This window comes from uncultured Azonexus sp. (assembly GCF_937982035.1).
In the GTDB taxonomy this organism is placed as follows: Bacteria; Pseudomonadota; Gammaproteobacteria; order Burkholderiales; family Rhodocyclaceae; genus Azonexus.
The window spans coordinates 55,142-112,812 of sequence record NZ_CALJNI010000006.1 but is presented as its reverse complement, the minus strand read 5'-3'; the positions used below and the strand labels follow the sequence as shown (position 1 = coordinate 112,812).

The following is a 57,671-nucleotide window of genomic DNA, read 5'->3' as shown; positions in this document are numbered from 1 at the left end:
AGGCTCAGCGGCGCATCGTCGATCAGCGAGGCCGGGGTGAGCAGGCGCCGTTCGAAAGCCTGGGCGTAGAGAAAAGGCTTCAGCGTCGATCCGGCCTGGCGCAGCGCCGTCGCGCCATCGACTTCGGCGGCGCCGGACAGGTCGCCGCTGGAGCCGACCCAGGCCAGGATCTCGCCGCTGGCGTTGTCGATGACGATGACCGCACCGTCCTCGGCGTTCTGCCGGCTCAATGCAGACAGGTGGCGGCGCAGGCTGTCGACGGCAAAGGCCTGGAGGTCGGCGTCGAGGCTGCTGCGCCGGTCGCGGCCGGGTTCGGCGAGCAGCTTGCGGGCGAGATGGGGCGCCAGTTGCGGCGCTTCCGGGCGTAAATCGCGCAGGTTGTTATTGAGCGCCTGGAAGGCGAAGGCCTCCAGGCCGCGGCATTCGTCGGCCCGCTGCAATTCGGTGAGCAGCGCGCAGGCGCGACGGGCGACGGCTTCCGGCGTGGCGTTGGGGGCGCGCAGCAGGACGGCGGCGATTGCCGATTCGCGGTCGTCGAGGCCGTGCGGCCATTTGCCGAACAAGGCCCGGCTCATCGCCGCGACGCCCTGCAGTTCTCCGCGAAAACTGACGAGGTTGAGGTAGGCCTCGACGATGCGGCCTTTACTCCAGCTCCGCTCCAGACGCAGGGCGGCGGCCGACTGGCCGATCTTGGCGAGAAAGCTGCGTTGACCGCGTCTTTGCCCGTCCTCCTCGATCAGCCCGGCCAGCTGCATGGTCAGCGTGCTGGCGCCACGCGTGCGACTGCCGCGCAGGTTGCTCCAGGCGGCGCTGCCGGCGGCCAGCCAGTCGACGCCGCCGTGTTCCATGAAACGCTTGTCCTCGGCGGCGATCACCGCTCGCAGCAGGGCCGGCGAGATGTCGGCGAGCGGCGTCCACGCCAGTCGGCGCACCTGCATGTCGACGCGCAGGCTGTGCAGCGGCCGGCCGTCGCGGGCGAGCAGCGTCGCTTCCGACGGCCGGTAGGCGGCGCGCACCTCGTCGAAGCCGGGCAGGGCAAGTGCCGGGAACGGGAGCAGCAGTGCCGCGATCAGGGTGAAAAGAAGGCGGTTCAGCGTGGTTTCCTGAGGGGTTCTGCGAGCTTGCGCCGGACCGTTGCCCGGGCAATGGAGAAGGCCTATTTTAGCCGTGGGCATGGTGCGGGCCGAGACTATCGGCTAAATTTCCGGCCGTTCCCGTTCAGGAAGACCATCGATGATCGTCGCCGAAAGCAGCAAGTCCTTCCAGGAAGTCGTTTTCGAACTCGAACCCGCGCTCCAGCGCCTGGGCTTGAGCGTGCTCGCCCGCCACGATCTCGGCGAGGCGCTGGCGCGCCGGGCGCGCGGCGAGGCGCGGAGCTTCGATGAGGATTACCTGCTGCTCGACATCGTCGGCTGGCGCGCCGTCGAGGAGCTGCTTGCCGCCGACCTGCGCGTCGGGCTGGCCTTGCCGTGGCGTTTTGCCGTGTATACCGAGAACGGGGCGACCCGGATCGGCTTCCAGCCGCTGTCGCCGCCGAGCGGCGACGCCCGGCTGGCGCGCTGGGTGGCCGAGGTCGAGGACAAGCTGACGCAGCTCATCGACGAGATGCGCTGATTACTCGCCGACCTGCAGGCGGGCGTTCGGCAGTTCGCCGAAGACGTCCGGTGCGTACATCGCCTCGACCCGCGTCGGCGGCAGCGCGAAGTCGCCGGCATTGTTCAGGCGAACGGTGTAGGCGATCTGCGTGCGGCCGCGCGGCAGCATTTCGTAATAGGCCCGCCAGGCGCCGAAGCTGCGCTCGATGAAGCTCGGCCAGCGGCCTTCGCGGGCCTCGCCTTCGCCGCGCGTGGCGATCGCCGAGTCGCGGCCGTCGCCGTCGCCGAGGATGCGCGCGCCGGCCGGCACCGGGTCGCTGATCGCCACCCAGCTCATGTCGTGCTCGGCGTCGATGCTCAGCGTCACCCGCCACAGGTCGCCGCGGCTGAACTTGCCCGGCGTCTTCTGCTGCAGCGGCGTCAGTTGCCGCTGGATGCGGTAGCCGGCGTAACGCGGTGGGCCGTCGGGGATCGCCGCCAACACCTGGACGTTGGCCCAGGGCTTGCCGCTGCCGGCGTGGCCGAGCGCCAGCACGTCGTCCTTGTCGGGTTTGGCCGGCCAGGGCAGGGCGAGCGGCTTGCTGTCGGCACGCTTCCAGTCGAATTCGGCGCTGGCCGGGGCCAGCGTCGCCCGGGTCACGCCGGTCACCGCCTCGCGCTCGAACTTCTGCGCGAAGCGGTCGAGCGTCACCCGCGCCCAGGCGTTGGCCGTGGTCGTCAGCCAGCGGCCGCGCTGCTGGCGTTCGAGCGCGCCCTGCAGCAGGCGCGGCAGGTCGGTCTGCCACTCGGCGTCGTCGAGCATCGCCTCGATCAGGCGGAAGGCGTTGGCGTCGGCGCTGGCCATCATCCACCAGCCGTAATCGGCACGTTCGTTGGCGAAGATCAGCCGGCTGCCGGCGTAGCCGAGGCGGTTGCGCAGTTCCTGGCGGGCGGCGGCGTACTTCGCTTCGCGTTGCGGCAGGTCGGGTAGCGCCTTGAGCACCAGCGTCCAGTCGATCAGCGCCGCGGTCGGCAGCAGCAGCGGGTCGATGTCGAGGGCCGCTGCGGCGCGCTGCGGCTTATCGCCCTGGCGGACCAGTGCCTGCATGGCGTTGAGGCGGCGGTGCAGGCGCACGTCGCCGGCAAAGCCGGGCGCCCATTCGTCGCGCTTCAGGCGGCCGTCGACGAAGGCATTCAGGCCCTGCAGCATGCGCCGGCGGCTGTCTTCCGGCAGCGGGAAGCCGGCCAGCGTGACCACGTCGAGCAGGTAGGCGGTCAGCGTCGGACTGCCGGCCAGGCCGGGGAAGTAGGCGGCCAGGCCGTTGTCGTCGAGGTAGCCGGGCAGGGTGTCGGCGATCTGCTGCCAGCGCGCCGGATCGTGCAGGCCGACGGCGACCGAGGTCTTCTGTTCCAGGCAGGCGTAGGGGTAATCGGCGAAGAAACGCAGCAGGCCGGGCGGCGGCGTCGCCAGCTTGGGCGACAGCGCGACCTCGACGCCGCCCTTGCCAGGCAGCGCGCCGGTCGGTGGCGTCACCGGCAGGCGGATGTCGCCGTCGATACGCTGGAAGCTGGCGTGCTGGACGGTGACCGGCACGGCAGGCGCCACCTGCTGGGTGATGCGCAGCGTGTCGGCGGCCTTGCCGCCGTCTTCGCGCGCGCTGAATTCCCAGGTTTCCGCCGCGATGCCTGCGCCGGCCTGCATCGGCCAGCGTAGTTCGCCGGCGCTTTCCGGTGCCAGCGAGAGCTTTTGCGCGGCCAGGGTTTTGCCCCCGTTCTTGCCGTCGACCGTGAGATTCATTGCCCGGGCGGTGCCGTTGCGCAGCGTCAGCGTCGCCGTGTAGCGGTCGCCCTCGCGAACCAATGGCGGCAGGCCGGAAATGATCTGCAGGTCCTGCTTGCTGCGGATGCTGGTGCTGCCGGTGCCGAACAGCGCACTGCCGGCGCTGGCCACGGCGACCAGCTTGAACTCGCTGAGGGAATCGTTGAGCGGCACGCGCAGCGTCGCCCGGCCGTTGGCGTCGAGCGCCACTTTCGGCTGCCACAGCAGCAGCGTGTCGAACAGCTCGCGGGCCGGCGCCCTGCCACCGCCACCCCCCGGCGGTAGCGCCTTCTTGCCGAAGTGCCGCTTGCCGATGACCATGCCTTGCGCGGTTGCCGTTTCGACCGCGTAGCCGCGCGTCGGCAGCATCGCTTCGAGCAGCTGCCAGCTGTCGTTCGGGCGCAGTTCGAGCAGCGCCTGGTCGACGGCGGCGAAAGCGACCTCGCTGCCGGCCGGCAGCGGCTTGCCGTCGGGCGTGCTGACGCGGATGTTCACGGTCGCGTGTTCGCGCGGCTGATAGTCAGCCTTGTCGCTGCTGACCTCGACCTTGAGCCGGAAGGCTTCGGTACCGACGGCGATCTCGGCGAGGCCGATGCGGTACGAAGGCTTGGCCAGATCGACCATGGCCGTCGGCTGGTCCGGGTTCCACCAGGCGCGGAACCAGGCCAGCGGCTCGCGCCAGCCCCACTGGAACAGGCTGTACCACTTCAGCGGCTCGACCCGGCCACGGACGACCAGCACCGAGACGAAGGCGTTCGGCCCCCATTCGCCGCGTACCGGCAGTTCCACTGTCGGCTTGAAGCGCGACAGCGGCTGGACAAAAGTTTCGAGGATGCCGCCGGCTTCGACCGAGATCAGCGCGGTGGCCTCGCGGAAGGGCGTGCGCACCTGGAAGCGGGCGGTTTCGCCGGCGGCCCAGGCCTTTTTCTCGGGAATCACGTCGATGCGGTCCTGGTTGCCGGCGGCAAACCACAGGTCGCCGCCGCCGGAAACCCAGTAGCTGGTGCCGGCGCGGGCGACATTGCCCTTGACGTCGCGGGTCTCGGCGAGCAGGTAGATGGCGCCGGGGTCGGCAATCGACAGCTCGCACAGCAGCAGGCCGCGGCTGTCGGTTTTGCCGGCGCAAACCTCGCCGAGGTCGCGGTAGTCCTCGGTGTTCTCGTAGGCGTAGAAGCCGCCGACGATGCGTCGGCGGTGACTGCTGTCGATACGGCGCTTGGCGGTGACCTTGACCGCCTGGCCGGCGACCGGCTTGCCGGCGGTGTCGAGGACCACCGCCTGGAGCCGGTTGCCGCTGCTGCTGCCGGCCCAGTCGGCGATCTTGACGCCGATCTCGAAGGCCGCCGGGCGCAGGTCGACGATGCCGCGGATGGTCTGAATCTCGCCGTTCGGATCGGCAAAACTCATCTCGGCGTAGAGTTCGGCCGGGCCACCGGGCTTGGCCGGCAAGGGTACTTCCAGGCGACCGGCGCCGGCGGCGTCGAGCTTGAGCTGCTGTTTGTCGAGGACCAGGCGTTCCTCATCGATGCCGGCATCGAGGGCAAACGCGGCCAGCGCCTTTTCCTCGAAACCGACGTTGAAGCGGTAGTCGGCGTAACGCGCGTGGTGCACCCAGCGCGGGCGCAGTGTCGCCGAAACTTCGACTTCGGCGTTCTTCGCCGCGCCGCCGTTGAGGAAGGACAGGCCGAGCGCCAGCGGCACCTTGTCGACCGCGATCTGGCGCGCCGGCACGCCCTGGACGCTGCCGGTGAACACCGGCAGGCGGAAGTCGGCGACGCGGAACTCACTGCTGTAGATCTCGCCGTCGGCGCCGCCCTGGAGGACGATCTGCCAGGTGCCGAGCTTGGCCGATTCCGGGACTTTCCAGGCGTTGACCGCGCTCGCCTGGGCATCCCAGCTCAGCGGCTGGGTGAATTCGGTGCCGCTCTCGCTATGGCGCAGGACCAGTTTGTTCGGCAGCTTGTCCGCGGCCGGCAGCGAGAAACCGCGGCTGTCGCGGCTGCGCGCCAGGTGCTTGACCGACAGCGTCTCGCCGGGGCGGAACAGGCTGCGGTCGAGGATGCCGTGGATACGCAACGGGCTGTTGTCGCCCCAGCTATAGACGCCGAAGCGCCACGGCTCGATGCCTTCGTTCCAGTCCGAGCGCACGAAGCTGAAATCGCCGCCGCTGCGGGCGCTGGCGAACAGGAAACGGTCGCCGTCGCAGTACGGATTGTCGAGCGCCTGGTCGATCTTCGCCCGGCCGAGCGCGTCGGTCTTGCCCTGCCACAATTGCTTGCCGGCGCAGGTCGACACGCGGACCTCGGCGTCGACCACCGGCTTGCCGGTATCGAGCGCGGTGACCCAGACCAGCGCGTTGTCCTGGCCGACCTTGAGATGCACGGCGAGGTTGGTGACCAGCACCGCGCTGCGCACGTACATCGGCTTGGGTGTCGCCAGCAGCGCGTTGCCGAGCAGCCGGCTCTCGATCTCGACGATGTGGTAGCCGGGCTTGGTCAGCGGGATGCCGATCACCTCGAACTCCGCGCTGCCGCCGGGTTTCGGCAGTTCCTGCCGGGTAACGCCGGGGCGCTGAGCGAGGAAAGAGAGTTCGCGGGCGTAGTAGGGGTCGTAGCGCTCCTCGGGTTTGCCGTCGACCACCACCTTGTACTTGTTGCTCTGCTGTTCGAACTTGGCCAGTGCGCGCATGGCGGCGATCACGTCGGCGTCCTCGGTGAGCCGCTGCTCGCTGAAGCGGTGGCTGCCGGGCAGCGCCAGGCCGGCGGTCCTGAGGCTGGCTTCGACGTTGCGCAGCGTCACCGGCAACAGCCCGCCCTGCTTCAGTTCGACGATGCCGAAATCGCCGGGAAACTTGGCCAGCGGCGGTAGCGCGCCGGTGCGTACGGTCAGCGGGAACTTGTCGGTGTTGGCGAGCGGTCGGCCGGCCTCGTCCTTCACGCCGGCCGGCAGTTCGAGCTTGAGTTCCGTGTTTTGCGGCAAGGGGCCGGGGAAGGCGATGCTGTCGAACACCGCTTGCGGATTCTCGCGGTCCAGCGGCTGTGGCCGGCGCGGGCCGTCGGCGGAGCTCAGGCGGATCTTGTCGAAAAACTTCACGTCGACCGGCGCGCTGAAGTTGAGCCGGATCGCCGACAGCGGGGAACACGGTGCGCCGGCCTTTTCGCGTTCGCACGACAGGCTGGCGGTGAATGGCTCGCGCACCGGGTAGACGAAGCTTTGTTCCTTGTCGGCCGGGGTGCCGTTGGCCGCCTTGATGCCTTTGCCCCAGACCAGTTTCATCTTGCGCCCGGCGGGCAGGTTTTCGCTGCAGGCGACGACGATGGCGTGGTCCGGCATGTTGGCCTGCCTGAGTACCTCCTGGCGAATGGTGGCGGCCACCGGCCGGGCCGGGATGCGCTGGCCGACGCCGTCGGCTTCGCACCACAGTCGGTCGTTGAGCGAGGCCGGATCGAGCGGGCCGCCGCCGTCGATGACGAAGGCCTGGTCTTCCTCGATCAGCGCGCCGGCACTCGGCCGGATGCGCCAGGGGCGCGGTGCGGCGCCGGTGAATTCGAAGCGGCGTTTGCCGCTCAGGGTTTCGCCCTGCAGGGTGCTCAAGCCGTCGCGCAGCGTGAACACACAGCGCTCGCCGGCTTGCAGCGGGCGTTGCGGGCGCCAGGTCCAGGTCCGCTCGCCGCTCCAGCGTCCATCCCCGGTAATGCCGGCGCAATCGATGGCGAACGGCGCGGCGGCGGTGTCGTCGCCCAGTTTGACCATGGGCTGGCTGAATTGCGCCGAGACCTGGGCGACATGGCCGACCTGGCCCTGCGGCTGGAATTGGCGAACATCGGCAGCGTGGCCGGCCGATGCGAGCAGGAGCAGGGCAAGTAGCGAAAGTGGGCGGCGCATGTCAGGAGAATTGTGCGGGAATGCTCAGGGTGAATCGACTGCCCTGGCCGGGGGTGCTATCGACCGTCAGGCTGCCGCCCATGGCTTCGGCCAGGCGGCGGCTGATGCTCAGGCCGAGGCCGGTGCCGCCGAACTCGCGGGTGTGCGAGCCGTCGGCCTGGGTGAAGGCTTCGAAAATCTGTTGCTGCTTGTCGGCGGCGATGCCGATGCCGGTATCGCTGACCACGATGCGCAGGCAGCCGTCGCTGACGTCGGCATCGACGGTGATTTCTCCGGCGCGGGTGAATTTGACGGCGTTGCTGAGCAGGTTGGTCAGGATCTGGCGCAGGCGTAGCGGGTCGCCAAACAATCCTTCGGGCAGCGGAGCATGCGGCAATTCGTGCAGGCGCACGCCCTTGGCTACGGCAGCGGGGGCGAACAGCGCGCTCAGGTCGTGGATCAGGCTGTTGACGTCAAGCGGCAGGTGTTCGAGTTGCAGGTTATGCGATTCGATTTTCGAGTAGTCGAGAATCTGGTTGAGGATGTCCAGCAGCGAAACTGCCGAATCCCGCACGATGCCGAGCTGGCGGCGTTGCCGCTCATCGAGCGGGGAGCGCAGCAGGACTTCGGTCATGCCGAGTACGCCGTTCATCGGGGTGCGCAGTTCGTGACTGACCGTGGCCAGGAAGGTGGTCTTCGCCAGCGAGGCGGCCTCCGCGCGTTCCTTGGCGAGCAGCAGCTGACTTTCGTATTCCTTGCGCTCTGTGATGTCGACGGTGACGCCGACGTAGTGCTTGAGCCGGCCGTGGTCGTCGAGCACGGCGTTGATATTGACGATGCCGTGAAAGAGTGTGCCGTCCTTGCGCCGGTTGATGATTTCGCCATCCCAGTGGCCGACGGTCTGGATGCTATCCCACATGTGCCGGTAAAACGACTCGTCGTGGCGGCCGGAAGCGAGCAGGCGCGGGTTGCGGCCCAGCACCTCGCTGGCGGTATAGCCGGTGATGCGCTCGAAAGCCGGGTTGACGGCGATGATGTCGCCCTGGGGGGTGGTCAGGAAAACGCCATTGTTGGTCGCGGCAAAGACGCTTTCCGCCAGCTTGCGTTGGTTGGACAGTTCGTCTTCACGTTCTTCCAGCCGGCGCTGGCGCAGCCAGACCAGGAAGGCTGCGGCGCTCAGCGCGAACAGGATCGGCAGCACCACCAGCGAGATGCGCCGGGCCTCGTCGCGCCAGCGTTCGAGGATGGTGTTCTGCGACAGATGCACGGCGACCAGCGCCGGGAAACGGCTCGATACCCGGTAGGCGCTGAGTACCGGATTGCCGCCGGGCAGGATTTGCCGGAGCGCCCCGCTTTCCTGGCGGGCCAGCCATTCCGTCACCTGGCCGGCGGCGCCGGCGTGGCCGGGCAGGTCCAGCGGATTTGACGAAAGCAGCAGCAGGCCGTCGTGACGCAGTATCTGGACATGACCCTCTTCACCGGGCAGCAGCTGGCTGAAATGCAGGGTGAAATATTCAGGATTCAGCGCAGCGACGATCCAGTGGCGGTGCTCGCCGTTGTCGATCCGGCGCAGCACCGGGACGAAGGCCGGGCCATTGTTGCGGGTGTCGTCGGCCAGCGCCGTTTCCGCAATGCCATCGGCGAGGTCGCGCCCGAGCCACAGGCTGCCGATATGCATCGTTGGCGAGTCGTCGCCGATGATCGGAAAGAAACCGCGCAGTGCGACCTTGCCGCCGACATTGCCGGGGCTGGTGCTGGCCAGTACCAGCCCCTCTTCGTCGATCAGCGACAAGGAGCGCAGATAGGGGGTCTTGCGCAGCGCATCGTTCATCTGCTCGCTGAAGCGCGTGCCGACGCTGTCCGTACTCTGACCGGGCGCCAGACCGACTGCAGCCAATTCGATCATTTCGAAGGTCTGGGTAAGGTGCTTCTCGAAACTGCGGGCGTGGGTGACGGCGGCTTCGATGCCGTTGTCGAGTGCCGCCGTGCGCAGCCGCCATAGGGTGAAGGCGTAGGCGCCCAGCCAGCCGACGATGAGCAGGCTGAGAACGACGAACAGTGCGCTGCGGCGATGAATCGACATGCTTGCGCTCCGGCGGGTCAGCGAAAGACGATGGGCTCCAGTCGGTGGCGAACTGCGTTGGTCATCAGCCGGCCATCCATTTTCATGGCTTGCAGTTCGCGTTCGACATAGCTGTGGAAGGCATCGTCTCCGGGGGCCATGGCCCAGGCATACGGGGTGGTGTGGAACTTGCCCGGCGGAGCGACCAGCCTGGCCCAGTCGCTGTTGTCGAGCATCCGCCGGCTGTAGGGGTAGTCGGTCATGAAGACGTCGGCGCGGCCGCTCTGGACTTCGTATTCCCGGGCATGCGGGGTCTCGAGGACACGCAGTTCGGCATGGCGCAGTTTTTCCTTCATCACCCCCTCGTGCAGCGTGCCCCGGGCCACGGCAACGACGATGCCGGGACGGTCGATGTCTTCCCAGGCGTTGATGCGCGGATTGCTCCGCGTGGTGATCGCGTAAATGTCGCTGAGCAGGTAGGGCTGGGTGAAGCGCAGGCGCTCCTGGCGGGCCGGCGTGATGCCGATGGCGAACATGGCGATGTCGCAGCGGTCGCTTTCGAGATCGTCGATCAGCGTGGCGAAGGAACTGTTGACGAACTGCGTGCGCACGCCAAGCCGGCGCGCCAGGTCGTTGGCGTTGTCGATGTCGATGCCGCTCGGGCGACCGGTTTTGGGGTTGCGGAAGGAAATGCCGTAGTAATCCGGCCAGATGCAGACCCGCAGGGTGCCGCGCTCGACGATGCGTTCCAGCCGTCCCTGCGCCATGGCCTGGAGCGGCAGCAGCAGACTGATGAGCAACAGGGCGGAAAAACAACTTCTGCGGTGCATGTGGCGAATCCGGAAAATTATGCGGATCAGTTTAACCGCATATCGCCCTGTCGTCATGCTCCTGGCAACAAGGTCTAGCCGGTTTCGGCCAGGCGCGCGGCCTGGATCATCTCGTCAGGCGCGCCGATCCGCTCGAGCAGGTGGCTGTGGCCGATGTGCAGCAGTTCCTCGACGGCCCGGAAATCGTCGGGCAGGGCGGCGTCATTCCAGCCGTTGGCGGTGTGGCGCGCCAGGTCGACAGCGAGATTGACGTTGCGCACGTTGAGGGTTTCGGCATCGGCGGGATCGAGCAGCGAAAGCAGGAGTTCCGGCAGCCCCCAGAGTTCGACCAGCTCGCGCATGATGTCGGCCAGCGGCGCGCCGAAAACCTCTTCCTGGACGGTGCGGGTGCGCAAGCCAGGATTGGCGGTGAGGCGCTCGCGGGCGCGGATGGCCAGTGCCGGGGCAAAGCAGTGCATCAGGATTTCGACAAAATCGTGCAGCAACGCGGCCAGGGCGATTTCCTCGAAACGGGTGTTCTGCCGCAGCAGCGCCCAGTCGCGGGCCCACAGCGAGGCCTGGCGGGAGCGGGCGATGACCTTGAGCAGGCCGAGCATGGCCTTGGGGTGCCCCTTGAGCTGATGCTCGATGATCGGCAGTTCCTGGCAGCTGTCGAAGAATTTCATCGTACCGATCATCACCAGCGAGCGCTCGATGGTGGTGATTTCGGCGTTCTGGCTCTTCGGCCGGTGTTCCTTCATGTAGCGGAACACGCGCAGCGTCATCAGCGGGTCGTGCATGACGATGTTGGCCAGCGTGCGCGTGTTGATGGTTTCAGCCGCATCGCGCAGCTCCGCCAGGCGGTTGGCCGTCAGCCGCAGGATCGGCAATTCAACTTCCTTGAAATGTTCGACCCAGGCGTTGGTGCCGGGGAAGGGGAAGTCGATCATCAGGGTCATGCTGGCGCTCCTTCGCGGTCCGGATCAGCGGTTGAGCAGTTTTTTCAGGAAATTCTCGACATAAGCCGGCCGCACGGGCTTGACGATGTAGCCGCGGGCGCCGAGCCCGGCTGCCTGCTGGACCAGTTCGCGCGAAGTGTCGCCGGTGACCATGACGACGGCGGTTGCCGGGCTGACTTCGCGGATTTTCGGCAGCGCATCCAGTCCGGACATCAGCGGCATGTTGACGTCGAGGAACAGGACCTGCGGTTGATGTACCTGGGCGGCACGAACGGCTTCCTCGCCGTTGCCGGCCTGGGCGACGATGTTCATGCCGAGTTCGGTGAGGACGCCCTTGAGCAGCAGGCGGATCGAGCTGTTGTCATCGACGATGACCGCCGTCGGCCGCCCGCCCGTCCGGCGGGCACCGGGCGATGTCGGCCCGGCGTTCGCCGGCGGCGGCACATCGGCCCGTTCGGCCTGCTGGCGCACTTCGCATACCTGGCGCAGTTCGTCGAGAATCTGTTTCTGGCCGAAGGGCTTGCGCAGAAAACCTGAGGCGCCGTTGTCCGCCGCCCGTTTATCGATGTCGGCGTCTTCCGACCCGGTCATGAAAACGACGTCGATCTCGGGGAAAGTGCTGTTGACGTCCTTGAGCAGTTCCAGCCCGTCGCGCCCGGGCAACTGGTAATCCAGGCAGACGATGGTCGGTTTCAGGCGGCGGATCTCATCCAGCAGCGTATTGCCGTTTTCCAGTTGTCCGGCGATGGTGTAGCCCTGGCTGCCGAGCAGGGTGGCGAGCAGGGTACGCATCGAGGCATTGTCTTCGACGATCAGGACTCTCATTTTTTCCGGTGCTGTTTTCGGTTGTCACAATGTCGCGGAAAGGCCGCGCCTACCTATGTTAACCGCGAAATCGACGGAATGGGCGGGCAGAATGCACAATGCCCCGGTGACGGGGCATTGTGCATGGGGTGGGGAGCGGATCGGTCAGAGGATCATGCCGGCGCCGACCGTGTTGTTGTTGCTCTCATCGATGACGATGAACGCCCCGGTGCCGCGATTTTCCGCGTACGGATCGACGAACAGCGGTTGCGCCAGCTTGAAGGTGACTTCGGCGATGTCGTTCATCGCCAGCTTGTCGGCCGCGACCTTGTCCAGCGTGTTGACGTCGAGGCGGTGGTCGATGGCGGTCAGCTTGGCCTTGGAATCGCGCGTCGTGTGGCGGATCAGGTAGGTGCGGGCGCGGTCGAGCGGGGCTTCGGCCAGCCAGCAGACGGTGGCGCGGATTTCCTTGACGGCGGCCGGGGCTTCGGCGGACTTGACGATCATGTCGCCGCGCGAGCAGTCGATTTCGTCGGCGAGCAGGATCGTCACCGATTGCTCGGTGAAGGCTTCGCCGATGTCGACGCCGCCGATCTGTACCGCCTTGACCGTCGATTCGAGGCCGTTGGGCAGCACTGTGACCTGGTCGCCGACCTTGATCGAGCCGGATTCGACGCGGCCCATGAAACCGCGGTAGTCGTGCAGTTCGGGGTTGGCCGAATCCTGCGGGCGGCAGACGTACTGGACCGGGAAACGGAAGGGTTCGGCGTGCTCGGTATGCGCGGCCGGCGCGGCTTCGAGGATTTCCATCAGGGTCGGACCGTCGTACCAGTCGAGGTTGTCGCCGCGGTCGACGATCATGTCGCCGTTGAGCGCCGACAACGGGATGAAGCGGATGTCTTCGATGCCGACCTTGGCGGCGAATTCCAGATAATCGGCCTTGATCTTCTCGTAGGTTTCCTGCGAATAGTCGACCAGGTCCATCTTGTTGATGGCGACGACCAGGTGCGGGATGCCGACCAGCGCAGCCAGCTTGGAATGGCGGCGGGTCTGGGTCAGCACGCCCTTGCGCGCGTCGATCAGGATGATGGCCAGGTTGGCGGTGGACGCGGCGGTGACCATGTTGCGGGTGTACTGCTCGTGGCCCGGCGCGTCGGCGATGATGTACTTGCGCGTGCCGGTGCTGAAATAGCGGTAGGCGACGTCGATGGTGATGCCTTGTTCGCGCTCGGCCTGCAGGCCGTCGGTGAGCAGCGACAGGTCGACCGCGCCGAGGCCGCGCTTCTGCGAGGTCTTCTCGATGGCGTTCAGGGTATCGGCGAGGATGGTCTTGGTGTCGAACAGCAGGCGCCCGATCAGGGTGCTCTTGCCGTCGTCGACGCTGCCGCAGGTGAGGAAGCGGAGGAGGCCGTGGTCTTCGATGGTGTGGATTGTCATGGATGGTGTTCCTAAAGCGGTTGCAGACCGGGCGAAATGTTTACGTAGCAGGCGAGGACTGTCTGAGTGAGCGTAGCGAGCGAGTTCCGCAGCCAGCGGAGGAAATATTTCGCCCGGTCTCCGGGGGCATCAGAAGTAGCCTTCCTTCTTGCGTTGTTCCATGGAGGCTTCGCTGGTCTGGTCGTCCAGACGCGTGGCGCCGCGCTCGGTGATGGTGGTGGTGGCGGTTTCGACGACGATCTTTTCAACCGTGTCGGCATCCGATTCGACCGGTGCCGTGCAGGAAATGTCACCGACAGTGCGGAAACGCACCAGCTTCTCAACGATTTCCTCACCGGCCTTCGGCAGGTTGGTCAGCTCGCCGGAAACCAGCGGCACATTGACCGGCACGATGGCGCCCTGGCGGATGACCACCGGGCGGGTGTGGGCGAAGTAGATCGACGGCAGTTCGAGCTTTTCGCGCTCGATGTATTGCCAGACATCCATTTCCGTCCAGTTCGAGATCGGGAAGGCGCGGATGTTCTCGCCCTTGTGGCTGCGGGCGTTGTAGAGGTTCCACAGTTCCGGGCGCTGGTTCTTCGGGTCCCATTGGCCGAACTCGTCGCGGAAGCTCATGATGCGTTCCTTGGCGCGGGCCTTTTCCTCGTCGCGGCGGGCGCCGCCGATGCAGGCGTCGAAGCCGAATTCCTCGATGGCTTCGAGCAGCGTCACCGACTGGTGCTTGTTGCGCGATTCGCCTTCGTGCTTGAGGACGACCGTGCCGCGCTTCATCGAATCCTCGACGGAACGGACGATAAGCCGCTCGCCCAGTTCGGCGGCGCGCTTGTCGCGGAACTCGACCACTTCCTTGTAGTTGTGGCCGGTATCGATGTGCATCAGCGGGAAGGGGAACTTGCCCGGGCGGAAGGCTTTCTCAGCGATGCGCAGCATGCAGATCGAGTCCTTGCCGCCGGAGAAGAGCAGCACCGGGTTGGCGCACTGGCCGGCCACTTCGCGCATGATGTGGATGGCTTCGGCTTCGAGCCAGTCGAGGTGGGAGAGTGTCTTGCGTTGGGTCATTGCTGGGTAATCCGCAGGGATTGTTGAATGGAGCGGATTGTAGCAAGGGCTTAATATTCAATTAAGAACATGAGTGCATCTTGTTATTCGTTTTTTGAATAAATATCCGGTAAAGAAATTGCGACAAAATCGCTCATCCCGTTGTGATAGATTCGGGCTATGACAACGATCAGCACACTGTTCCTGCTGGCCGGCCTGTTGCTGTTCATCAGCGTGCTGGCCAGCACCATTTCCGCGCGTCTCGGCCTGCCGCTGCTGCTGCTTTTTCTCGGTGTCGGCATGTTGGCCGGGGAGGATGGCATTGGCGGCATCGTCTTTGACGATTTCAAGACCGCCAACCTGATTGCCCAGCTGGCGCTGGCGGTGATCCTGCTCGACGGTGGCCTGCGCACCGATTCCGGCAGTTTCCGCGTCGCCCTGAAGCCGGCGGCGGTGCTGGCCACCTGGGGGGTGGTCGGGACAGTCGGGCTGCTCGGCCTTTTTGCCACCTGGCTGCTCGATGTCGATTGGCGGCTGGGTCTGCTGCTCGCGGCCATCGTCGGCTCGACCGACGCGGCGGCGGTGTTCGCGCTGTTGCGCAACAGCGGTGTGCGGCTCAACGAGCGGGTCAAGAGCACGCTGGAAATCGAATCGGGTTCGAACGACCCGATGGCCATCCTGCTGGTCGTGGTGATGATCGAGGTGCTGTTGCACCCGGAGCGTTCCGGGGTGTCCAGTTTTGCCTGGATGCTGCTCAAGCAGGCCGGGATCGGCTTGTTGTTCGGTGTCGTCGGCGGCAAGGTGATGGCCTTGCTGCTGCGCCGCCTGAACCTAGCCGAAGGCCTTTATGCGCTACTCATCCTGTCCGGCGGTCTGCTGATCGTCGGCGCCGCCAATCTGCTTGACGGCAGCGGCCTGCTGGCGGTGTATGTGGCCGGGGTCATCGTTGGCAACCGGAAAAGCCATGCCACGGAGCATGTGCTGCGGGTCATGGACGGCCTCGCCTGGCTGGCCCAGGCCGGCATGTTCGTGGTCCTGGGGCTGCTGGTGACGCCAACCCATCTGGCTGAATATACCTGGCATGCGCTGTTGCTGGCGCTGTTCCTGATGTTCGTCGCCCGTCCGCTGGCAGTGGCCATCGGGCTCTATCCTTTCCGTTACACGCGCAACGAAATCGCCTTTGTCAGCTGGGTCGGCCTGCGCGGGGCGGTGCCGGTCGTGCTGGCGATCATGCCGGTAGTGATGGGCGTGCCGGATTCGCAGTTGCTGTTCGACGTGGCTTTCTCGGTTGTCCTGTTGTCCCTGCTGGTCCAGGGAGCGACCATTCCGGCAGCGGCGCGGCTGCTCAAGGTCGAACTGCCGCCGGCCGACGAGCCGCGCGACCGGGTCGAGGTCTGGCTGGGCGAGGAGGCGGCCCTGCCGATGTTCGAATTCCGCGCCAGCCTCGGTTCGGCCGCCGAGGGGCGGCACCCGGATGAACTGGCGGCTGAATTCATCCACGACGAGGTGCGCTGCATCGCGGTCGTGCGCAAGGGACGGTTGCTCGACATCAAGGGCGATTTCCGCCTGCGGCCTGGCGATTCGGCCTGGTTCATCGCGCCGGAAGCGCTGGCCGAGCGGCTGGCGCGCATCTTCGGCGTGGCGATGCAGGACATCGGGCGCAATACGCGTTACTTCGGCGAGTTTGCCGTGGCGCCGGATTGCACGGCCGGCGACCTGGCGCTGGCCTACGGTTTCGCTTTTGACGAAGAAGAAAACCCGCGTCGCCTCGACGATGTGTTCATTGCACGCCTCGGCCACCCGGCGGTCGTCGGCGATCGCGTCCAAGTCGGCAATTTCGTCCTCATCGTCCGCGAGATGGGGCCGGCCGGCAAGATCGCCAGCATCGGCCTGAAGTGTCCGCTGCTATCCGGGGATGCCGCCTGAGTCAGGACTGGGGCGGTTCGTTCCTGGCCATCCAGGCGAACAGCGACGAGCGCATCACTTCCTCGACGCTCATGTTGATGGGGGTGACCCAGGCGCGCGGTACGAATACCGTATAGCCGCCGATCATGTAACCCATCGGCAGATAGACGGCGACGCGGTCTCCCGGCATGAATCCGTGCGGCAGGGTCGACAGGTTCTGGCGCGTGACCAGGCCGACGATTTCCAGTTCCTGTCCGGGCATGCGCAGGATGACGACCTGTTGCGCGACCTGGGCGCTGTTGGGCGTGAAGTAGTCGGCAAAATTCTTCAGCGATGAGTAGATGCTCTTGACCACCGGCAGGTTGGTGAAGGGCAGTTCGACGAAGGACAGCAGACGGCGCACCCGCGGCTGCGAAATCAGGAAGCCGAGCAGGACGATGATGCCGATACCGATCACCAGGCCCAGGCCGGGCAGGTAGAAATCGCCGAGCAGGGGGCGCAGCCACCACATGGCGAACTCTTCAGTGCCGGTCAGGAACAGGTAGAGCAGGTAGATGGTGACGCCCAGCGGCAGGGCTGCGAGCAGGCCGCGGATGAAATACTGGGAGAGTAGCTTCATTGTGGTGGCTTAGAGGCTGACCAGCACGTCGCGGTTCGACTCGCGCAGTACATTGAGGGTGGTGCTGCCGAGCAGGAAATCCTCGATCGGGCCGAGGCCGTGCTTGCCGACGACGATCAGGTCGCAGTCCTGGGCTTCGGCTTCATCGATGATCAGGCGGGCGATATCGCCGTGCCGTGTCAGTTGCACGGTGTCGGCGGGCAGGCTTTCGCGGGCGACCAGTTCGTGAAGTTTGGTCAAGCCTTCGCGTTCTGCATCCTTGCGGTAGCGATCGATCAATTCGCTGGCAATGCTGGCGTGTTCCATTTTGCCCTCGAACGGCGTTTCAACCGCGTGCAGCAGCACGATTCCGGCGTCCGGCAACAATTCGCGGGTCAGGCGCAGCGCCGCCAGAGCGGGCGGGAAGAAATCGGTGGCGACCAGGACGCGGCGGTAATTGCCGGATACTGCCTGCTTGACGACCAATACCGGGCAGGGGCTGCGGCGGATCAGACGGGCGGCGGTGCTGCCCAGGCGCAGCGCATTGAAGAAACCCTGGCCATGGGCGCCGACGACCAGCAGTCTGGCCGCCAGTTCGCGCGCATTCCCGGCCAGTGCGTCGACCGGCTTGCCGTGCAGGACGGCGCAGTGGCTAGCCGGGTCGGTGCCCGGGCTGGCGATCGCCAGCAATTCCGCCAATTGCTGGCGGACCGTGGCTTCGTGTTGCTCGTCCAGTTCCTGCGGTGCCCGGCCGAGCAGTGCCTGCAGGCTCTCCAGCAGGCCGGGATGGATGACATGGGCCAGGTGCAGCGGCCAGCCGTGGGCAGCGGCCAGCGCACCGGCGCGGGCGACAGCGGCACCGGCGTGCTCGGAAAGATCGGTGGCGGCAAGGATGCTTGGATTCATCAGCGATTTTCTCCTGGGCGGATCAGTGCGGCGAAGTGTTCGACGGTGTAATCGACCGCGTCGCGCATCGGGTAGAGAACGGTCGGCGCGCCGGCCTGCTTCATGCGCATGCCGTGTTCGTCGTCACGGGCGACGAAGGCGACTTCGCCGCGGAAGCGGCGTTCCTTCAGGGCGTTCAGGAAGGCGACGTTGGAATCGACATCGGGCAGCGTGCTGACGATCCACTTGGCGCTTTCCAGCGGCAGTTCCTCGAGGAAGCCGGACTCCTGGCCGTCGCCGTAATGCACCGGGATGCCGCTGGCCCGCATTTCGGCGACGCGTTCCGGGTCGAAGTCGATCCCCAGCACCCGGATTTCCTCCTCGTGCAGCAGCCGCGCCAGACGTCCGCCGTAGCGGCCGAGGCCGAAGACGATGATCTCCGGCTTGTCGTCAGCGTGGGCGTCGGTCTCCACCGCCTGCTCGCGGAAGGGATTCTTGCGTTCGAACCAGCCGAGGAAAGGCGCGAGTTTCTGGTAGAGCTGGTGCGAGTACAGGATCATGTAGGTGGACATGGCGATGGTCACCAGGCCGACCAGGGTGGTCAGGCCGAGCGCATCGACGCCGACGTGGCCGAGCGAGATGCCCATGGCGACGAAGACGATGGAAAATTCGCTGATCTGGGCGACGGTCAGGCCGGCGAGGAAGCCGGTGCGCTTGCGGTAGCCCATGAAACCCATGATCGCCATGACGATCAGCGGGTTGCCGATGAGCACGAACAGCGAGAGCACGATTGCCGGCATCAGTTCGCCGCCGAGCGTCGAGAAATCGAGCTTCGAGCCGAGGTCGATGAAGAAGAACAGCAGCAGGAAGTCGCGGATGCCCGACAGGCGGGCGTTGATGGCGTCGCGGTAAGCGGTTGAGGCAAGTGAGAAGCCGGCCAGGAAGGCGCCGGCTTCCTTGGAGAAACCGGCCCATTCGCCGAGCGCGGCGAGCCCGGTGCCCCAGGCGATGGCGAAGATCAGCAGCAGTTCCTGCGAATGCGCCATGGCCTTGACCAGAGAGGGCAGGATCCAGCGCATCAGGACATACAGTGCGGCGCCGGCGAGCAGGATGCGCCAGGACAGCGAGACGATGACCTCGACCAGACCGGCCTCGTCGCTGCCGCGCAGGGCGCTCATCGCCATCATCGCCAGGACCACGGCGAGATCCTGGACGATCAGGAAACCGACGGCGATGCGGCCATGCAGCGAATCGAGTTCGCGCTTGTCCGAGAGCAGCTTGACGATGATGATGGTGCTCGAGAAGGTCAGCGCGATGGCAACGTAGAGCGCCTCCATGACGCCCTTGCCGAGCAGCAGGATGAGGGCGAAACCGCCGACGATGGTGAACGCCAGCTGGCCGAGGCCGGTGGCCAGGGCAACCGGGCCGATATGGCGGACGTGGTGCAGGTCGAGCTTGAGGCCGACCAGGAAAAGCAGCACGGTGATGCCGACGTGGGCGAGCAGGTCGATCTGCTCATGCGCGGCGACCAGGCCGAAGACCGCCGGGCTGGCGATGATGCCGACGACAATGTAGGCGATGATCACCGGCTGGCGCAGACGCACCGAGATAGCCCCGGCAATCGCCGAGATGATCAGGAGCAGTGAAAATTCGCTGAAGGCACTCATGTCGTTTTCCTGGAAGGCGCCGGAACCAAGCTGGCACAAGGCAGAAGCGTGCAAGGCATGGGTGCGAGCTTACCAGAGAAAGCTTGCCGGCGATTTTTTACGACATTTTTACGCGCAACTTGCCAGAATGCGCGCACCGTCTTCCCCATGCAGCATGCCGAGGTATCCGGATGCCCCGCGTCAAATCAACTGTCGAGCGCCTTTCCCCCGGCCAGAAAATGGTCCTGAGCGCGCTCGCCTGCGTGCTGGTGGCCATCGTCGCCGCGCCGCTGCGCGAGGTGCTCGACCTGGCCAACATGGTCATGCTGTTCCTGCTCACGGTACTGGTCGTCGCCGTCAGCCTGGGCCGCAATCCGGCCATCCTGGCGTCGGTGCTCGGCGTGCTGCTGTTCGATGTGTTTTTCGTGCCGCCGCATTTCTCGCTGGCGGTCAGCAACCTGCAGTACCTGATCACCTTCGCCGTCATGCTGGCCACCGCGCTGATCACCGGGCACCTGACGGCCACGCTGAAGGAGCAGGCGGCGGAAGCCGAGCGGCGGGAGCGGCGGACGCACGCCCTGTACGAAATCGCCAGCAAGCTGGCCGGGGCACTCAACGAAGCGCAGGTCAGGGAGATTGTCGCCCCCTTCGTGACCGCCGAACTCTCGGGCCGGTGCGCACTGTGGCTGGCCGAACGCAATCATTCCGGCGCCGGTGCGGTCGAGGGATTTTCGCCGGTCCTCGCCGGCCAGGTCATGGCCTCGGGCCTGCGCCGTGTCGACCACGCTGCCAGGCATGCCCTCTATCTGCCGTTGAAGGCGCCGATGCGGGTACGCGGGGTCTTGCTCGTGCAGACGCCCGACCGTTTGCCTGAAGCCGATCTGGCCTTTGTCGAAGCCCTGGCGTCGCTGGTGGCGATTGCCGTCGAACGCTTGCATTACGTCGAGGTGGCGCAGCGCAGCGAGGTCGACATGGCGACCGAGCGTTTGCGCAGTTCCATCCTGTCGGCCCTGTCGCACGACCTGCGCACGCCGCTGACGGTCCTGATCGGGCTGGCCGATTCGATTTCCCTGGCCGCCCCGGAACTTCCGGCAATCGCCCAGGAAAAGCTCGACGAGTTGCGCGAGCAGACCCGGCGGCTGGCCGGCCTGGTCGGCAACCTGCTGGAAATGGCCCGCCTGAACGCCGGTTCGGTGACCCTGCGCCAGGAATGGCAGTCGCTGGAGGAAGTCGTCGGCAGCAGTCTCAAGCTGGTCGGCGATGCGCTCGGGCGCCATCGCTTGCGCGTCGAATTGCCGCGCGATCTGCCCTTGCTGCGTTTCGACGCGGTGCTGATCGAGCGGGTGCTGTGCAATCTGCTGGAAAATGCCGCCAAATACTCGCCGGCCGACGGTGAAATCCGTGTTTCGGCGCAGGTCGCCGGCGATTTCGTCGAACTCTCGGTCAGCGACCAGGGGCCGGGTTTTCCCGAACCGCTGAGTGGCGACCTGTTCGACATGTTCGTGCGCGGCAACGGTGAATCGACGACGCCGGGCGCCGGGCTGGGCCTGGCCATCTGCCGGGCGATTGTCGATGCCCACGGCGGTCGCCTGCGGGTCGCCAACCGTCCCGATGGCGGCGCCGGCGTCCAGGTCAGCCTGCCCCGCGGCGAGCCGCCGCTGATCGAGCCGGAGGTCGCATGAGCGAGGAAAGACCGCAGGTCCTGGTCGTCGAGGACGAAGTGAATATTCGCCAGTTCGTGCGTCTGGCGCTGGAAGCCGAGGGCTGTGCGGTGATCGAGGCAGGGCGCCTGGCCGATGGCCTGCGTCGCGCCGGCGAAGGCCCGGTCGATCTGGTCGTGCTCGATCTGGGCCTGCCCGACGGCGACGGGATCGAGTTCATCCGCAGTTATCGCGGCTGGTCCGAGGGCGCTGTCCTGATCCTCTCGGCCCGCGTCGAGGAAAGACAGAAGATCGATGCCCTCGATGCCGGCGCCGACGATTACCTGACCAAGCCCTTCGGCGTCGGCGAGTTGCGTGCCCGGGTCCGGGCCCTGTTGCGCCGTCGTCAGCGCAACGCCGGCGAAGCTTCGCCGGTGTTCTGCTTTGGCGAGATCAGGGTCGATCTGGCCCGGCGCCTGGTGACCCGTGGTGGGGCGGAAGTTCACCTGACACCGATCGAATTCCGCCTGCTGACGATGATGATCGCTCATCCCGGGCAGGTGTTGACGCAGCGCAAGCTGCTGGCCGAGATCTGGGGGCCGTCCTACGTCGAGAGCAGCCACTACCTGCGCGTCTATGTCGGTCACCTGCGCCAGAAGCTCGAGGACGACCCGGCGCAGCCGCGGCATTTCCTGACCGAGACCGGCATCGGTTACCGCTTCCAGCCTGGCCCATGACGCGTTTTGCTCCCGTCCTGAGGGCGCTGGGCATGATCACCATGCTCTTCGCACTGACCCTGCTGGCGCCGCTGATCCTCTCGTATGTCGTCGACGACGGGGCGCAGGCGGTCTACGACGAGGTGTTCGCGCTGACGCTGCTGTGCGGTTTCTACCTGTGGTATCGCTATCGCGATGCGCGTCGCGAAATGAATGTGCGCGACGGTTTCCTGATGGTCGTGCTGGTGTGGACCGTGCTGCCGGCGTTCGCGGCCTTGCCGTTCATGCTGCAACTCGGGATCAGTCACACCGATGCCTATTTCGAGGCCATGTCCGGCCTGACCACGACCGGGGCGACGGTGCTCACCGGTCTCGACAACCTGCCGATGTCGATCAACCTGTGGCGGCACGAGCTGGTCTGGGTCGGGGGCATGGGCCTGATCGTGTTGGCGATCGCCATCCTGCCGCTGCTCGGCATCGGCGGCCGGCAGATGTTCAAGGCCGAGACGCCGGGCCCGATGAAGGATGCCAAGCTGACGCCGCGCATCGCCAGTACGGCCAAGGGACTGTGGATCGTCTATGTCGGCGTGACGCTGTTGTGCATCGTGGGCTACCGCTGGGCCGGCATGAGCTGGTTCGATGCCGTCTGCCATGCGTTCTCGACCATGGGGCTGGGCGGTTTTTCCACCCATGATGCCAGCTACGGCTATTTCGATTCGCCGGCCATCGAGGCGGTCGCCATCGTCTTCATGCTGATCGCCGGCATGAATTTCGGCACCCTGTTCCTGGCAGTCAGCCGGGGATCACTGCGTCCTTACCTGCACGATCCGGAAGCCCGCTGGTTCCTCGTCGTCTGCGTGGTGTCGGTGGTCGGCATCGCCGTCTTCCTGCGCGCGAACGACATCTATCCGGCGATGGGCGAAGCCTTGCGCCATTCGGCCTTCAACGTGGTCTCGATTGCCACCACCACCGGCTACGCCAGCGTCGATTATGCGCAATGGCCGTTGTTTGCGCCGCTGTGGATGCTCTTCCTGTGCAGTTTCGCCACCAGCGCCGGGTCGACCGGCGGCGGCATCAAGATGGCGCGGGCCTTGCTGCTCTACAAGCAGGTTTACCGCGAAATCCTGCGCGCCGTGCACCCGCGGGCGATTCACAGCGTGCGCATCGGCGGGCAGGTGGCGCCGTCAGGCATCCTGTTCGCGGTCCTGGCTTTCGGTTTCATGTACATGGTCAGTCTGGTGTCGCTGACCCTGTTGCTGCTATTCACCGGGCTGGACGTGATGACGGCGTTTACCGCCATCGTCGCCTCGGTCAACAACACCGGCCCGGGACTGGGCGAGGTCGGGCCGTCGACGACCTTCGCCGTGCTCGACGATTTCCAGACCTGGGTCTGCATTTTCGCGATGCTGCTCGGGCGGCTCGAAATATTCACGCTGCTGGTGGTGCTGACCCCGGCCTTCTGGCGGCGCTGACGGAGAAACAACGATGAACATCCTGATCCTGGGTGCCGGGCAGGTCGGCGCCAGTCTGGCCGAAGCCCTGGTTTCGGAAGCCAACGACATCACGCTGGTCGATCTCGACGCGGTGCCGCTGGCGCAACTGGCCGACCGTCTCGACGTGCGCACGGTGACCGGCAATGCCGCCTTCCCCTCGGTGCTGCGCGAGGCCGGCATCGAATCGGCCGATCTGCTGGTGGCAGTGACCCAGTCGGACCAGTCGAACCTGGTCGCCTGCAAGCTGGCGCACAGCCGTTTTGCCGTGCCGACGCGGATTGCCCGGCTGCGTTCGGCCGATTTCCTCGATCCGGCCCTGTTGTCGCCGGAAAATTTCGCCGTCGATTTCGCGCTCTGTCCCGAGCAGGAAATCAGCGATTACATCGCCAAGCTGGTCGAATATCCGGAAGCGCTGCAGGTGGTCGAGTTCGCCGAGGGGCGGGTGATCATGGTCGGCGTGCGGGCCTACGAGGGCGGTCTGCTCGTCGGCAAGCCGATCCGGGCCATGCGCGATCACTTGCCGGCCGGCGTCGATGCCCGTATTGCCGCCATCTTCCGCGACACCCGGGCCATCGACGCCAATGGCGATACGCTGGTCCAGGCCGGCGACGAGGTCTTCCTGCTCGCCGCCAGCGAGCACATCCGTACCGTCCTCAAGGAATTGCGCCGGATGCAGAAGCCGGCGCGCAAGCTGATGATTGCCGGTGCCGGCAATGTCGGTGCTCGCGTTGCCCGTCGTCTGGAGGGGCAGTGCGAGGTCAAGGTCATCGAACACCGGGCAGCGCGTGCCTCGCTGGTTGCCGGCTGGCTCGACCGCGCGCAGGTGATCAACGGCGAGGCGACCGACGAGAATCTGCTGATCGCCGAAGACATCGGCGAGACGGACATGTTTCTGGCGCTGACCAACGACGACGAGAACAACATCATGGCAGCCTCGCTGGCCAAGCGGCTGGGGTGTCGCCGGGTGCTCGCGCTGATCAACCGGGAAGCTTATGCCGACATGGTCCAGGGTGGGCCGATCGACATCGGCCTGTCACCGGCCCAGGTTTCCATCGGCAGCCTGCTGACGCATGTCCGCCAGGCCGACGTGGCGCGGGTGCACAGCTTGCGCCGGGGCGCGGCCGAGGCGCTGGAGCTGGTGGTCCGCGGCGATCGTCGCAGCTCACAGGTGGTCGGCCGGCGGATCGAGGAATTGCCGCCCTTGCGCGGTGCCAGCATTGCCGCCGTGGTGCGCTCGGGGCAGGTGATCATCCCGCATCACGACACGCTGATCGAATCGGGCGACCACGTCATCGTCTTTTGCACGCGCAAGCGGCACATCGCCGCCGTCGAGAAGCTGTTCCAGCCGGTGCGTTCGCTGTTCTCGCTGCGCTAGCGGCGCTGCAGCAGCACCCCGCACTCGAGGTGGTGGGTGTAGGGAAACTGGTCGAACACCGCCGATGCGGCGATGCGGTGGGTCGTCTGCAGCGCGGCGACGTTGTCGCGCAGCGTCTGCGGATTGCACGAGATGTAGAGGATGTTGGCGAAGCCGGCAGCGAGTTCCAGCGTTGCCGGATCGAGCCCGCTGCGCGGCGGGTCGAGGAAAATGGTCGAGAACTCGTAACTGGCGAGGTCGATATCCTGCATGCGCTGGAAGGTTTCGCGCCCGCTCAGGGCGGCGCTGATTTCCTCGCTGGCCATGCGCACGATGGCGGTGTTGCCGACGGCGTTGACCTCGAGGTTGTGCAGCGCGGCCTTGACCGAGGTCTTGCTGACCTCGGTGGCCAGCACCTTGCCGAACAGCGGGGCCAGCGCGATGGTGAAATTGCCGTTGCCGCAATAGAGTTCGAGCAGGTCGCCGCCGAGGGGCGCCGCCTGGCTGCGCGCCCAGCTCAGCATCTTCTGGTTGACGCTGCCGTTGGGCTGGCTGAAGCTGCCCTCGAATTGCCGCACGTGCAGTTGCCGGCCGTCGACGGTCAGGCATTCGTCGACCCAGTCGCGTTCCAGCACCAGCTTCTGCCCCTTGCTGCGACCGATGATGGCGATCTTCAGGGCGCCGGCCAGTTCCCGGGCGGAGCTTTCCCAGTCGGCGTCGAGCGGCCGGTGGTAAATCAGCGTGACCAGCATGTCGCCGCTCAGCGTGGCGAGAAATTCGATGCTGTACAACCGGCGACGCAGCGTTTCCTGTTCCAGGATCGCGCTGCGCAAGCGTGGCATGAGCGAGCAGATGGCGTTGTCGGTGGCCGGGAAATCCTGCATCAGCACCGGCTGGCGCGGGTTCTCCGGATCGAACATGGCGTAATCCCAGGCCTCGCCGTGCTGCCAGACGCGAAATTCGGCACGCAGCCGGTAGTGCAGCGGCGCCGACTCGAACACCGCCGGCTCGGGCAGGTCGAAGGCGGCGAAATCGTCCTTGAAGCGGGCAGTCTTGGCCGCGAGCTGCGCGGCGTAAAGGGCGGGGTCGAGGACGGGCAGGGGCATGGTGCGGGCAGGGGGGCTGGCAGAATCGGGAAGGGGCGGACTATACCGCGTGCCGGCACAATGCAGAAGCGCTGGCCGCCGTGGCCCGGTTGCCGGCGGCTTCCGCTATGCTTGCGCAAAAAAAACGCCCGGTCTGCCATGAATCCTGTCTTCGTCATCGTTCTCGCCCAGTTGTTCGGCACTTCGCTGTGGTTCTCCGCCAACAGTGCGGCCGATGCGCTGGTGCTTGCCTGGGGTATCGGTGCCGCCGACATCGGTACGCTGACCAATGCCGTGCAGCTGGGCTTCATCGTCGGCACCCTGGCGTTCGCGCTGAGCGGTCTGGCCGACCGTTTTCCCGCCAGCCGGATCTTCGGCATTTGCGCGCTGCTCGGCGCCGCGGCCAATGCGGCGTTCGCGCTGGGGGCGAGCGATCTGCAGACGGCTGTGCCGCTGCGTTTCCTGGTCGGGCTCTGTCTGGCCGGGGTCTATCCGCTGGGCATGAAGCTGGTCGTGACCTGGGTGCCGGAACGCGCCGGGGCGGCGCTGGCCTGGCTGGTCGGCATGCTGACGCTGGGTACGGCACTGCCGCACGGCATCCGCTTTCTCGGCGGCAGCCTGTCCTGGCAGCTGACGATGCTGTGTTCGTCGCTGCTGGCGGTGATCGCCGCCGCGATGATCCTGCGCCTGGGCGACGGGCCGCACCTGCAGCGCCGGCATGGCGCGCCGCCGCTACGCCTGGGGCGGGTGCTGCATGCCTTTTCGATCCCGGCGTTCCGGGCCTCGGCGCTCGGTTATTTCGGCCATCAGTGGGAGTTGTACGCGTTCTGGACGCTGGTGCCGGTATTGCTCGCCGGCAGCGGCCTGGCGCCGGTGGGCAGCGCGGCACTGGCCGGCTGGTCGTTCGTCGTCGTCGGCATCGGCTCGCTCGGCTGCGTGCTCGGCGGCTACTGGAGCCGGCGCATCGGCAGCGCGCGGGTCGCGGCCTGGGCGCTGGCCGGGTCGGCCCTGTGCTGCCTGCTGTTTCCGTTGAGCGCCGGCTGGCCGGCCTGGCTGACGCTGGCGCTGCTGCTGCTCTGGGGGTTCAGCGTGGTTGCCGACTCGCCGCATTTCTCGGCGCTGTCGGCGCGCGCCTGTCCGCCCGAGATCGTCGGCAGCGCGCTGGCTTTTCAGAATGCGGTCGGCTTTGCCGTGACCATGGTGTCGATCCAGATCGGTACCCGCTGGGTCGGCGACTGGGGCGGCCTGGTCGCCTGGATGCTGCTGCCGGGGCCGCTGCTTGGCCTGCTCGGCCTGTGGCCGCTGTGGCGGCGTCCTGCCGCCTAGTCGCCGCGACGACGCAGCATGTAAACGTACAGCGATTCGACACGCTCGCGCGCCCACGGCGTGCGGCGCAGGAATTTCAGGCTGGAGGCGATGCTCGGATCGACGTTGAAGCAGCGGATGTCGATTTGCCGGCCGAGCTCTTCCCAGCCGTAGTGCTCGACCAGTTGTTCGACGATGGTCGCCAGCGTGACGCCGTGCAGCGGGTTGTTCGGCTGCGCTTGCGTCATGGTCAGTGCTTGCGGGCTTTCGGCAGCGGCTTGCGCTGGCGCTGGCCGGGTCGGCCCTGCGGCGCTTCCGGTTTCGGTTTGGGCATCAGCAGGTTCTTGCCGGCGCCGGCGGCCGAGCCGCGGTGGGCCTGCATGGCGGCGCGCAGCGTTGCCGCTTCGATGACGATGGCCGGGCTGGCTTCCTTGGGCTGGTGGGCGCCGAGCAGGCCGCGCAGTTCGAACAGGCGCTGGTCGTATTCGCCCTTGCGCGGCAGGATGCGGATCAGGCCTTCGGCGACCGGCGTCAGGCCGACGCGCTCGCCGTCGGCGACCAGCAGGCCGGCCTCGCCAAGACGGACGAAGGCGTCGCCGAGTTTTTCTTCCGACGGGATATTGCGCTGGATCAGGTCGATGGCGGCCATGATTTCCTGCATTTCTGCGGGGCGTCGCTTGGCGGCCATGGCGGTGGCGAGGAGGAGGAGGACGTCGACGTCGTGGATCGGCTGCATGGGTGACCTGAGTGTTGCGCCATTCTGGCGGGTCGGGCAGTGTAAGCCCTGCGCGATATCCGCGCTAGAATCATTGCTGTTCAACGGATCGGCGGGAGGGGCTGGGCCATGGTGGCAAATCATTCATTGCAATCCGGCGGGATCGCCGGCCTCGTCCGCGTGCACGGCGCTGCGCGATGATGGAAGCCAGGCGCAGTTCTCTGGCCGGACAGATCGACCTGGTGCTCGAGGCGACCGGCGTTGGCCTGTGGGAATTCGATCACCGGCAGGGCGTGGTGATTCGCAGCCCAGGTCTGATCAGTGTTCTTCACTATGGTCAGGCGCAGGCTTCCGAAGCCTTGGAGACCTTGCTGCTGCGTCTCCATGAAGCTGACCGGCACATCCTGCGCGACGCGCTGCTGGTCCAATTGAACAATCCTGCAGGACAGTTCGAGGTCGAGTTCCGGATTCTCGATGGCCGTGGGGAAATGCGCTGGTTCAGTTCGCGCGGCAAGGTGATCGAACGCGATGACAACGGTGCACCCCTGATCTCGGCCGGGATCGCGATCGACATCAATACCCAGAAGCGCCACGAAGTCGAATTGCAGCACAGCGAAGCGCGCTTCCGCCGTCTGCTTGAAAACGTTCCCCTGCCGATGGCGCACATCAACGCCGCGCGCGAGGTCCGTTTCATCAATCGCCAGTTTACCGAGTGCTTCGGCTATACCCTGGCCGATGTGCCCAACGTCTGGGCCTGGGCGGAACTGGCGTTTCCCGATCCGGTTTACCGCGAATCGACCGGTACCCGTTGGGAACTCAGTGTGACGGAAGCGATGAGCACGCAGTCGGCCATTCCGCCGATGACCTGTCGGGTCAATTGCCGCAACGGCCAGGTCCGTATCGTCGAGGTCTCCGGCATGCCGCTGGGCGAGGACTATCTGGTCAATTTCATCGACGTCACCGAGCAGCGCGAGCAGCGGCAATTGCTCGAGTTCGGCAATGACATCCTGCACCGCATTTCCATCGGCGAGCCCCAGAACGAGGTGCTGACGCAGATCTGCCTGGCGGTGGAAGCGCTCGATCCGCAGATACGCTGTTCGGTCATGCTGCTCAACGATGACGGCAAGCGACTGCGCAGCGGCGCCGGTCCCAGCCTGCCCGAGGCTTACCTGAAGGCCATCGACGGCGCGCGGGTCGGGCCGGCGGTCGGCTCCTGCGGGACGGCCGCGTATCGCGGCGAAGAGGTGTTCGTCGCCGACATCGCTACCGATCCCTTGTGGGCGAATTACAAATCCACTGCCCTGGTGCATGGGCTGGTGGCCTGCTGGTCGTCGCCGATCATTTCGCCGGAGGGGGCGGTCCTCGGGACCTTTGCCATCTACTGGCCGACCGCCAACCCGGTCGTGCCGAGGCTGGTACGCGCCTATCTCGATGTGGCCAAGCGGCTGGCGGCGATTGCCATCGAGAGCGCCCGGCGCGAAGCGGCGATGCTGGCCATGCTGGCCATGCTGGAGGAACAACACCGGGCCCAGGCCCAGTTGCGCAAGCTGTCGCAGGCTGTCGAGCAGAGTCCGGTGGCGGTGCTGATCACCGATCTCGAGGCGCGCATCGAATACGTCAACCAGGCGTTCATCGAGGTCAGCGGTTATTCCGCCGAGGAACTGCTGGGCAGCAACCCGCGCCTGCTGAAAAGCGGCCTGACGCCGCCCAGCCACTACGAGTCGATGTGGCAGACCCTGCTGCGCGGCGAAAGCTGGCAGGGGCAACTGACCAATCGCAACCGCCAGGGCGAGATTTTCTACGAATTTGCGGTGATTTCGCCGATCCGCGAGCCGGACGGTCGGGTGACCAATTATCTGGCGGTCAAGCAGGACATCACCGAGCGCAAGCGCATCGGCGAGGAACTCGACCGGCACCGGCATCACCTGGAAGAACTGGTCAGCCAGCGGACCGCCGAACTCGAATGCGCGATGGCTGCCGCCGAAGTCGCCAACCGGGCGAAATCGGCCTTCCTGGCCAACATGAGTCACGAAATCCGGACCCCGATGAATGCCATCGTCGGCCTCACCCATCGCCTGCTCAAGCAGGCCGGCGATGCCGAGCAGAAGGGGTATCTGGAAACCATCAAGGCTTCGGCCGATCACCTGCTGGCCGTGCTCAACGACATTCTCGACCTGTCGCGCATCGAAGCCGGCAAGCTCGAACTGGCGCAGACCGACTTCAACCTGCCCGAACTGCTGGAGCGGACCCTGGGCCTGGTGCGCGAACGCGCCATGGAGAAGGGGCTGGCCCTGCATCTGGACGCGGCGCAGATGCCGGAATGGGTGCATGGCGATCCGACCCGGCTGGCGCAGGCGCTGCTCAACTACCTGAGCAATGCCATCAAATTCACCGAGCAGGGTGGGGTGACCCTGCGCGGGCGCGTGCTCGAAACGCTGGACGGACAATTGAAGCTGCACTTCGAGGTATGCGACTCGGGGATCGGCATTTCCGCAGAAGTGCTGGAGCGCCTGTTCAACCCCTTCGAGCAGGCCGACAATTCGATGACCCGCTTGCACGGTGGCAGCGGGCTGGGGCTGGTGATCACCCGCGAGCTGGCGGAGTTGATGGGCGGCACCGCCGGTTGCGAGAGCACGCCGGGCGTCGGCAGCCGTTTCTGGTTCTCGGCGCTGCTTGGCCAAGCCAGCCAGGGGGCGGCGGTCCATCTGCCGGCCCTGCCCGGCGAATCGATCGAGGCCGTGCTGGCACGCGACTGCGGCGGCGCGCGCATCCTGCTGTGCGAGGACAACCCGGTCAATCAGGAAGTGGCGCGGACCCTGCTGTGCGATCTCGGCCTGGTCGTGCGCCTGGCGGAAAACGGTGCCCAGGGGGTCGATCTGGTGATGAAGGAAGCGGTCGACCTGGTGCTGATGGACGTGCAGATGCCGGTCATGGACGGGCTGCAGGCGACGCGTCGCATCCGCGCGCTGCCCGGCAAGGCGTCGCTGCCCATCCTGGCGATGACGGCCAACGTCTTTGCCGAGGACCGCGCTGCCTGTCTGGCCGCCGGAATGAACGATTTCGTCGCCAAACCGGTCGATCCGGATTCGCTCTACGCCGCCCTGCTGCGCTGGTTGCCGGCCACGGCCGCGTTATCCGTGGCGAACCCGGTGCCGGCACTGGCGCCGGTAGCTGACGCGGAGGGCAGCCTGCGAGCCCTGTCCGGTGTGGACGCCGAGGCGCTGCTGCAGATGATGCGCGGCAAGGCCGGCAAGGCCATCCAGTTGTTGCGGCTGTTCGCCGAAAGTCACCGGCAGGATGTCGAGCAATTGCGTTCGGCGCTGGCGGCAGGCGATCCCGGCGCAGCCGAACACGTCGTCCATGCGCTCAAGGGGGCGGCGGGCACGCTGAGCCTGACCGAAACGCATCAACTCGCGGCACGGGTCAACGACAGGCTGCGCCAGGGCGAGACGGCGGCCGCCATGGCCGACGACATCGATCGCCTGGATCAGGCGCTGCTCCGGATCTGCGCCGGGATTGCCGGACTGCCTTCAGACTGAGCGGGCGCAGAGCCGTTCGATCTCCGCCTGCAAGGCACGGATGTCGATCGGCTTCGAGACGTAGCCGTTCATGCCCGCGTTCAGGCAGGCATCGCGGTCGCCGGCCATGGCATTGGCCGTCATCGCGATGATCGGTAGCGGCGTGCGGCCGTCGGCCGCTTCCCGGGCGCGCCATTGGCGGGTGGCTTCGAGTCCGTCCATGACCGGCATCTGCACGTCCATCAGCACCAGATCGACGGTGTGCGCAGCCAGCATGTCGAGGGCTTCCTGGCCGTGGTTGGCGACACGGACCCGATGCCCCAGCTTGCCGAGCAGGGCGCAGGCCAGCCGCTGGTTGATCGGATTGTCCTCGACCAGCAGGATGTGCAGCGGGGCAGGCGCCGTGGCTTCGGCCGCTTCGGGCGGGTTGTCGGCGGCGCGCCGCCGGTCCGGCCGGCGGGCGATTTCGCGGACCTCCAGTTCGGCGGCGAGCAGCTCTTCCGGCAACAGGGGTTTGGGCAACTCGCGCGAGGCGAAACTGCGGGCGCCGGCCTGCGACACCACATTCATCGGCGTCAGCGCGATGACTACCGCGCCGGGGCGCAAACCGCCCCGATAGAGCGGCATTTCGGCAAAACTTGCGGGCAGCCACTCCTGCTCGGCAACGAGGACGTCGAAGCGTTTCTCTTCCGGCTGTTCGTGCAGTTGCAGCAGTTGCTGACGCAGTTCGCTGCTGCTGGCGCAGAGTTGCACCTGGCGTCCGAGGCGGCGCAGGCCGGCGGCCAGCAATTTGCGCAACCGGGCGTTACGGATCGCCAGCAGCCACAGGCCGTCGGCGGCCGACGGGGCGCCGGCGGGCAGGTTGATTGCCTCCGGGGAAACCGGCAATTGCAGTTCGAAATGGAAGTTGCTGCCCTTGCCCGGTTCGCTGTCGACCGCGAGTTCGCCGCCCATCAGGTGGACGATCTCGCGGCTGATCGTCAGCCCCAGGCCGGTGCCGCCGAAGCGGCGGGTGACCGTGGCGTCGGCCTGGCCGAAGGCTTCGAAAATCTCGGCCTGCTTGTCGAGGGGGATGCCGATACCGGTATCGATGACGGCCAGGCGCAGGTGACAGCTGTCGTCGCTGCCGCCGGCCGCCCGGCAGATGCGCAGCGAGACTTCGCCGGCTTCGGTGAACTTGATGGCGTTGCCGATCAGGTTGAGCAGCACCTGGCGCAGCCGCCCGGGGTCGCCGATCAGCAGGTCGGGAATTTCCGGTTCGATCTCGATCAGGATTTCCAGCCCCTTTTCGGCGGCCCGTGCCGCCAGCACGCGGGCCGTGCCCAGCGACAGCTCACGCAGGCTGAACGGCGTCGATTCCAGAGTCATGCGCCCGGCTTCCATCTTGGAAAAGTCGAGTACGTCGTTGAGGATCAGCATCAGCGACTCGGCCGATTGCCTTACCAGTTCGAGGTACTGGCGCTGGGTGGCGTCGAGTTCGGTATCCAGGGTCAGGGCGGTGAGACCGAGGATGCCGTTCATCGGCGTGCGGATTTCGTGGCTCATGTTGGCCACGAACAGGCTCTTCGCCTCGTTGGCGGCTTCGGCGCTGCGCATGGCCTGGCGCAGGCGCTGCTCGTCTTCCTTGCGCTGGGTGATGTCGCGGAAGGCGGTGACCGAACCGACGATCCGCGGGCCGTCGTAAAGCGGCGTGCTGCTGACCTCGACCAGGACGCTGCTGCCGTCGGCCCGGGAGAATCGCTCTTCGCCGAAGAAATGCTTGCCGCCGCGGACGGTCTGGTAGATCGGGCAGGTCGACAAGGGCCCGCAGCCGTCGATGCCGTGGCGATGGAACAGGTAGTGCCCGATCTTGCCGACCAGGGCTTCGCGGGTGAAGCCGAGCAGTTCCAGTGCCGCGGCATTGACCAGGACCACCCTGCCGTTTTCGTCGAGCACGTAGAGCCCGTCGCCCATGGTCTCGGTGATGGCGACCAGGTTGCGTTGTTCCCGAAGCAGGCGCTCGCGGGATTTGAGCAGGCGGATCAGCAAGAGCAGGAGGGCGCCCAGGGTCAGCATCATCAGGCCGAACTGGGTCCAGAATTCGGTGCGCAGCACCTGGATGAACGTTGCCGGCGTGTAGGAGAGGATGTAGGCGCTGGTCACGTCGGAAACGTTGCGGATCGGCAGCAGGCTGACGATCCAGGGCTTGCCGTCGAGTGCGACGGTCAGCGAGAAGGCCCGGAATTCACTCATGCCCTGGCGTACCTTGTCGCTGGCAGCCAGCAACTGGTTGATTGCCGCCACTTCGGCCGAGGGCGGCGGTGGGCTGTCGGGCAGCGTGACCTGCGGATCCTCGATCAGGAAATCCGGGTGAATGAGCGATTCCCCGTAGAGCCAGCGTTCCGATTCGAACAGGATGGGCAGGGTCTGCGACTTGGCCAGCACGAAATGGAACTCGTGGGTCGGCTGGAGCTGGCGCATGGCGTCGCGGATGGCCAGGAAACTGATGCTGGTTTCGACGCTGCCGAGCAGACGGTCGCCGTCGAGCAGCGGATGGACGAAGCGGAAGCCGGATTTGACCCGCCCGGCTTCGAACCCCTGGACGGGTTTTCCGGTTTCCAGCACCTGCCGGATCGACGGTCGGATGTTGAGCAGGTTGTCGCCGTATTTGTGCGGCTCATGGAAGCGCAGGAAGCTGGTGCCGTCGGTGGTCTGGAAATGCAGCTGACGGATGCCGAGCTGGGTGAGATTGCGGTAGGTCGGCGAGAGCAGGCGGAAAAGCTGGGCGCGGTAGGGAATCTGGGCGTCGCCGTTGGTGCCCGAGGCGGCATCCATGAGCCTGAGGATTTCCGGCTGCTTGATGCGCTCGGAGAAGAGGATGCTGGTGGCCTTGTCGTAGGTCTGCAGGCTGGCGCGGTAGGTCGTCGCCAGCGCTTCGGTGTGCTGTTCCTCGTGCAGTGCCTGCTTCTGCTGCTGGCCGCTGTGGAGCAGCCAGGTGCCGATGACCGGCAGCACCAGGAAGGCCGCCAGTGCCCAGCGGCGATGGAGACGGGATGCGGTGCCGAGCGCGGATTCGGCCATGCTCAGAAGTTGCCTTTTTCCGGGATGCTGGTCTGCCGGCGCCAGCGGCGCAGGACGTCGTAATCGCCGTCGGCTGCGTTGACCGCGCCATTGCGCAATTGTCCTCCCCATTCGCTCATCAGGGTCCGGTCGCGCTCCTTCGGGTCCAGTTCGGCCAGGGTCTGGCGCAACTGCGTCATGCGCGCGGCAGACAGGCGCCGGCTGTTGGCGACCAGGGCGAACGACGGCAGCGGCGGGGTTTCGCCGAATATGACGATGCCCAGGTGCGTGTATTTCCTGGCGATGCTGGTCTTGGCACCGCCGAAATCGTAGTCGCCGCGGGCCACGGCGAGGACCGCCTCGTCGTGTTTGTCGAGATAACGGTAGCGTTGCTGGGCAAGGGACTCGCCGCGTTGACGCAGGAGCGCGTCGACGGCCAGGTAGCCGCAGGTCGACAGCGGCTGGGTCAGCGCGAAGGTCTTGTCGCGCATGGGTTTCGGCAGCGGCTGGTCGCTACCGAAGAGGGCGCAGGAATAGGTGGCCTGGCCGTCCCTTTCCAGGAAGTGGACCAGCGGTTCGGCCTGTGGGTAGCTGTCGCGCAGGGTGATGTAGGGCAGCGGGCCGAGGTAGGCCAGGTCGATCTGGCCGGTGCGGAAACGTTCGAGGATTTCCGCGTAGGAGGTCGAATAGCGGATTTCAATGCGCACGCCCAGCCGCTTTTCCAGGAAATTGAGCATGGGCTTGAACTGCTTGACCACCTCTTCCGGCTGCTCCATCGGCAACGGCGCGAAATACAGGGTCTCCGGTTGCGCCGTCGCCAGCGCCGGCCACAGGCAGAACACTGCGGCGATGCGCAGCATCTGGCGTCGGAGGCGGGCCTGCAGTCGGTCTGGCATTCGAGTTAGGCAAAATCCCAAAACGAATATTCTAGACCCAAACCGGCGGCGTGCCTTGACTTAAGGCAAGCGCCGGCGATTCTTCCGGGATTTCAGGCGCGGCTCTGGATTTCCTCGATGTAGCCGAGCATGCCGGTACGGATGTTGCCGGCGTTGCCCTCGTCGGTGTCGATGTGCATGGCCAGGCGGAAGGCCGGGTTCACGCGGACGACGACGTCGCCGAAGATCAGTTCGCGCTCGCCCTCGACGCGGACGCGGACGACATAGTTGTCGCGTACGCGGAAGCGCAGGGCGTCTTCCGGCGACATGTGGATGTGGCGCTGGGCGCAGATCACGCCGCGTTCGATCTGGGTACTGCCGTGCGGTCCTTCGAGCGTCAGCCCGGGGGTGCCGGCGAGATCGCCGGACTGGCGGATCGGCGGCTGGACGCCGAGCTTGAACTGCTCGGTCATGGCGATTTCGACCTGGGTTTCCTTACGCGTCGGGCCGAGCACGCGGACGTTGGCGATGCGTCCCTTGGGACCGACCAGATGTACTTTTTCCTCGCAGGCGTACTGGCCGGGTTGCGACAGTTCGTGCATCGGCGTCAGCTGGTGGCCGGGGCCGAACAGCGCCTCGACGTCGGCTTGCGACAGATGGACGTGGTGGGCCGAGATTTCCACCGGAATGGCCGGCGTGTCTTCGGCCCTGGCTTCCAGCAGCAACTGGTTGCGCTCGATGGCGCGCAGGGCTTCCCAGGCGACCAGGCGTTCGTCGTCGTTGGCGACGACGAGGATCTGCACCGGCGAATCGTCGGCCGAAATGACCGCGTGCGAGTCGAGTTTGCCGAGATTGCGGTTCTTGTCCTCGTCGAGCTTGATGCCCATGTAACCGAGGCCCTGGCAGGCCAGGCTGCGTACCGTGGCGCTGGTTTCGCCGACGTCGCCGGTGAAGGCCAGGACATCGATGCCGCCCATCGCCGCCGCGTAGGCGCCGATGTTCTTCCTGACCTGATAGCAGAAGGTCTTGTGCGCGAGCAGCGCGCGGTGATGGCCCTCGGCGGCTGCGGCCTCGATCTCGCGGATGTCGCTGGAAATGCCGGAAATGCCCTTGAGGCCGCTTTCGCTGTTGATCAGCGTCGACAGCTGCTCGGGCGACATCTGGTGCTGTTCCATCAGGTGGATCATCACCGCCGGGTCGATGCTGCCGGAGCGGCTGGGCATGATCAGGCCGTCGGACGGGGTCATGCCCATGGTCGTATCGACCGAGCGGCCATGGTCGATGGCGCACAGCGAGGCGCCGATGCCGAGGTGGCAGGAGACGATTTCCAGTTCGCCGAGCGGACGCTTGAGCACTTCCGCCGACTTCAGCGACACGTAGCGGTGCGAGGTGCCGTGGAAGCCGTAGCGGCGGATGCCGTGCTGCTTGTACAGGTCGTAGGGCAGGCCGTAGAGGTAGGCGTAGGGCGCCAGCGTCTGGTGGAAGGCGGTGTCGAACACGGCGACCTGCGGCACGTTCGGGAAATGCTTGAGGGCGACGCGGATGCCGGCGACGTTGACCGGATTGTGCAGCGGCGCGAAGACGGCCAGTTCCTCGATGTCGGCGATCACCGCCGGGGTGATGACGACCGAGCTGGAGAACTTGTTGCCGCCATGGACGACGCGGTGGCCGATGGCGGTGACGTCTTCCGGGTGGAAGGTGAAGGCCGGGCCGAGCAGCGCGGTGGCTTCGCTCATCACCTTGAACAGGTCGGACAGCTTGAACGGCGCATGCTCCATGGTCTGGCGCTGCGGTCCGACCATCACCGTGATGCGGGCGTGCTGCTTGTCGGCGTTGTCGATGATGCCGTGGATGTCGGCGCCGCTTTCCTGGGTGTCGTAAATGCCGAAATGGATCTGGCTGATGCCGACATTGAGCGCGACGACCTTGCCCGGCCGGCTGGTGGTCAGCGACAGCGCGTAGGGATCGTCGGATTTGGCGGTGCCGCCGGCACCGGCGGCATGCGTGTCGCTGCTCATGGCGCGGGTGCGTTCGGCGAGCAGGCGCGACAGATAGACGATGGCCTTGGGATTGCTGAGCACGCGGCTGGTGAACACCTCCTGCGGGATCATCAGCACGAAGCAGCGGTTGCCGGCGATGACGTCGGCGCTGATCCGGTCGCCGGTCAGTACCGCCATGATGCCGAAGACGTCGCCGGGGGCGAGCTGGGCGATGACGGTGCGGGTGCCGGTGTTGTCCGAGGTCGAGATTTCGGCGTGGCCGCTTATCATGACGCCGATGGCCTGGCCTTCGTCGCCGGTTTCGAGCATGGCCTCGTTGCCCTCGAAGGTGGCGAGCCGGGACTTGATGACGATTTCCTCGACCTGATCGGCCGGGAAGCTGGCGAACAGGGGAACCTGTTCGAGGAAGAAACGTTTGAGATCGATTTCGCTCATGCTGTGCTCCGCGTGGTAACGCTGATTTTATGGTGCTTAGACTACCATTTTGTTGCGGCGCAGCAAAGGTGCCGACGAATTCTGCCGGGCTTCGTGGCATGCTATGTCCTGTCGACCCACCGAACCCTTGGCATGCATACCCTGTCCGCGCGTATTCCCAAGCTTTTCTGGCTGCTTTTGCTTGGCCTGCTGGCCGCTTGCGATTCCCGGGAAAACAGGACCGTCGAGGCGCCGCGCAGCAGTGTTTCCTTCCTGCACTACTTCACCGATTCGTTAAGCGGCGGGGTCGATGAAATGGCCCGGACCTTCGACGGCCAGAACCAGTTGTACGCCTTGAAGGCGGTCTCGCTCGATCACGAAGCGTTCAAGACCAGCATCCAGGACACGCTGAAAGCCGGCAATCCGCCCGATCTCTATTCCTACTGGGCGGGGGCGCGGACGGCGTCGCTGGTCGAGCACCTGGCGCCGATCGACGACATCTGGCAGCAGGCGCAGCTCGACAAACGCTTTTCGCCGGCGCTGATCGACGCCGCGGTCGAGTATCAGGGACATAAATACTTCCTGCCGCTGACCCAGCATTTCATCGGTTTCTTCTACAACAAGCGGCTGTTCGAGGCGCATGGCCTGCAGGCGCCGACCGACTGGGACGAGTTCCTGGCCGTCTGCGCCGCCCTCAAGGCCGCCGGGGTGACGCCGATTGCACTGGGCGCCCGCGACAAGTGGCCGGCCCAGTTCTGGTTCGATTACCTGCTGCTGCGCACGGCGCCCCACGAATTCCGACAGGCACTGATGTCCGGCCGGGCCGGTTTCGACGATCCGCGGGTTGCTGCGGTTTTCGCGCGCTGGAAAACGCTGGTCGACAAGGGATACTTCAACCGCGATCCGCATCCCAACAACCTGGCCTGGGACAGCGGGGCCAACGAGATGCTGTTCCGCGGCGAAGCCGCGATGACCCTGATGGGCACCTGGAGTATCGGCTACTTCACCAATCCGGCCCACGGCTGGGTGGCTGGCAAGGATTTCGACTTCTTCCCCTTCCCGGTCATCGATCCGACCCTGCCCAAGGTGGCGATGGGGCCGATCGACGGCCTGATCCTGCCCCGGCGGGCGGCCAATCCCGAAGGCGCACGGCAGGTGATGGCCTATCTGGCCGGCGTCGAGGCGCAGCAGGCTTTCAGCCAGGGCTCGGGCGCGCTGGCGCCGAACCGGCAGGTGCCCGAAACCGCCTACAGCGATATCCAGCGGCGAGTCCGCGACGAAATCCAGGATAGTCCGATCTTCACCTTCGCCTTCGACCTGGCGGCGCCGCCGGCGGTGGCGGAAGCGGGACTGAACGCCTTTGCCGATTTCCTCGCTTTTCCCGATGCCTATCCGCAGATCGTCCGGCAGTTGAATGACGACGCCCGCAGGCATTTCGCCGGGCAAGGGGACTGACCTTTCGTGAAGCTCACCCGAACCCCCGGTTTCCGGCAAAAGATCAATCTCAGCTTTGCCATCCTGATCCTGCTGGTGGCGATCAACGCCATGGTCGGGGTATATACGGCGCATTTCATCGCCGGCCAGGTCAGGTTGCAGGAGAGCGTGGCCAGCCTGATGGACGACATGCTGCGCATCCGCGACGCGACCGATCAGTTCGTCCGCCAGCATTCCCGCCATGCGGAAAACGAGACCTTTGCCGCGCTCGATATTGCCCATCAGCGGCTGGCAGCGATGCCGGACAGCCGCGAGCGTTTCGCCGCCATCCTGCCGCTGATCGACGATTACCGGCTGCAGTTCCAGAAATACGTCGTCGAACGCGACCGGCGGGCGGCGCTGGAAAGCCGGGTCCGCGAACTCGGCCGGCGTACGCAGGCGGCGATTGCCGATCCCGGCATCCGCCAGCGTGCGGCCGGCGACCGGCAGGGCTTTGACGACGTCCTCCGGTTGGTGCTCAGCCTGCAGTGGCATGGCCAGGAAACCGAACTGGCCGGGTCGGTGGCAGAGGGCGGCAGGCTCGCCGACATCCAGCAGACGCTGCTGCGCCTGCGCTCGTCTGCTTCCCGCCAGCCAGCCGACCGTGAGACGCAGCGCCAGCTTTACCGCCTGCTGCAGGATGTCAGCGACTACGTCAACAGTTTTGAAAGCTACCAGGGCTACCGCCGCCTGACGGCCGCAAGCGAAAATCGCCTGGCCGAGACCGCTTCCCGGCTGCATGCCATCACCCTGCAGGTCAGCGAGGATACGCGGGTGGAAATCCAGCGCCTGATTCCGGCTTCGATCGGGCTGATGGTGCTGGTGTTCCTGATCATCCTGCTGGCGGCGGGCGTTTTGGCCACCAGTCTGCGCCGCTCCATCCTGCAGCCCATCCTCAGCCTGATCGGCACGACGCGCTCGATCACCCACGGCAACCTGCATGAACGGGCGGCGCTGACGGTCAGGGATGAAATCGGCGAACTGGCGGCATCGTTCAACCAGATGACCGACAGCCTGCGCAGCGCACGCGATGAACTGGAGCAGCGGGTGGTCGAGCGCACCCGGCAGCTGGCCGAAACCAACGCCCGCCTGCAGGAGGAAATTACCGTGCGCACCGCGTCGCAGGCGGCGCTTGGCGAGTACCAGGCGCAACTGGAACAGATGGTTGCCGAACGCACCCGCGAACTGCAGGCGGCCAAGGACATGGCCGAGTCGGCCAATCGTGCCAAGAGCATCTTTCTGGCCAACATGAGCCACGAGTTGCGCACGCCGATGAACGGCATCATGGGCATGATCGCGCTGGCACGGAAGCATCTGGTCGATGCCAAGCCCCTGGATCTGCTGGACAAGGCGCAACGCTCGGCACAGCGGCTGCTCGGGGTGCTCAACGACATTCTCGACCTGTCCAAGATCGAGGCCGAACGCCTGTCGCTGGAATGCGCGCCGTTCCGGCTCGCTGCGGTGCTCGACAACCTGTCGGCACTGTTTGCCCTCAAGGCCGAGGAAAAGGGCTTGCTGCTCCGTTTCGATGTTGCTCCGACCCTGGCCGGCCGGCACTTCATGGGCGACCCGCTGCGCCTGGAGCAGATCCTGATCAACCTGCTCGGCAATGCCGTCAAGTTCACCGATCATGGCGAGGTTTCGCTGCAAATCACCGCCGGGGAACAAACACCGGCCGGGGTGGCGCTGCGCTTTGCCGTCAGCGACACGGGAATCGGTATTGCCGCCGAAGAACGCGCCCGCATCTTCTCCGCCTTCGAACAGGCCGACGGCTCGATGACCCGCCGCTACGGCGGTACCGGCCTGGGCCTGGCGATCTGCCGGCGACTGGTCAGCCTGATGCACGGCGAGATCGGCGTCGACAGCGAACCCGGCCAGGGCAGCGTTTTCTGGTTCACCGTCTGCCTGCCCGAAGCTGCCGCGAGCGCCGACGAGGCAACGGCGGTGGCACTGGCCGAGGAGTTTTCCGAGATGGCCTTGCGTCAGCGCTTCGCCGGCAGCGACATCCTGGCGGTCGAGGACGAGCCGATCAACCAGGAAGTGATCCGCGAACTGCTTACCGGCGCCGGGTTGAACGTCGACCTGGCGGCGGACGGCGTGCAGGCGGTGACGATGGCGGCGGAAAAGCCTTATGCCCTGATCCTGATGGACATGCAGATGCCCAATCTCGACGGGCCCGGGGCGACCCGGGCGATCCGTGCGGGGCAGGGAGCGAGCCGGCTGGCGCCGATCGTCGCCATGACCGCCAATGTCTTCGAGGAAGACCGCCGTCTGTGCCGTGAAGCCGGCATGGACGACCATCTTGGCAAGCCCGTCGTGCCGCGGCTGCTGTTCGACAAGGTGTTTCACTGGTTGTCCGCCGGCAGCGCATAGCCGCACCCTATGAATGCAATCGGTCAATACAATTGGCCGGGGCCGACCATCTCTCCTAGTATGACTTCGTTGCTTCAACGAACCCGCGACTACACAAGGAGAGAGCCATGGAAAACCAACAAGCGAAATCCACCGGTCAATGCCCGGTCATGCACGGCGCCGCCAGCTCGGTGTCCACCAACAACATGGCCTGGTGGCCCAAGGCGCTGAGCCTGGACATCCTGCACCAGCACGACAGCAAGACCAACCCACTGGGCGCCGACTTCAACTACCGCGAGGAAGTGAAGAAGCTCGACGTCGAGGCGCTGAAGGCCGACCTCAAGGCCCTGATGACCGACAGCCAGCCCTGGTGGCCGGCTGACTGGGGCCACTACGGCGGCCTGATGATCCGCATGGCCTGGCACTCGGCCGGCACCTACCGCATCGCCGACGGCCGTGGCGGTGGCGGCACCGGCAACCAGCGTTTCGCGCCGCTCAATTCCTGGCCCGACAACGCCAACCTCGACAAGGCCCGCCGCCTGCTGTGGCCGATCAAGAAGAAGTACGGCAACAAGCTCAGCTGGGCCGACCTGATGATTCTTGCCGGCAACATGGCCTACGAGTCGATGGGCCTGAAGACCTTCGGCTTCGCCTTCGGTCGCGAGGACATCTGGCACCCGGAAAAGGACATCTACTGGGGTTCGGAAAAGCAGTGGCTGGCACCGACCGGCAGTGAAGGCAGCCGCTACTCCGGCGAACGCGACCTGGAAAACCCGCTCGCCGCCGTGATGATGGGCCTGATCTACGTCAACCCGGAAGGTGTGGACGGCAAGCCCGACCCGTTGAAGACGGCGCAGGACATGCGCGTCACCTTCGCCCGCATGGCGATGAACGACGAGGAAACCGTGGCCCTGACCGCCGGCGGCCATACCGTCGGCAAGGCGCACGGTAACGGTAGCGCCGCCAATCTCGGCCCGGCGCCGGAAGCGGCCGACCTCGAAGAGCAGGGCATGGGCTGGAACAACCACAGCAGCCGCGGCATCGGCCGCGACACCGTGACCAGCGGCATCGAAGGCGCGTGGACCACGCACCCGACGCAATGGGACAACGGCTATTTCGAACTGCTGTTCAAGTACGACTGGTGGCTGCAGAAGTCGCCGGCCGGCGCCCACCAGTGGGAACCGATCAACATCGCCGAGGAAGACATGCCGGTCGATGTCGAAGACCCGACGATCCGCCGCAAGCCGATCATGACCGACGCCGACATGGCGCTCAAGTTCGATCCCGAGTACCGCAAGATCGCCGAGCGCTTCCGTGCCGACCCCGCTTACTTCTCGGAAACCTTTGCCCGCGCCTGGTTCAAGCTGACCCACCGCGACATGGGCCCGAAGTCGCGCTACATCGGTCCGGATGTGCCGGCCGAAGACCTGATCTGGCAGGACCCGGTGCCGGCCGGCAACGGCGATTACGACGTCGCAGCAGTCAAGGCGAAGATCGCCGCCAGCGGCCTGTCGGTCGGCGACCTGGTGGCGACCGCCTGGGACAGCGCCCGCACCTTCCGTGGTTCGGACAAGCGTGGCGGCGCCAACGGTGCCCGCATCCGCCTGGCCCCGCAGAAGGACTGGGAAGGCAACGAGCCGGCACGCCTGGCCAAGGTCCTGGCCGTGCTCGAAGGCATCGCCGCCCAGACCGGCGCCAGCGTCGCCGACGTGATCGTGCTCGCCGGCAATGTCGGGGTCGAGCAGGCAGCGAAAGCCGCCGGGGTCGACGTGATCGTGCCCTTCGCCCCGGGCCGTGGCGATGCGACGCCGGAAATGACCGACGTCGACTCCTTCGCCGTGCTCGAACCGCTGGCCGACGGCTTCCGCAACTGGCTGAAGAAGGATTACGCGGTCAGCGCCGAGGAAATGCTGCTCGACCGTGCCCAGTTGCTCGGCCTGACCGCCAATGAAATGACGGTCCTGGTCGGCGGCATGCGCATGCTCGGCACCAACCACGGCGGCAGCCGCCACGGTGTCTTCACCGACCGCGTCGGCGCGCTCAGCAACGACTTCTTCGTCAATCTGACCGACATGGCCTACGCCTGGAAGCCGACCGGCCGCAACAGCTACGCCATCGTCGACCGCCAGAGCGGCACGACCAAATGGACGGCCACCCGTGTCGATCTGGTGTTCGGCTCCAATTCGATCCTGCGTGCCTACGCCGAGGTGTATGCCCAGGACGACAACAAGGAGAAGTTCGTCCGTGACTTCGTCGCCGCCTGGACCAAGGTCATGAACGCCGACCGCTTCGATCTGGCCTGATCCGCCACATCCGCCCGAACAGCCACGCCGGAAACACTTCCGGCGTGGCTTTTTTGCGGGCGCATCCGGTTTAACATAAGCGCCTTTGTCATTCCGGATGCAGCATGCTTTACCTGCACAAACTCCTGCCCCTGCTGCTCTCGCCCATCGTCGTGGTCATCCTGCTGGCCGCCTGGGGCGCCCTGCGCAAGCGTCGCGGGCCGGTGCTGCTGGCGTTGATGCTGCTCTACCTGGCCAGCATGCCGCTGCTCGCCAAGTATCTGGTCAGCCTGTCGGAAGCGGGCGCCGTCCGCCTGTCCGCCGAAAGCCAGCCGCCGGCCAACGCCATCGTCGTGCTCAGCGGCATGCTGGCGACGGTTGCGGCCAGCGACGGTGTGGCGACCGAATGGGGCGATTTCGACCGTTTTCTCGGCGGTATCGAACTTTACGAAGCCGGCCGAGCGCCGCGCCTGATCTTCACCGCCGGGGCGTTCCCCTGGCGACCGGAAGCCACCCCGGAAGGCCTTTACCTGAAACAGTTCGCTGAACGCCTGGGGGTTCCCGCCCGTGACATCCTGGTCAGCGACCTGGCCAGCAACACCGAACAGGAAGCCCAGGCCATCCGCCGCCTGCTTCCCGAAGCCCAGCCGAGCATCCTGCTGGTCCCCTCGGCCTATCACATGCCCCGCGCCACCCAGCTCTTCCTCCAGGCCGGCTTTACCGTGCATCCCTATCCCGTCGATTTCCTGACCAGCGTCGAACAGACGACACTGATGGATTTCCTCCCCAGCGCCCATCATCTGAGGCTGACCGATATCGTGGTGCGGGAGTGGATCGGCAGGTTGTACTACCGGGGCAGGAGTGCGTTCTGAATCGCCCCGGCTCGGTCATGGGGCGGCACGCCAAATGTAGGTGTGCCCCATACTTCGGCGAAATTGCAGGCAGCTGATCACCGAACAAGGCAGACATCAACTTCTGCTTCCACCTAACGATGTGACACAAAGCAGCGTCAGGTTGCAAGTTGGTTAGCCATTTGCATTCTTCTCGAGCAATTGGAGCAGGCCGTGAACATCGCCAAGCACCCACAAGTCAGCGACCTTCTCACCATCGAACGAAAAGAGCGCAGTACCCTGCCACTCAACGGGTTTTCCAGTAGGTTGATAACCAAAGAACTCGCCCCGGTGGATGCCAGAAAAGCGCATGCGTGCGAATGCCTTCGAACCCTCGATAACGAGGTCAAGTATGTCGCAGCGATAATTTGCCAAGGCGGAGTGCACAAAATCGACATATGACCTAAACCCCTCGTGGCCGACCTTCGTTTGACCGAGCGAACCACGAAAAGTGAAGCCGTCACAAAGCAAAACAGGAATCTTCGACTTGTCGTGTCGGTTCCAGATGTCGCTGTAAAAGCTTTCTACAACTGAACGGATATGTGATGGCGTCATCGGAATGTCTAAACAGTTACCGGTTAGAGTGGGGGCATCATACCGTGCCCTCGTAATATGGGCCGATGTGACTGCTATATGGCGTGGAAGCGAAGGTCCGCTAATGACCAGTTGCTGTCACAGCCAGCCAGGCTGCCCCGCCCCCTTGGTGTAAACGAAAAATGCCCACCTGGGAAAGGTGGGCATTTTAGCTTCCATGGTTTCAACCTATGGGTGGCGCTACCACCCGTGCCGACTTAGCCGCAGGTACCGACCGCGCCGCAGGCCGTGCAGAAGTCGCAGCCGTCCTTGCGGATCATGGTGTGGTTACCGCATTCGCTGCACAGCTTGCCCTGGGTCGGCAGCACCTTGTTGCTGGTGGTGTCTTCCGGGGCTTCGAGGATGCCCATCTGCTGCAGCGGGAAACCTTCCTCGTCGAGGATGCCGAGCATGGCGTAGCGGTGGATGATCAACTGGGCGATGTAGGCGACCGTCGACGGGTAGGTCTGCTGCTTGCGCGAACCCGGGACGAAGGCCATGAAGTCGCCGAACGGCTCGGAATAGTCGAGCAGCTTGCGCAGCTTCATGCCGATCCAGGCCGGGTCGATGACGCGCATGTCGAGCGACAGCAGCTTGCACAGGCCGTCGAGGGCGCGCGGGTAGTTGCCGGCCAGCCACATCGAGTAGGGGCGGGTGACGCCGTCGGGCAGGGTGATTTCCTTGAGGCCGAGGACGAAGTCTTCGCCGGTCGAGGCGTTGTTGATGTCGACCGTCCAGGACAGCGTGCCGTCGGTGCCGGTCTTCGGCTCCTTGGTGCTGAACAGGGCGTCCTTGACCGGGGTGGCACCGTCATGGGTGAGGGCGCCGAGCTGTTCGACGCGCCAGCGGATGACCTGGGCCATGGCCGAGACGACGGACGGCATGCGCTTCTTCTCGCCATGCGGCGGCATGTGCATCTCGAAGGAGTCGCCCGGGGTCTTGGCCAGGGCTTCCAGCTTCATTTCCAGCCAGCCGTGGTCGTTGGCGCGCATGTCCATCGACAGGGTCTTGGCAACGGCGCCGAGGCCGCGCGGTTCGGCCGGGCCGTTGGCCCAGACTTCGAACGGCCAGGCGTGGCCTTCCTGCTCGACATGGCCGACGAACAGGGCGAACTTGCCGATCGGCGAGTCGACCATGTAGGTCCAGCACAGGTTGCCTTCCGGCAGGTTCGGGCGGCCCGGCCAGCGCAGGCTGGAGAGGACCGGGGCCGGCAGGTTCTTGATCGACAGGCGGCGGTTGGCGTCGGAGACGAAATCCTGCGGCGACTTGGCGTCGTCGGCGGTTTCCTTGGCCGGTTCGCTGCTGACCGACAGCACCGAACCGAGCACGCTGTTCGGACGGTAGGTGGCCAGGCCCTTGAGGCCGGCCTTCCAGGCCTGCATGTAGAGATCCTGGAAGTCTTCGTACGGATAGTCGGCGGGGACGTTGACCGTCTTCGAGATCGAGGTGTCGATGTACGGCGCGACGGCGGCAACCATGTCGGCGTGGGCCTTGGCCGAGATTTCCAAGGCAGTCACGAAGTAATCCGGCAGCTTGCTGACATCGCCGCCCTGGTGCTTGTACAGGCGCCAGGCGTAATCCTCGACCGAGTATTCCTTGATCGTGCCGTCCTGCATCCGCTTTTTACGGTTGTAGGTCCAGGAGAAGGGCGGTTCGATGCCGTTCGAGGCGTTGTCGGCGAAGGCCAGCGAGATGGTGCCGGTCGGGGCGATCGACAGCAGGTGCGAGTTGCGCAGGCCGTGCTTGCGGATTTCGGCCTTGATGTCGGTCGGCAGGCGCGAGGCGAAGTTGCCGCCGGACAGGTAGAGCTCGGCGTTGAACAGCGGGAAGGCGCCGCGTTCCTTGGCCAGCTCGACCGAGTACAGGTAGGCGGAGTCGCGCATGAATTCGCTGATGCGGGCGGCCATGGCGCGGGCTTCCGGCTTGTCGTAGCGCAGGCGGAGCATGGCCAGGGTGTCGCCGAGGCCGGTGAAGCCGAGGCCGACGCGGCGCTTGTTGGCGGCTTCCTGCTGCTGACGCTCAAGCGGCCAGTGGGTGGCGTCGAGCACGTTGTCGAGCATGCGGGTGGACACGCGGCAGACTTCGGCGAAGGCGTCGAAATCGAAGCTGGCCTTGTCGGAGAAGGCGTCGCGCACGAACAGGGTGAGGTTGATCGAACCCAGGCAGCAGCAGCCGTACGGCGGCAGCGGCTGTTCGGCGCAGGGATTGGTGGCCTCGATGACTTCGCAGTAATTGAGGTTGTTGTCCTTGTTCATCCGGTCGAGGAACAGGATGCCCGGCTCGGCGTGATCGTAGGTGGATTTCATCACCTGATCCCACAGGTCGCGGGCGCGCACCTTGCGGTAAACCCAGATGCCGTCGTCGCGCTGGTAGGCGCCGGCTTCGCGCATTTCGCTGTTCGGCTCGGCGCGGTGGGTCAGTTCGAAATCGCCGTCGGCATCGACCACTTCCATGAAGGCGTCGGTCACGCCGATCGAGATGTTGAAGTTGGTCAGGTCGCCTTTGTCCTTGGCGTGGATGAATTCCTCGATGTCCGGATGGTCGCAGCGCAGCACGCCCATCTGGGCGCCGCGGCGGGCGCCGGCGGATTCAACGGTTTCGCAGGAGCGGTCGAAAACGCGCATGTAGGAGACCGGGCCGGAAGCGCGCGATTGCGTGCCCTTGACGCGGGCACCCTGCGGGCGGATCGAGGAGAAGTCGTAACCGACGCCGCCCCCGCGGCGCATGGTTTCGGCGGCATCCATCAGGGCCTTGTAGATGCCGGGGCGACCGTCGGTGTTCTCGACGATGGAGTCGCCGACCGGCTGCACGAAGCAGTTGATCAGCGTCGCCTGCAGGTCGGTGCCGGCGGCGGAGTTGATGCGGCCGGCCGGGATGAAGCCGTTTTCCTGGGCCCACAGGAAGCGGCCTTCCCAGTGTGCGCGGTCGGCTTCCTGCTCGACCTGGGCGAGTGCCCAGGCGACGCGCTTGCGCACGTCGTGTACGTTGGTTTCCTTGCCCTTGGCGTATTTTTCAATGAGGACTTCGCCGGAAATTTCCTGCTCCGGCAGCGGGGCGAATTGCGGCGGTGCAGGAATGTCGGTCAGCGACAACTGCTCGGCGATCTTGCTCATTGAAGACTCCTCTCGTCTGGTTTTGTATAGGTGCGATGAGGAAGGAATCTACTAGATGTAGTGTATCGAGGCAATACCTTGACTAGATGCAGTATGTTTGCTTCGGTCGGGTCGTGCTTCTGTCATGTGCCGGAAAAGCCCGAAAAAACAAGGCTCCGGCACCTTTCGGCGACGGAGCCCGGCAGCGAAAAAAAGATTTGTTAAAGCGCCAGCAGTGTTTGTGCGTGGTGGGCCATCATCCATTCCTCGTTGGTCGGAATGACCAGCACGTCGACACTGCTGTTGCCGGCGCTGATCACCAGATCGTGGCGGGCGTTGGCTTCCGGATTGACGCGGATGCCCAGCCATTCGGCCTGCAGGCAGACGCGGCGGCGGACTTCGGCGGCGTGTTCGCCGATGCCGCCGGTGAATACCAGCGCGTCGATGCCGCCGGCGGCGGCGACCAGCGAGCCGAGTTCGCGGACGATGCGGTAGCAGAACAGGTCGACCGCCTCACGCGCTTCCGGCTTGTCGCTCGACAGCAGCGTGCGCATGTCCTGGCTGATGCCGGAGACACCGAGCAGGCCGGATTCCTTGTACAGGATGCGGCTCATGTCCTTGACCGAGAGGCCCTTGGTTTCCATCAGGTGGAGGACCAGGCCGGGGTCGAGGTTGCCGCAGCGGGTGCCCATCATCAGGCCGTCGATGGTCGAGAAGCCGAGCGTGGTGGCGACGCACTTGCGGTTGACCATGGCCGCCATGCTGGCGCCGTTGCCGAGGTGGGCGACGACGACGCGGCCGTCGGCGCGGTGCGAATGCTGCGGCAGCGCCCGGGCGATGAATTCGTAGGACAGGCCGTGGAAGCCGTAACGCTTGATGCCTTCGGCGGTCAGCGCGCGCGGCAGGGCGAACAGCTGGGCGACTTCCGGCTGGCTGCGGTGGAAGGCGGTGTCGAAGCAGGCGACCTGCGGCACGTCGGGCAGCAGCGCCTGCAAGGCCTTGATGCCGGCGACGTTGTGCGGTTCGTGCAACGGGGCCAGCGGGATGAAGCCGGTCAGGTGTTCGAGCACCTGGGCGTCGACCACGGTCGGCTGCGAGTAGAGGTCGCCGCCATGGACGACGCGATGGCCGACGCTGACGATCTGCCAGCCGGTGTAGGTGGCGAGGAACCACTTGAGCATGGCGTCGAGCGCCTGCGTGTGGCTGACCGCATCGCCGGCGATGAGCTGGTCGGCAATGCGCTCGCCGGCGCGGTTCTTGGCGATGAGCTTGGTGGCGTTGGTGCCGATGCCGTCGATCTGGCCGGAGACTTCGGCGTCGGGCGAGATCGGGTGATCGAGCGAAAAGAGGGCGAACTTGATCGAGGACGAACCGGCGTTGATCGTCAGGATGCCTTGTTTCATTGTCAGGAATTTCCCTTGTTACGGTTGGCGTGGGCGACCAGGGCGGCGATCACGCAGGAGGCGGTACGCGTTTCGGCGGTGTCGGCGCGGCTGGTCAGAACGATGGGGACCTTGGTGCCGAGCACGATGCCGGCGGTCAGCGCATTGGCCAGGTATTCGAGCTGCTTGGCCACCATGTTGCCGGATTCGAGGTCGGGAACGACCAGGATTTCGGCATGGCCGGCGACCGCCGACTTGATGCCCTTGGTCTTGGCGGCGACGATGGAGACGGCGTTGTCGAAGGCCAGCGGACCGTCGAGGATGCCGCCCTTGATCTGGCCGCGGTCGGCCATCTTGCACAGGGCGGCGGCGTCGAGGGTGGACTGGATCTTCGGGTTGATGGTTTCGACCGCCGACAGGATGGCGACCTTGGGTTCGGGAATGCCGATGACGTGGGCGAGCTCGATGGCGTTGCGGATGATGTCGGCCTTTTCCTCCAGCGTCGGCGCGATGTTGATCGCCGCGTCGGTGATCAGCAGCGGCCGGTGATAGGTCGGCACGTCCATCAGGAAAACGTGGCTGATGCGGCGGTTGGTGCGCAGCCCGTTGGCGCGGGCAACCACTTCGGCCATCAGTTCGTCGGTGTGCAGGCTGCCCTTCATCAGCGCCTCGGCGTCGCCGGTCTTGACCAGTGAAACGGCCAGCGCGGCCGAGTCGTGGCTGTGCGCGGCATTGACGATGCGGATGCCGGACAGGTCGATGCCGAATTCCTCGGCCAGCGCACGGATCTTGCCTTCCGGGCCGACCAGGATGGGTTCGATGATGCCGGCCTGGTAAGCCTGCACCGGCCCCTTGAGCGATTCCTCGTCACAGGGGTGGGCAACCGCGGTCGGAATCGGTTCCAGTCCCTTCACCCGCGACAGCAACTGGGTGTAGCGGGCGTGCTTGTCGTCGATGTGGATCGACGGCGCGTGGTTGTCCTGCAGGTGCGAGACCTTTTCCGTCGGCGCCAGCACTTCGGCGGTGCCGCGTACCACCTCCAGGCCTTCCTGGTTGGTGCACACGCAATCGAAGACGATGTGCCGGTTATGGTCGTATTTCTGTTTGACCGAGACGGTGATCGCGATGCGGTCGCCGATGGTGACCGGGCGGGCGAAGTGCAGGGCCTGGTCGATCAGGATCGTGCCCGGGCCGGGAAACTGGGTGGCCAGCACGGTCGAGATCAGCGAGCCGCTCCACATGCCGTGGGCGATGGCCTCCCGGAACATGCCGCTTTCCGAGTATTTCGGATCGATGGTCGCCGGGTTGATGTCGCCGGTCAGGATGGCGAACAGTTTCACGTCTTCCGGCATCAGCGTGCGGGTCAGGCTGGCGCTGTCGCCGACGGCAATTTCGTCGTAGGTCTTGTTGGTCAGGTAGCGGCTTTCGCTGGCTTCGGACATGGTGCGGCTCCGTGGACGGAAACGGGGAAAATTCAGGCCCGCATCGCGGTGCGTCGGTCGCGCGCCGCGTCGGGACGGGGGATTTCGATGCTCAGTTGCGGATGCAGGCTGAGCAGGGTATCGACCACCCAGGGGTTGGCTTCATAGGTGAATTCGCGAGCGTCCAGCGGTGCGCCGCTATAGGCCTCGACGAACAGCGCCACGGCCGCCGAACGGCTGACGCCGTATTCGCAATGAACCATGACCGACATCTCGAACGGCGCCGCCTGGATTTCGCGGACGAAATCGTCGATCTGTCGCGCCATCTGCCGGTTGAACAAGCCGGGCAGCGGCGGCTGGAATTCGTCGGCCGGCACGGCGTCGAAAAACGACAGCCGCAGCACGTGGCGGAACAGCGGGTCGAGTTTGGCTTCCGGCGTGGTCGGGTCGGTGATCGAGATCACCGCCATGTAGGGGTTGCCCTCCAGCGATTCGGCCAGCTTGCGCGAGGTGTAACGAACGTGGTTGATGGTCATTGCTTCATTCCATGAACACCGGGTCGGAAAAGACCAGGGTGCCGTCCTTGCGCATCATCAGGTTGTCGGCCTTGATCAGGTCGGGCAGGGCGCCGTATTCGCTGGAAAAGGTTTCCAGCGCCTTGAGCGATTCCTGCACCGTGTCGGCCCAGCCCATCGGCGTCACCGCCAGGTGGTGCAGGGCGATGCGGCCCATGTCCTGGGCCAGGTTGCGCCACATCATGCAGGCGTCGAAATAGGAGGTCGAAATCTTGGTCGCCACTTCGGCGGCCTCGCCGGCGCCGGGCAGCGGGTAGAGGCGTTCGACTTCGACGATGTAGAACGGATAGCCCCGGCTGGAGCGGCCGGCGGTGCCATGGTCGGCGAAAACGACCGGGAAATGGCGGCCGGTCGGCCGGTCCTCAGCCGTGTAATAGGCATAGTCGGTCGGCGAGGAAAGAATCTTGTACACCCTTTCCTGGCCGTCGACCGTGTCGGCCTCGACGACGATGGTGCTCTCGCCCCGGCCGATTTCCTTGCGGCCCTTGAGCAGCGGGTGGTCGGGGACGGGATCGGGAATGATGGGAGCGGGCGTGTCGGTCATGGCCTCGGTCGTCCGTGCGTTATGTCAGCTTCAAGCATACCGCAGGGCAGGCCTGCCCTGCGGTAGCAAGCGGCATCAGGCGACGATGTGGGCGCCCGCGTCGACGTAGATGGTCTGGCCGGTCATGCCCGACGAACCCGGGGTGCACAGGAAGGCAGTCAGCGCGCCGACTTCCTCGATGGTCACGGTCCGGCCGAGCGGCGCCTTCTGCGCGTCGGATTCGAGCAGGTTGTTGAAATTGGCGATGCCGGAAGCAGCACGGGTCATGATCGGACCGGGCGACACGGCGAAGACGCGGATGCCCTTGGGGCCCAGGTCGTAGGCCATGTAGCGGACGGCCGATTCGAGCGCCGCCTTGATGATGCCCATGACGCCATAGTTGCGCACGACGCGTTCGGCGCCGAGGTAGGACATGGTGACCAGCGAACCGCCGTGGGCCATCAACGGTTCGAGCGCCTTGGCCATGCGCAGGAAGCTGTGGCAGGAAACGTTCATTGCCGAGTCGAAACCGGCTTCGCTGGCGTCGATGACGCGGCCGTGCAGGTCGTCGGCATTGCAGAAGGCCATCGAGTGGATGGCGAAGTCGATTTCGCCGAAGGCTTCGCCGCACTCGGCGATCACCTTTTCCAGACTACCTTCCTCGGCCACGTCGAGCTTGAGGAAGCGCTTGGCGCCGAGGGCCTCGGCCAGCGGCTGGGTGTAACGGGCTGTCTTGTCGTTCTGGTAGGTGATGGCGATCTCGCCACCCAGTTCGACGATGGCCTTGGCCACGGCGTAGGCGATCGACTTGTCGTTGGCGATGCCGGTGACCAGACCTTTCTTGCCGGCGAGCGGGAGGGCGGGGGAGCTTGTGGTGCTGTCCATGTTTTTTTCCTGTCGGTTGCCGAAAGCGGCTTGGTGCGGTGCATCAAGGCTGACGGGCGGGCAGATAGCGGTTGAACGAAAAAGATGCTGTGGTGCAGCAACATTCTTGCACATACAGATTGCGTTTGGGTGACGACGGCTGGCCATTTTCTTGATCTAGAACAAAAAAGTGAAAACGGTGGGTGCTAGGCTTCCGGCTGTCATTCCCCATGCCCGGAGCCTGAATTGACAGCAAGCCCATCCCTGCAAAGCGTGAATACGCTGGTCGCCGACGTCGTCCGCCGGCATGCCGCCGACCCGACGCGCATGGTGCAGATCCTGCGCGAAGTCCAGGAGAGCCTGGACTGGTTGTCGCCGGAAGCCATCGACGCGCTGGAAACACAACTCAAGGTGCCGCGCACCAAGATCGAGGGCGTCGCCGGTTTCTATTCCTTCCTGTATACCGAACCGCGCGGGCGCTACCGCATCCTGTTCTCGGACAACATCACCGACCGCATGCTCGGCAACGAGGCGCTCTACGAGCGTTTATGCAAGAGCCTGTGGGTCGAGCCGGGGCGGATGTCGGAGGACGGTCTGGTCAGCGTCGGCCGCACCTCCTGTACCGGTCTGTGCGATCAGGGGCCGGCAATGCTGGTCAACAACCTGGCGATCGGCCGGCTCAGCGAGGCGCGCGTCGATCAGATCGCCGAACTGGTCCGCGCCGGGGTGCCGCTGGCCGAATGGCCGGCGGAACTGTTCGCGGTCGAGGACAACATCCGCCGCGCCGACATCCTGCTCGGCAGCGACATGCAGCCGGGTCAGGCACTGCTGGCGGCGCGCGCGCTGGCGCCGGACGAAGGCCTGCAGGCGTCGAACATGCGTTCCTGGCGCGAAGGCCTGCCGACCGGACTGGGCGGACCGCCGGCCATCCTCGACGAGATCAAGCACGCCAACCTGCGCGGTCGCGGCGGTGCCGGCTTCACCACCGGCCTGAAGTGGGAAGCTTGCCGCAACGCGCCGCTGCAGCCCGGCCAGACGCGCATCATCGTGTGCAATGCCGACGAGGGCGAGCCCGGTACCTTCAAGGACCGCGTGCTGCTGACCCGCCAGCCCGACCTGGTGTTCGAGGGCATGACCGTTGCCGCCTACGCGGTCGGCGCAACCCGTGGCTTCCTCTACCTGCGCGGCGAGTACCGCTACCTGCTCGATCCGCTCAACGCCGTGCTGGCGCGGCGGCGGGCGGAAAACCTCTTGGGCGAGAACATCCTCGGCATCCCCGGCGCCAATTTCGACATCGAGATTCATCTCGGCGCCGGCGCCTACGTCTGCGGCGAGGAATCGGCGCTGATCGAATCGCTCGAAGGCAAGCGCGGCACGCCGCGCAACCGGCCGCCGTTCCCGGTGACCAACGGTTACCTCGACCAGCCGACCATCGTGAACAACGTCGAGACCTTTGCTGCCGCCGCGCTGATTGCGCTCAAGGGCGGCGCCTGGTACGCCGCCATCGGTACCAAACATTCGGCCGGTACCAAGCTGCTGTCGGTGGCCGGCGATTGCGCCCGGCCGGGCATCTACGAGTACCCGTTCGGCGTCAGCGTGCGCCAGGTGCTCGAAGATTGCGGCGCCGGCGATGTGCAGGCGGTCCAGGTCAGCGGTCCGTCGGGCGTCTGCATCGCGCCGGCCGAGTTCGACCGGGTGATCGGTTTCGAGGACATTCCGACCGCCGGGGCCTTCACCGTCTTCGACAATTCGCGCGACATGTTCGAGGTGGCGCGCAATTACGTGCACTTCTTCCAGCACGAGAGCTGCGGTTTCTGCACGCCGTGCCGGGTCGGCACCTCGCTGCTCAAGAACCTGATGGACAAGCTGCATCGCGGTGCCGGTTCGCCCTACGACTTCGCCGAGATCGAGAAGCTCAACCTGCTGCTGCAGTCGATGAGTCATTGCGGGCTCGGGCATACCGCCTGCAATCCGGTGCTCGATACCATCGCCCGCTTCCGGCCGGCCTACGAGCGGCGGCTGATGCAGAAACAGTTCACGCCGGCCTTCGACCTTGATCAGGCGCTGGCGCTGGCGCGGCAGATGACCGGGCGCGACGACGCGCTGGCGCATCTGAGCACCCATCATGGAGATCACGCATGAATCCGACCTTCACGCTCGACGGCCGGGCGATCCCCTTCCTGCCGGGACAGACCATCCTGCAGGCGGCGACGGCCGCCGGGGTGTTCATCCCGCATCTGTGCTACCACCCGGAATTCAAGCCGCACGGCTCGTGCAAGCTGTGCACGGTCAAGGTCAATGGTCGCCACACGGCGTCATGCACCATGCAGGCGGCGCCGGGCATGAGCGTCGAGAGCGAGACCGAGGAAATCAACGGCGAGCGCCGCGCGCTGACGCAGATGCTGTTCGTCGAGGGCAACCACTATTGCCCGTCGTGCGAGAAAAGCGGCGACTGCCAGTTGCAGGCCACCGCCTATCACCTGGGGATGATGAGTCCGCATTACGACCATTTCTTCCCCAACCGCCCGGTCGACGCCTCGCACCCGGAAGTCCTGCTCGATTTCAACCGCTGCATCCTCTGCTCGCTGTGCGTGCGCGCCAGCCGCGATGTCGACGGCAAGAACGTGTTCGCGTTGTCCGGGCGCGGCATCGACACGCATCTGATCGTCAACGCCGCCTCGGGCAAGCTGGCCGATACCGACTTCACGCTCGCCGACAAGGCCGCCCAGGTCTGTCCGGTCGGCGTCATCCTGAAGAAGCGCAAGGGTTTTGCCGTGCCGATCGGCGAACGGACCTACGACAAGGCGCCGATCGCCAGCGTCGCCGTGGCCGGGGAGAAGTGAGATGAGCGAAAAGAAGAAACTGCGCGTCGCCACCACCTCGCTGGCCGGCTGCTTCGGCTGCCACATGTCCTTTCTCGACATCGACGAGCGCCTGTTCACGCTGCTCGAACACGTCGATTTCGACCGCTCGCCGCTGACCGACATCAAGACGGTGACGCCGGGGACCGACATCGGCATCATCGAGGGCGGCCTGTGCAACGCCGAGAACGTGCACGTGCTGCGCGAGTTCCGCGCCAACTGCAAGGTGCTGATCGCGCTTGGCGCCTGCGCCATCAACGGCGGCCTGCCGGCGCAACGCAACAGCCTGTCGCTGCCGGCGATCTTCGACGAGGTCTATCACTCGGGCTTCGGCCTGACCAATTCGCTGATTCCCAACGATCCGGAACTGCCGCTGGTGCTCGACCAGGTCCACCCGATCCACGAAGTGGTCAAGGTCGACTACTTCGTTCCCGGCTGCCCGCCCTCCGGCGACGCCATCTGGAAAGTCCTGACCGATCTGCTGGCCGGCAAGGAGCCCACGCTCCAGCACGGCCTGATGCACTATGACTGAGGTTGCGCGCATGAACGAGAATCTGGAAACCGCCGCCCACCCGGAGAGCCTGCGCCGCGTCGCCATCGATCCCGTGTCCCGGGTCGAGGGCCATGGCAAGGTGACCATTCTGCTCGACGACGACAACAAGGTGCATCAGGTGCGCCTGCACATCGTCGAGTTCCGGGGCTTCGAGAAATTCATCCAGGGCCGGCCGTACTGGGAAATCCCGGTCATGGTCCAGCGCCTGTGCGGCATCTGCCCGGTATCGCACCATCTGGCTGCGTCCAAGGCGCTCGACCAGGTGGTCGGTGCGACGCACCTGACGCCGACGGCGGAGAAGATGCGCCGGCTGATGCACTACGGCCAGATGCTGCAGTCGCATGCGTTGCACTTCTTCCACCTGTGTTCGCCCGACCTGCTGTTCGGTTTCGACAGCGACCTGACCAAACGCAACATCGTCGCCGTCGCCGCCCAGTATCCCGATATTGCCCGCCAGGGCGTGCTGTTGCGCAAGTTCGGCCAGGAAGTCATCCGCATCACCGCCGGCAAGCGCATCCACGGCACCGGGGCGATTCCCGGCGGGGTGAACAAGGCGCTGACGATTGCCGAACGAGACGAACTGCTCAAGGAAATCTATCACGTGATCGGCTGGTCGCGCGACGCGGTCAAGCTGATCCGCCAGGTGCACGAGCAGGACCCCGACCTTTACGACAACTTCGGTACGGTCAGTTCCAGCTCCCTGTCGCTGGTCGGCGCCAACGGCGAGCTGGACTTCTATCACGGCAAGCTGCGCGCCTGCGACGCGCAGGGCGGCAAGATTTTCGACGGCGTCGATTACCGCCACTACAACGATTATCTCGGCGAGGAAGTGCGTAGCTGGAGCTACATGAAGTTCCCCTTCATCCGCTCGCTGGGCAGCACCGACGGCTGGTACAAGGTCGGCCCGCTGGCCCGGGTGCAGAACTGCGACCACATCTCGACGCCGTTTGCCGAGCACGCCCGCCGCGACTACTTCGATTACGCCGGCGGCCGGCCGCTGCATGCGCCGCTGGCCTACCACTGGACGCGGATGATCGAGATGCTGCATGCCGCCGAGGTGATCAAGGATCTGCTGCACGACGACGACCTGCTCGGCGACCAGCTGGTCGTCCAGGGCGAGCGCCAGCGCGAAGGCGTCGGCGTCATCGAGGCGCCGCGCGGCACGCTCTTCCATCATTACCAGGTCGGCGACGACGACCTGGTGACCATGTGCAACCTGATCGTGTCGACGACCAACAACAACCAGGCGATGAACGAGGCGGTGCGCCAGGTTGCC

Annotated in this window: 40 protein-coding genes (2 of these 40 running past the window's edge); 16 read left to right on the top strand and 24 right to left on the bottom strand. The window is 65.6% G+C overall.

The annotated features are described in order from the left end of the window. Window positions 1-1,175: the 5' portion of a penicillin-binding protein 1C gene (pbpC, locus tag Q0799_RS05895; RefSeq protein WP_298395650.1), read on the bottom strand. Its footprint begins 1,084 nt before the window's first position; only the first 1,175 of its 2,259 coding nucleotides appear in the window; the start codon lies at window positions 1,173-1,175; its stop codon lies beyond the left edge, outside the window. Window positions 1,176-1,233: 58 nt separating this feature from the next. On the opposite strand from pbpC, the gene Q0799_RS05890 reads away from it, so the two are divergent. Beyond that, a complete protein-coding gene (locus Q0799_RS05890; protein WP_298395647.1) occupies window positions 1,234-1,614 on the top strand; it encodes a DUF302 domain-containing protein in 381 nt (126 codons plus the stop codon). On the opposite strand, the gene Q0799_RS05885 is transcribed toward Q0799_RS05890, so the two are convergent. The 7 genes from Q0799_RS05885 to cysD all read right to left on the bottom strand — a co-directional run bounded on the left by Q0799_RS05885 (window position 1,615) and on the right by cysD (window position 14,387). Continuing rightward, the gene (locus tag Q0799_RS05885) at window positions 1,615-7,278 is read right to left on the bottom strand and encodes an MG2 domain-containing protein (RefSeq protein ID WP_298395644.1); all 5,664 of its coding nucleotides are present in this window, start codon (window positions 7,276-7,278) and stop codon (window positions 1,615-1,617) included. 1 nt (window position 7,279) lies between these two features. Next, window positions 7,280-9,340, bottom strand: coding sequence for an ATP-binding protein (locus tag Q0799_RS05880; RefSeq protein WP_298395640.1), 2,061 nt, complete (start codon window positions 9,338-9,340; stop codon window positions 7,280-7,282). 17 nt (window positions 9,341-9,357) lie between these two features. Next, the gene (locus Q0799_RS05875) at window positions 9,358-10,149 is read right to left on the bottom strand and encodes an ABC transporter substrate-binding protein (protein WP_298395636.1); all 792 of its coding nucleotides are present in this window, start codon (window positions 10,147-10,149) and stop codon (window positions 9,358-9,360) included. Window positions 10,150-10,223: 74 nt separating this feature from the next. Continuing rightward, window positions 10,224-11,087 carry an HDOD domain-containing protein gene (locus tag Q0799_RS05870; RefSeq protein WP_298395634.1) on the bottom strand — a complete coding sequence of 288 codons (864 nt, stop codon included), beginning with the start codon at window positions 11,085-11,087 and terminating at the stop codon, window positions 10,224-10,226. 24 nt (window positions 11,088-11,111) lie between these two features. Then, window positions 11,112-11,912 carry a response regulator gene (locus Q0799_RS05865; protein WP_298395630.1) on the bottom strand — a complete coding sequence of 267 codons (801 nt, stop codon included), beginning with the start codon at window positions 11,910-11,912 and terminating at the stop codon, window positions 11,112-11,114. A gap of 144 nt (window positions 11,913-12,056) precedes the next feature. Continuing rightward, window positions 12,057-13,379, bottom strand: a complete 1,323-nt coding sequence (cysN, locus tag Q0799_RS05860; RefSeq protein WP_298395677.1) for a sulfate adenylyltransferase subunit CysN — start codon at window positions 13,377-13,379, stop codon at window positions 12,057-12,059. Window positions 13,380-13,457: 78 nt separating this feature from the next. Continuing rightward, window positions 13,458-14,387 carry a sulfate adenylyltransferase subunit CysD gene (gene cysD / locus Q0799_RS05855; RefSeq protein WP_298395627.1) on the bottom strand — a complete coding sequence of 310 codons (930 nt, stop codon included), beginning with the start codon at window positions 14,385-14,387 and terminating at the stop codon, window positions 13,458-13,460. A gap of 159 nt (window positions 14,388-14,546) precedes the next feature. Between cysD and Q0799_RS05850 the strand changes: the two genes are divergently transcribed. Then, window positions 14,547-16,292, top strand: a complete 1,746-nt coding sequence (locus tag Q0799_RS05850; RefSeq protein WP_298395624.1) for a potassium/proton antiporter — start codon at window positions 14,547-14,549, stop codon at window positions 16,290-16,292. A 1-nt stretch (window position 16,293) separates the two neighbouring features. Here the strand turns inward: Q0799_RS05850 and Q0799_RS05845 are convergent, their stop codons facing one another. From Q0799_RS05845 to Q0799_RS05835, 3 genes are read right to left on the bottom strand one after another with little or no spacing between them, the layout of a single operon-like run. Further along, window positions 16,294-16,890, bottom strand: a complete 597-nt coding sequence (locus Q0799_RS05845) for a DUF502 domain-containing protein (protein ID WP_298395622.1) — start codon at window positions 16,888-16,890, stop codon at window positions 16,294-16,296. A 9-nt stretch (window positions 16,891-16,899) separates the two neighbouring features. Further along, complete coding sequence (locus Q0799_RS05840) at window positions 16,900-17,775, bottom strand: universal stress protein (RefSeq protein ID WP_298395619.1); 876 nt, start codon at window positions 17,773-17,775, stop codon at window positions 16,900-16,902. Continuing rightward, window positions 17,775-19,421: a cation:proton antiporter family protein gene (locus Q0799_RS05835; protein WP_298395616.1), complete on the bottom strand. Its 1,647-nt coding sequence runs from the start codon at window positions 19,419-19,421 to the stop codon at window positions 17,775-17,777. Before Q0799_RS05835 ends, Q0799_RS05840 begins: the two co-directional genes overlap by 1 nt. 170 nt (window positions 19,422-19,591) lie before the next feature. Here Q0799_RS05835 and Q0799_RS05830 point away from each other — a divergent pair, with 170 nt between their 5' ends. From Q0799_RS05830 to trkA, 4 genes are read left to right on the top strand one after another with little or no spacing between them, the layout of a single operon-like run. Next, on the top strand, window positions 19,592-21,082 hold the full coding sequence (locus Q0799_RS05830) for a DUF4118 domain-containing protein (RefSeq protein WP_298395613.1): 1,491 nt from the start codon (window positions 19,592-19,594) through the stop codon (window positions 21,080-21,082). After that, on the top strand, window positions 21,079-21,777 hold the full coding sequence (locus Q0799_RS05825) for a response regulator (protein ID WP_298395612.1): 699 nt from the start codon (window positions 21,079-21,081) through the stop codon (window positions 21,775-21,777). Before Q0799_RS05830 ends, Q0799_RS05825 begins: the two co-directional genes overlap by 4 nt. Then, window positions 21,774-23,228, top strand: coding sequence for a potassium transporter TrkG (locus Q0799_RS05820; RefSeq protein WP_298395609.1), 1,455 nt, complete (start codon window positions 21,774-21,776; stop codon window positions 23,226-23,228). Before Q0799_RS05825 ends, Q0799_RS05820 begins: the two co-directional genes overlap by 4 nt. Window positions 23,229-23,241: 13 nt before the next feature. Further along, entirely contained in the window at window positions 23,242-24,624 is a 1,383-nt protein-coding gene (gene trkA / locus Q0799_RS05815) for a Trk system potassium transporter TrkA (RefSeq protein WP_298395606.1), read from the top strand. Here trkA and trmA read toward each other — a convergent pair. Further along, window positions 24,621-25,709 carry a tRNA (uridine(54)-C5)-methyltransferase TrmA gene (trmA, locus tag Q0799_RS05810; RefSeq protein ID WP_298395604.1) on the bottom strand — a complete coding sequence of 363 codons (1,089 nt, stop codon included), beginning with the start codon at window positions 25,707-25,709 and terminating at the stop codon, window positions 24,621-24,623. The two genes, trkA and trmA, sit on opposite strands and share 4 nt — an antisense overlap. A 138-nt stretch (window positions 25,710-25,847) precedes the next feature. On the opposite strand from trmA, the gene Q0799_RS05805 reads away from it, so the two are divergent. After that, window positions 25,848-27,014 (top strand): MFS transporter, encoded by a 1,167-nt coding sequence (locus Q0799_RS05805; protein WP_298395602.1) that lies wholly within the window; start codon window positions 25,848-25,850, stop codon window positions 27,012-27,014. Here the strand turns inward: Q0799_RS05805 and Q0799_RS05800 are convergent. Both Q0799_RS05800 and Q0799_RS05795 read right to left on the bottom strand, forming a co-directional pair. Next, window positions 27,011-27,241 (bottom strand): VF530 family protein, encoded by a 231-nt coding sequence (locus Q0799_RS05800; protein WP_298395599.1) that lies wholly within the window; start codon window positions 27,239-27,241, stop codon window positions 27,011-27,013. The genes Q0799_RS05805 and Q0799_RS05800 overlap by 4 nt on opposite strands. A 2-nt stretch (window positions 27,242-27,243) precedes the next feature. After that, entirely contained in the window at window positions 27,244-27,729 is a 486-nt protein-coding gene (locus Q0799_RS05795; RefSeq protein WP_298395596.1) for a hypothetical protein, read from the bottom strand. Window positions 27,730-27,905: 176 nt separating this feature from the next. Here Q0799_RS05795 and Q0799_RS05790 point away from each other — a divergent pair, with 176 nt between their 5' ends. Continuing rightward, window positions 27,906-31,247 carry a PAS domain S-box protein gene (locus Q0799_RS05790; protein WP_298395593.1) on the top strand — a complete coding sequence of 1,114 codons (3,342 nt, stop codon included), beginning with the start codon at window positions 27,906-27,908 and terminating at the stop codon, window positions 31,245-31,247. On the opposite strand, the gene Q0799_RS05785 is transcribed toward Q0799_RS05790, so the two are convergent. The 3 genes from Q0799_RS05785 to Q0799_RS05775 all read right to left on the bottom strand — a co-directional run bounded on the left by Q0799_RS05785 (window position 31,239) and on the right by Q0799_RS05775 (window position 37,575). Next, window positions 31,239-34,286, bottom strand: a complete 3,048-nt coding sequence (locus Q0799_RS05785; protein ID WP_298395589.1) for an ATP-binding protein — start codon at window positions 34,284-34,286, stop codon at window positions 31,239-31,241. The genes Q0799_RS05790 and Q0799_RS05785 overlap by 9 nt on opposite strands. A 2-nt stretch (window positions 34,287-34,288) precedes the next feature. After that, complete coding sequence (locus tag Q0799_RS05780) at window positions 34,289-35,161, bottom strand: PhnD/SsuA/transferrin family substrate-binding protein (RefSeq protein WP_298395585.1); 873 nt, start codon at window positions 35,159-35,161, stop codon at window positions 34,289-34,291. 92 nt (window positions 35,162-35,253) lie between these two features. Then, window positions 35,254-37,575 carry an acetate/propionate family kinase gene (locus Q0799_RS05775; protein ID WP_298395582.1) on the bottom strand — a complete coding sequence of 774 codons (2,322 nt, stop codon included), beginning with the start codon at window positions 37,573-37,575 and terminating at the stop codon, window positions 35,254-35,256. A 132-nt stretch (window positions 37,576-37,707) separates the two neighbouring features. Between Q0799_RS05775 and Q0799_RS05770 the strand changes: the two genes are divergently transcribed. From Q0799_RS05770 to Q0799_RS05755, 4 genes are all read left to right on the top strand, one after another. Then, window positions 37,708-39,009: an extracellular solute-binding protein gene (locus tag Q0799_RS05770; RefSeq protein WP_298395579.1), complete on the top strand. Its 1,302-nt coding sequence runs from the start codon at window positions 37,708-37,710 to the stop codon at window positions 39,007-39,009. Window positions 39,010-39,015: 6 nt separating this feature from the next. Continuing rightward, window positions 39,016-41,400, top strand: coding sequence for an ATP-binding protein (locus tag Q0799_RS05765; RefSeq protein ID WP_298395576.1), 2,385 nt, complete (start codon window positions 39,016-39,018; stop codon window positions 41,398-41,400). A 107-nt stretch (window positions 41,401-41,507) separates the two neighbouring features. Next, entirely contained in the window at window positions 41,508-43,682 is a 2,175-nt protein-coding gene (gene katG / locus Q0799_RS05760; RefSeq protein ID WP_298395573.1) for a catalase/peroxidase HPI, read from the top strand. A gap of 104 nt (window positions 43,683-43,786) precedes the next feature. Then, window positions 43,787-44,533: a YdcF family protein gene (locus Q0799_RS05755; protein WP_298395570.1), complete on the top strand. Its 747-nt coding sequence runs from the start codon at window positions 43,787-43,789 to the stop codon at window positions 44,531-44,533. 153 nt (window positions 44,534-44,686) lie between these two features. Here the strand turns inward: Q0799_RS05755 and Q0799_RS05750 are convergent, their stop codons facing one another. The 7 genes from Q0799_RS05750 to fabI all read right to left on the bottom strand — a co-directional run bounded on the left by Q0799_RS05750 (window position 44,687) and on the right by fabI (window position 53,002). Further along, window positions 44,687-45,106: an ester cyclase gene (locus Q0799_RS05750; protein WP_298395568.1), complete on the bottom strand. Its 420-nt coding sequence runs from the start codon at window positions 45,104-45,106 to the stop codon at window positions 44,687-44,689. Between the two features lie 236 nt (window positions 45,107-45,342). After that, window positions 45,343-48,237: an adenosylcobalamin-dependent ribonucleoside-diphosphate reductase gene (locus Q0799_RS05745; RefSeq protein WP_298395566.1), complete on the bottom strand. Its 2,895-nt coding sequence runs from the start codon at window positions 48,235-48,237 to the stop codon at window positions 45,343-45,345. A 200-nt stretch (window positions 48,238-48,437) separates the two neighbouring features. After that, the gene (locus Q0799_RS05740; RefSeq protein WP_028994694.1) at window positions 48,438-49,619 is read right to left on the bottom strand and encodes an acetate/propionate family kinase; all 1,182 of its coding nucleotides are present in this window, start codon (window positions 49,617-49,619) and stop codon (window positions 48,438-48,440) included. Window positions 49,620-49,621: 2 nt separating this feature from the next. Beyond that, window positions 49,622-51,040: a bifunctional enoyl-CoA hydratase/phosphate acetyltransferase gene (locus Q0799_RS05735; protein ID WP_298395561.1), complete on the bottom strand. Its 1,419-nt coding sequence runs from the start codon at window positions 51,038-51,040 to the stop codon at window positions 49,622-49,624. Window positions 51,041-51,072: 32 nt separating this feature from the next. After that, the gene (locus tag Q0799_RS05730; RefSeq protein ID WP_298395557.1) at window positions 51,073-51,555 is read right to left on the bottom strand and encodes a hypothetical protein; all 483 of its coding nucleotides are present in this window, start codon (window positions 51,553-51,555) and stop codon (window positions 51,073-51,075) included. 4 nt (window positions 51,556-51,559) lie between these two features. Further along, the gene (locus Q0799_RS05725; RefSeq protein WP_298395555.1) at window positions 51,560-52,138 is read right to left on the bottom strand and encodes a hypothetical protein; all 579 of its coding nucleotides are present in this window, start codon (window positions 52,136-52,138) and stop codon (window positions 51,560-51,562) included. A 75-nt stretch (window positions 52,139-52,213) separates the two neighbouring features. Continuing rightward, on the bottom strand, window positions 52,214-53,002 hold the full coding sequence (gene fabI, locus Q0799_RS05720; protein WP_298395552.1) for an enoyl-ACP reductase FabI: 789 nt from the start codon (window positions 53,000-53,002) through the stop codon (window positions 52,214-52,216). Window positions 53,003-53,227: 225 nt separating this feature from the next. Between fabI and Q0799_RS05715 the strand changes: the two genes are divergently transcribed. The 4 genes in view from Q0799_RS05715 to Q0799_RS05700 are tightly spaced (at most 10 nt apart) and all read left to right on the top strand, a layout consistent with a single transcriptional unit that may run on beyond the window. Beyond that, window positions 53,228-55,123 (top strand): NAD(P)H-dependent oxidoreductase subunit E, encoded by a 1,896-nt coding sequence (locus Q0799_RS05715; protein WP_298395549.1) that lies wholly within the window; start codon window positions 53,228-53,230, stop codon window positions 55,121-55,123. Further along, entirely contained in the window at window positions 55,120-55,824 is a 705-nt protein-coding gene (locus Q0799_RS05710) for a 2Fe-2S iron-sulfur cluster-binding protein (RefSeq protein WP_298395547.1), read from the top strand. The genes Q0799_RS05715 and Q0799_RS05710 overlap by 4 nt, the downstream gene beginning before the upstream one ends. Before the next feature lies 1 nt (window position 55,825). Next, window positions 55,826-56,374, top strand: a complete 549-nt coding sequence (locus tag Q0799_RS05705) for an NADP oxidoreductase (protein ID WP_298395544.1) — start codon at window positions 55,826-55,828, stop codon at window positions 56,372-56,374. A 10-nt stretch (window positions 56,375-56,384) separates the two neighbouring features. Next, window positions 56,385-57,671: the 5' portion of a Ni/Fe hydrogenase subunit alpha gene (locus Q0799_RS05700; RefSeq protein WP_298395541.1), read on the top strand. 177 nt of this gene lie beyond the right edge of the window; the window shows 1,287 of its 1,464 coding nt (coding positions 1-1,287); its start codon is at window positions 56,385-56,387; its stop codon lies off the right edge, out of view.

What these genes read in the sequence shown, in the direction of transcription:
- fabI (WP_298395552.1), bottom strand. Translation starts at nt 53,002, where the DNA reads ATGGACAGCACCACAAGCTCCCCCGCCCTCCCGCTCGCCGGCAAGAAA.
- Q0799_RS05755 (WP_298395570.1), top strand. Translation starts at nt 43,787, where the DNA reads ATGCTTTACCTGCACAAACTCCTGCCCCTGCTGCTCTCGCCCATCGTC.
- Q0799_RS05835 (WP_298395616.1), bottom strand. Translation starts at nt 19,421, where the DNA reads ATGAGTGCCTTCAGCGAATTTTCACTGCTCCTGATCATCTCGGCGATT.
- trmA (WP_298395604.1), bottom strand. Translation starts at nt 25,709, where the DNA reads ATGCCCCTGCCCGTCCTCGACCCCGCCCTTTACGCCGCGCAGCTCGCG.
- Q0799_RS05850 (WP_298395624.1), top strand. Translation starts at nt 14,547, where the DNA reads ATGACAACGATCAGCACACTGTTCCTGCTGGCCGGCCTGTTGCTGTTC.
- Q0799_RS05735 (WP_298395561.1), bottom strand. Translation starts at nt 51,040, where the DNA reads ATGTCCGAAGCCAGCGAAAGCCGCTACCTGACCAACAAGACCTACGAC.
- Q0799_RS05785 (WP_298395589.1), bottom strand. Translation starts at nt 34,286, where the DNA reads ATGGCCGAATCCGCGCTCGGCACCGCATCCCGTCTCCATCGCCGCTGG.
- Q0799_RS05865 (WP_298395630.1), bottom strand. Translation starts at nt 11,912, where the DNA reads ATGAGAGTCCTGATCGTCGAAGACAATGCCTCGATGCGTACCCTGCTC.
- Q0799_RS05885 (WP_298395644.1), bottom strand. Translation starts at nt 7,278, where the DNA reads ATGCGCCGCCCACTTTCGCTACTTGCCCTGCTCCTGCTCGCATCGGCC.
- Q0799_RS05775 (WP_298395582.1), bottom strand. Translation starts at nt 37,575, where the DNA reads ATGAGCGAAATCGATCTCAAACGTTTCTTCCTCGAACAGGTTCCCCTG.
- Q0799_RS05770 (WP_298395579.1), top strand. Translation starts at nt 37,708, where the DNA reads ATGCATACCCTGTCCGCGCGTATTCCCAAGCTTTTCTGGCTGCTTTTG.
- Q0799_RS05740 (WP_028994694.1), bottom strand. Translation starts at nt 49,619, where the DNA reads ATGAAACAAGGCATCCTGACGATCAACGCCGGTTCGTCCTCGATCAAG.
- Q0799_RS05830 (WP_298395613.1), top strand. Translation starts at nt 19,592, where the DNA reads ATGCCCCGCGTCAAATCAACTGTCGAGCGCCTTTCCCCCGGCCAGAAA.
- Q0799_RS05780 (WP_298395585.1), bottom strand. Translation starts at nt 35,161, where the DNA reads ATGCCAGACCGACTGCAGGCCCGCCTCCGACGCCAGATGCTGCGCATC.
- Q0799_RS05725 (WP_298395555.1), bottom strand. Translation starts at nt 52,138, where the DNA reads ATGACCGACACGCCCGCTCCCATCATTCCCGATCCCGTCCCCGACCAC.
- Q0799_RS05875 (WP_298395636.1), bottom strand. Translation starts at nt 10,149, where the DNA reads ATGCACCGCAGAAGTTGTTTTTCCGCCCTGTTGCTCATCAGTCTGCTG.
- Q0799_RS05745 (WP_298395566.1), bottom strand. Translation starts at nt 48,237, where the DNA reads ATGAGCAAGATCGCCGAGCAGTTGTCGCTGACCGACATTCCTGCACCG.
- Q0799_RS05795 (WP_298395596.1), bottom strand. Translation starts at nt 27,729, where the DNA reads ATGCAGCCGATCCACGACGTCGACGTCCTCCTCCTCCTCGCCACCGCC.
- Q0799_RS05805 (WP_298395602.1), top strand. Translation starts at nt 25,848, where the DNA reads ATGAATCCTGTCTTCGTCATCGTTCTCGCCCAGTTGTTCGGCACTTCG.
- Q0799_RS05710 (WP_298395547.1), top strand. Translation starts at nt 55,120, where the DNA reads ATGAATCCGACCTTCACGCTCGACGGCCGGGCGATCCCCTTCCTGCCG.
- trkA (WP_298395606.1), top strand. Translation starts at nt 23,242, where the DNA reads ATGAACATCCTGATCCTGGGTGCCGGGCAGGTCGGCGCCAGTCTGGCC.
- katG (WP_298395573.1), top strand. Translation starts at nt 41,508, where the DNA reads ATGGAAAACCAACAAGCGAAATCCACCGGTCAATGCCCGGTCATGCAC.
- Q0799_RS05825 (WP_298395612.1), top strand. Translation starts at nt 21,079, where the DNA reads ATGAGCGAGGAAAGACCGCAGGTCCTGGTCGTCGAGGACGAAGTGAAT.
- Q0799_RS05750 (WP_298395568.1), bottom strand. Translation starts at nt 45,106, where the DNA reads ATGACGCCATCACATATCCGTTCAGTTGTAGAAAGCTTTTACAGCGAC.
- Q0799_RS05790 (WP_298395593.1), top strand. Translation starts at nt 27,906, where the DNA reads ATGATGGAAGCCAGGCGCAGTTCTCTGGCCGGACAGATCGACCTGGTG.
- Q0799_RS05820 (WP_298395609.1), top strand. Translation starts at nt 21,774, where the DNA reads ATGACGCGTTTTGCTCCCGTCCTGAGGGCGCTGGGCATGATCACCATG.
- Q0799_RS05870 (WP_298395634.1), bottom strand. Translation starts at nt 11,087, where the DNA reads ATGACCCTGATGATCGACTTCCCCTTCCCCGGCACCAACGCCTGGGTC.
- Q0799_RS05845 (WP_298395622.1), bottom strand. Translation starts at nt 16,890, where the DNA reads ATGAAGCTACTCTCCCAGTATTTCATCCGCGGCCTGCTCGCAGCCCTG.
- Q0799_RS05890 (WP_298395647.1), top strand. Translation starts at nt 1,234, where the DNA reads ATGATCGTCGCCGAAAGCAGCAAGTCCTTCCAGGAAGTCGTTTTCGAA.
- Q0799_RS05705 (WP_298395544.1), top strand. Translation starts at nt 55,826, where the DNA reads ATGAGCGAAAAGAAGAAACTGCGCGTCGCCACCACCTCGCTGGCCGGC.
- Q0799_RS05730 (WP_298395557.1), bottom strand. Translation starts at nt 51,555, where the DNA reads ATGACCATCAACCACGTTCGTTACACCTCGCGCAAGCTGGCCGAATCG.
- Q0799_RS05840 (WP_298395619.1), bottom strand. Translation starts at nt 17,775, where the DNA reads ATGAATCCAAGCATCCTTGCCGCCACCGATCTTTCCGAGCACGCCGGT.
- Q0799_RS05880 (WP_298395640.1), bottom strand. Translation starts at nt 9,340, where the DNA reads ATGTCGATTCATCGCCGCAGCGCACTGTTCGTCGTTCTCAGCCTGCTC.
- cysD (WP_298395627.1), bottom strand. Translation starts at nt 14,387, where the DNA reads ATGACCCAACGCAAGACACTCTCCCACCTCGACTGGCTCGAAGCCGAA.
- Q0799_RS05800 (WP_298395599.1), bottom strand. Translation starts at nt 27,241, where the DNA reads ATGACGCAAGCGCAGCCGAACAACCCGCTGCACGGCGTCACGCTGGCG.